Raw genomic sequence first — 57,671 nt, 5'->3', positions numbered from 1 at the left:
AACCAAATCAAACTTGTCTGCAAGAAAAGCGACCGATTCGCTTCCGATCAATCCGGCTGAACCGGTTACTAAAGCAATATTCATACGTCAAAGGCTTTTAAAAATGCATTAAAATGAGAAGGATGACAGCAATATCGGCGGAGAGAACTCAAGACTAAACGCGAATTGTTGGATAAACTAAAAAAGCGGTACAATCGTTTACGACTACCGCTTTTAAAGTATACTTTGCCACCTACTCGAAAAATTAGTTATGGGTAGAACCCTTCAGTGACAGTAATTTCAAACGGATGTTTTCAGCCCGCTCGGCCGTACCTTCTTTGTCAGGCCAAGTGTTTTTGAGCTGAGCAGCAGCACTATCAGGCGAAACGCCGTAAACCGTTTTGTTGTTCTTACGGACATCTGGCTGGTCAATAGTGTTCGCTCGTTGATAAGCACAGGAAGCCAGCAGGCTACCTAACATCAGAACGGATAGAATGGCTTGTACTCGCTTCATAAGGAGAATATTGTCAGGGACTGGGTACAAAAATAGACAGCAATTAATTTCGGACAAACACATTACTGTAAATTCCTGTAGTTAGAAAAAAGTATTCCGGTGATTAAAATGAAAAAAGAAGGATAATTCCGGCCGAAAACTGCTCAATAACTTCGCTGGAAAGCTATATTTGACTGATGTAATCGTCCGCCAGCGTTATATGAAGATTTTCTTCGAAATTCTATTTTGGTTCCTGATTTTTCTGGTCTTTTATACGTACCTCGGCTATGGAATCTTCCTTTGGCTTCTGCTGAAATTCCGTAAGAGGCGTACGCCCCAATTTTCTGCTTCGTACCAACCCGATGTTACCCTGGTCATTCCGGCGTATAACGAAATGGGTTGTCTGGCCGAAAAAGTCCGTAATTCACTGGCACTGACCTACCCAGCCGAGCACTTACAGATTCTTTTTGTGACGGAAGGTTCGACCGACGGCAGTACTGAATGGTTGCAGCAGCAGTATGGGAGCCATCCACGGATTTCCGTGATGGGAGGTAACGAACGCCGGGGCAAAATTGAAGCCATCAATCAGGCCATGCACCGGGTGCATACGCCGCTGGTGATCTACACTGATGCCAATACCAACCTGAACCCGGATGCCGTTGCCAACATTGTGCGGCACTTCGCCGATCCACAGGTAGGGGCCGTTTCGGGCGAAAAACGAATCCAGACGTTCGAAAATGAAGCCGCCGCCGGAGCAGGCGAGGGCCTGTACTGGAAATACGAATCGTTTCTGAAAAAACTTGATACGGAGCTTTACAGCGTCGTCGGAGCAGCAGGTGAATTATTTGCCATCCGGACGGAACTCTACGAGCACGTCGAAAAAGATACGTTGCTCGATGATTTCATGATTTCGCTGCGAATTGCTACCCGGGGCTACCGCGTCGTGTACGATCCCGAGGCGTATGCCCTGGAGCGACCTTCCTTTTCCATTGGTGACGAACAGAAACGTAAAGTACGCATTGCCGCGGGAGGCTTTCAGTCCATTGCCCGTTTGCCGCATTTGCTGAATATTTTCAGGTACGGCTGGTTGTCGTTTCAGTACATTTCACACCGGATGATGCGGTGGGCCGTAGCTCCGTTTGCCCTGCCGCTGATCTTTCTCTTGAATGTAATCCTGGTTATGCTGAGTGAAGGCTGGTTATATCCGGTACTGCTGATCGCTCAGAGTGTCTTTTACGCAGCTGCCCTGCTGGGATACTGGCTGGAAAACAAGAAGCTTCGCGTAAAAGCCCTGTTTGTACCCTATTACTTTTCGTTCATGAACTGGTGTGCCATTCTGGGGTATCTTCGGTACCGTAACGGACTGGCTTCCGGTATCTGGGAGAAGGTACGCCGGGCGGAGTAACGCATTCCATGTATTTTAAAGGCTTTGCTGACGATGAAGAAATTGCTGTTGAAGTCGCTGTACGCACTGGCGGCCCTCCGGTATCCCACCATCAAGAAAAAATATTTACTCTACTTTATTCGGGATAATTATTACTGCAAACTCGTGCAGACGAAGTTTGTGTTGAAAGATTACGTTGAAAAAAAGCCGTATAAAGTCATCCAGTACCGGGGCGAGTTCGATCAGGAATTACGCTACGTACTGCCTTTTGCGTACTGGCACCACCTGAATGGAACGCTCGAAAAAACCATTTCTGCCAGTAACACCAAAGAGTTTTACTTCTTCAGTCCCAACCACGAAGAACGCTACAAAGAACGCATCTGGACCGAATCGTATGACCATTACGACGTGCCGAACATGACGCATAGTAACTCGTACAGCTTTCAGAAATGGGCTCAGGTACCCTTCCGCGAGCATTACAAAAATGATCTCTTCGTTTATGATAAACCCATTCTGCTGATTGCCAATAAGTACAATCGCGAATGGGATCAGCCGCCCATCAATTTTCTGGGGATTGCCGAACTGGAGCGGATCATTCATTTGTGCCGGGACAAATTTCAGATCGTCTACAACCGCCCCCTGCCCACGCAAATTGTGCAGGATAACAGCGAAACGCTTGATCTGGGTGAACACGCCTGGTTACGGGAAAACCATCCGGAGGTAATCCAGATGAATGATTTGTACCGACAACAGTATCCCGAGAAAGTAACGAGCTATAACCACCTGCAATTGATGGTGTACGCCAACACGCAGCATTTCATCTCCATGCACGGCGGAACGGCGGCTCTGGCGAGTTGCTTTGGCGGCTCGAATATCATCCTTTCCAATCCCAACTGGGGCATGGAACATGCCTTCAATGAATACGAAAATCTTTTCCCTAAACTCTCGGGAGCCCAGATTCTGCACGCTCGGGAGAAGCCGGAAATTTTCCAGTTTATTGAACGGGAGTGGCTGAAGTAGGGAGCTGCTTTGTTGCCGGGGTAGTTCGATTTTTCGTCTGTTGTGTTACCCCGCATTGCATACGGGGTTATTTAGGTTGAACCCCCTGCGGGGTTGGGGGTGTTGGGTTGGGTACAGGGGTGCAGGTTTTACTAGTCATCGGAACATTTTTAGCTCTTTTTCCCTTTTCTACATTCACTTCAGAAGCCCGCAATACTAGAGGGACGCGTTGTCCGTAGCATTCGCTACGGACCTTTTAAGTTGGTAGGCTGTGCCTACCGAACGGGTCGCACCTCGCATTGCATACGGGGTTGTTTAGAGGGCGTACACGGGTGCAAATTTCTAAACTTGTACCTCTCCCTGCGAAGTACTTCAATGAAGTAGCCGCTTCTTATACGATCGAAATAAAAAGCAAAAACGAGACTCAGCCAGCATGGCCAAGTCTCGTTTCTGCTTTTGTAGTCGAGGGTTATTCTACATTTTAATAACTTTCTTCACGGAACGCTGTGTACCCTGTTTTACTTCAATCAGGTACAGACCTTTGGGTAAGCCCGTCAGGTCAATTTTCCGAATGAACGAAGCCTTTTCCTTTTTATAAGCAATGCGGTTTTGTACCCGGCTTAACGCCATATCGTAAATGAGTACGTCCACCGGCTGCAAATTGTCATTGTTCAATTCGATACTGACAAAATCTGTTGCTGGATTAGGATATACGTTCAACGTAGCCAGTGAAACATCCGTAGGTTTGAGAGCCTCCGCAGCCACCCGGCCTCCGCTCACGGTACCCTGCGGTACGACAAAGCTGGGGGTTTCGGTGACCGTCAGTGTTACCTTGCCATTCGTTGCCGTAACCGTGGTTACCTGCATAGAGTCTGATCCCGCACGAGGCTTGTATACCAGAGCCGAAGCCGCTCCTTTCAAATCGAGCGTATAGGAAGCCGTACGGCCCGTTTCGCCGGGTACGACCAGAGCGTAGATCGATTTGCCGTTGTTTTCGTAACGATCTACGAAAGGATTCGTGCTTAGGGTTTGCTGATAGCTGTAGTCGCCGATCAGCTTATTCACCTGTACCAGATAGTCCGTTGCCAGCTTGCGGGTCATATCTCCGTTGATCAGGCCCATCGAACCAAACTGAATGGGCGACTGTGGATTATCATCGTATAACTGATACAGGAACAATTTATCAATACCCGAACGGGCGTACAGCAGAGCCGTCCGCAGAATCCAGTCGGCCTGCGTTTGTTCTACCGTTCGATTGCCAATGGCGACGGCTTTAAGCGGGCTTCCTTGATTCAGATCATAACCCGCCTCCGTAATCCAAACGGGCATATCCTGAGCCTGCTGGTGGGCCAGCTGATTGAAGCTATCCGCCACTAAAGCGGCTTTGGTTACTTCGGGAGCAGCTCCCCGCGAGGACATGCCACTTTGCGAAGAAGAGGCATCATCCGTATAGAAGTGGTAATTGATCACATCCCAGCAGAGGTTTACGCTACCATCGGGCTTGTAACCCCGGTACTGCTTGCACCAGTCAATCATACCTTTGACGTAATCAACCGTAGCGGAAGCGATGCCTCCCATTACGACTTTCATATTCGGATCGGCATTTTTTACGCCCACACCCGGACCCATGGTATTCTTGTGGCCGTCGTAGAAAGCAGAAAGGTTCGCCGCGTATTCCCGACCCGTCTGGTACGCTTTCCGGCCTTTCCAGGATTTATCCCGTTCGTTATCACATTCAATGTACTTGATAACGTTCATGCCGATTTTAACGACGTTGATACCGTCGCCGGTCCAGCGTTGAGCACTGTTTACCGTAACCAGACTCGGATTAACGTTCGGATTGCTACCGTAGCGGGCTGCGTACTGGAAACCAACCTTCGCCTGTTCAAGGTACGACAGGGGATCCGTGAAATCCTTGCCATAGCGAAGCGGTACGTTTTCGCCGTCGCGTTCGCTTTCCGGATACGTTTGCTGGAGCCAGTTCGGCAGGTTTTTCAGACAGGCCAGTACTTCGATACCCGCGGCTTTGCAGCGTTCGTAAATGATGTCGTAATTCCAGCCGCCGCTGTGCGTGGGGTTGTACGTAAATTTGCCTTCATTGGCTTCCAGACGTTCCCAATCCATGTAATGCCGGATTCCCGTGAAGTTTTTCACCACATTCATGCGGGACTCGTTGATTTCAATCGGATTATGGGCATCTTCAAAGTTCCACTCAAAGCCATTGACACCCAGCATGTCTTTAAACTTTACAAACTTCTGTGGAGCGGGAGAAGGCTGTACTGTAGCCGGTTTGTGCGTACCGTACAATTCGATTTCGGTCGGATACTGGTACCAGGCATTGATGATCAGGTAACGGGCACCAGAAATGGGCGTATCAAGCTTGAAAACGGATTCCCGATCTGGATACGGACCTACCCACGTTCCGTAGGATTTCCCGGTAAACGTAGCGACCGGAATGCGTTCCCACTGATCATTGATGATGAAAATCTTCAGCGGAAATTCTTCCAGGTTACCGGGACCGTCGAAAAACTTAATACTTTGCAGGGTGATTTCTTCGCCCTCGAGTAGCGGATAATACGAATCGTAATTCGCCAGAGGTTTACCGTAACCCGTCTGTACATCCACATTGGTAATGCCGTCGAACAGACCCTCCAGACCATTGCTGACGTTGTTCATCTGATACCAACGTTTGGGGTCGAGGGGAATCTTGGTGCCGACTACGCCTGTAAACGGAGGCGTTGCGGCTACCGTGATCGTCTGACTTACAGCCGTAGCAGCCGTATACTGGGCCGAACCCGCCTGCGTAGCCGTTAGCGTGGCTGAACCGGCGGCAACGACCGAGGCTTTCCAGGAACCCCCAGTATTGGATACCGAAACAATTCCGGGATTGGAGGAGCTGATCACAATGGGCGTACCCGATTGCGTACTAGTGGCAACCAGATTAAAGGCAGCATCCCCGACAGTTTTAGTAGCTGGGGCCGTAAAGCTTAGGACAGCCTGCGGTAATGTGGATACACCACCCGTAGTCACTTCAAAATAATTGAGATTAAACGCTCCCGGATTCGCGTGAATGCGGAGAAGCTGAGAGCCTGCCGGTAGCGTAGCCGTTGTTGTGATGGTTGACCAGCTTTGCCAGCCACCCGTCTGGGGTACACTCAGGGTGGCGTTAAGTACCGACCCCGCCGCATTGCGGATTTCAATTTTACCGTTTCCGTAGGCATTGGCAATCCGGAACTTAAACGTATAGGTACCTGCCGTAGGGACTTTTATCAGGTAATCGAGCCAGTCATTGTCGTCAATCCAGCTAACGTTCAAACCGCCCCCAACGTCCGACGTGGTTTCCGTATTCACGCCGTTCATGGCAACGTAATTTTCGGCTTCAACCTTTCCGGGTAGCGACACAGGGGCCGCGACTTCAAAATAGTTAAAATTGAAGGCTCCCTGTCTAGCAAAAATCCGTATCCGTTGATTACCAGCGGGCAGCGTAAGGGTGGTGCTGATGGTTCTCCAACTTTGCCAGCCACCCGTCTGTGGTACGCTCAACGCAGCATTCAGTACGGTACCTGCTGCATTACGAATTTCAATCTGGCCGTTTCCGTAGGCATTGGCAATGCGAAACTGAAAGACATACATACCTGCCGAAGGTACGCTGACGTCATAATCCATCCAGTCGTTGTCATCAATGTGGGAGACGTTCAGCCCGGCACCACCGTCCGAGGTGGTTTCGGTTTGAATGCCACTCATCGCGACATAACTTTCCGCTTCAATCTTCCCGGGTAAGGGCTGGTAAGCCAGAGGAGTGGCACAAAGTAAGCCAGGAGCCAAGAGGACTCCAATCACTAACGAGAGTAGAGATGTTTTCATTGAAACTTTGTTGGCGGACAATTGTTTCTTTTAAAACTTTGTCGAAAAAAAGCTTTTTAAAGAAGCTGCTTGCCAAGGGTTGTATTGGTGTATGTGGAATGGAGAATAAACATATTGGAAGAAAGAAGCGGAATAAAGTCGTGGGGTCAAAGACGTATATAACGTACAGTTTTCAAAAATAATCTAATACTTTGATACTTAGTTCCTTGATGAATAATTATTTTTGTCTAATCTCAATAAATCCCCGCCAGGATGCAACAACATCGTTTTAGCTATTCTCCCGATTCCCTGAGTCCGGAGTTTTTACAGGAACTCCGGGAGCGTTTAGCCAAATTTCGGGTAGAAGATCCGGAGGTAACGATTGCTATTCCTGCGTATAATGAGGAGAAAAATCTGCTCAATACGCTCTCTTCCCTGGCTAGTCAGGAAACCCGTTTTCGCACCGAGCTTATTGTAGCGAATAATAATTCCAAAGATCGAACGCAGGCGTTACTCGATGCCTGCGGCGTCAAATCGGTCCTCGTTACCCAGCAGGGAATTGGCTATGCCCGGCAGGCCGCGTTGGAAGCGGGGCGGGGAACGTATTTTCTGAATGCCGACTGCGACTGTATTTATCCGCCTACCTGGGTGGACGCTCTGGTACAACCACTAACCAGGCCAGACGTTTCCTGTACCTATGGAACGTATTCGTTCATCCCGAGTGCTCAGAATTCCCGCATGGCTCTATTACTGCACGAATCGGTTTCGCACGTAGGCTTTAAACTTCGGGAATGGAAAGGGCTGGAGTACATCAATGTACTGGGCTTCAATTTTGGCTTTCGACGAGCGGATGGACTGGCCGTGGGTGGTTTTCGGGTCGATGCAGGGCACCAGGGAAATGTAGCGGCTACGGGCGTATGCGAAGATGGCTGGATGGCCATGACACTGCTGGACAAAGGACGCCTGAAACACGTAACCCGCGGGGCTCACGTCTGGACGAGTGACCGGGTACTGAACCGCGATGGAGGCGTAGCGAAAGCTTTCCAGAAGCGTATTTCGGTGGAGTTGTCCCGCCTTTTTCACAAACCTGAGTAAGCCGTCCATCCCTTTCATCCATTCCTGTTATGCGTACTACGTCACCGGAAGCCTATCCGCTCATTTCCCTTGTGAGTATCAATTACAATCAGGCTGAAGTTACCCGGGATTTTCTGGAATCCTGTCGCGGCCTGACCTATCCGAATTATGAAGTTATTCTGGTGGATAATGCTTCCCGGCAAGTGTTGTCTTCCGTCATTAATGCGGCGGATTATCCCGGCGTAACCATTGTCCGAAGCGAGGAAAATCTGGGCTTTACGGGGGGAAATAATCTGGGTATGGAAGCGGCCCGGGGCGATTACTTCTTCATCGTCAATAATGATACGGAGCTAACGCCAACGTTGTTGGATGATCTACTGAAACCCTTTCAGCAGGATTCCCGGATTGGCGTCACCTGCCCGAAAATCAAATTTTACGATCATCCCGACATTGTGCAGTATGCGGGTTACAACCCCATGAATCTGTACACGGGAACGGCTACGCCCGTAGGCTTAAACGAACGCGATGGCGAACGCTTTAACCATTCTGGATATACGAACTTTGCTCACGGCTGTGCCATGCTGGTTAAGCGGGAAGTGATTGATAAGGTAGGGCGGTTTGCGGAACGTTTCTTCCTGTATTATGAAGAACTGGACTGGTCACAACGCATCAAGGACGGTGGCTTTCTGATTTATTACCAGGCTTCGGCTCTGATTCTGCACAAGGAATCGGTATCGGTAGGACCGGCCAATCCCCTCAAAACCTATTACCTCACCCGAAATCGCATTTTGTACATGCGGCGGCACGGGTCAGCCTTTCAACGGGTGATTTTTTATCTGTTCTTCGCCACTTGCGTCTTACCCAAACACGTACTTACCTACCTCATCAAAGGAAAATTTACGCACGCCAAGGCCTTTCTAAAGGGATTACGCTGGAATCTTACCTCGCCTTCTACTTCAGCTGTATAAATTAGCTTACGGGAAGTAGCTTAGCCGCAGCGGCCTGCTGCTGCTGGTCGAGCCTATATGTTACATCGATAAGAGCAGCCATCAGGTAAATGTAGATGTTGAGCGGAAACTGAACCAGTGCTTCCTGCGGGTAATTACCAATATTCAAAACAAAGACGCTTAAGGTCATCGCCAGACAGTACGTCTTTAATTCAGGATTTTTGATGCGGTAGAAATTGATAATTCCCGCCCGAATAATCAGGAAAACCAGCGTACAAAGCAGCAGCAAACCTACCCATCCAGTTTCCATGGCAACGCGTACGTAACCGCCATCCGGAGGAATATTGGCCAGAAACGAATCGGGCGAAAACCGCTTGCCCCAGCTACCCGCCGCTCCCAGGCCGCCCCCAATGGGGTGCGACTGAATAAAAGGTTGTATCTTTTTCTGGTTCTGGGCTCGCAGGTTGAACGAAGCGTCGTTGGTCGGGCGGAAGGCCGTCTGGAAGCGGTACAGCGTTGGGTTTGACGTAGGAATCATGATCAGCACCGCCATAATGAAGCCCGCTATCAACGAAAAAAACAGAATGACCCGGTTGAACTTCAGAATGGCAAACAGGGCCAGTCCCGCCGGTAGCAACACGTACGCTCCCCGCGTGCCCGAAAAGAGCATCGCACTGATAAAGAGGAAAATCATTACCACCAGGCTTATTTTCTTCCAGAGAGTCAGTGGTCCGGTCAATAGAGCGACGCAAATCAGACTGGCGATCACCATGTTGTAGGAAAAAATCACCGGATCGGCAAAAAGACCGTATTTCCGCCAGTGCCCATCGATAAACAGCAAACTACCAATGCTGGGGTCGGAGTCGAGGTAGGCCTGCTCCGAAGCCGAAAAGCCAATGTACTCCTGTTTGTAGGCCAGTAAAGCGGCCCAAACCGATATGAACAGCCAGAGTTTGAGAATGATACGAATAAACTGAATCGTACGAATCTGGTACTTGAAGACAAAATACATCAGTACCACAATCGCCGCCGAACGCACGGTATACACCCAGGCCAGCCGCGAATCCGCCACGGGATTAAGAACCTGCAGGATATTGAAACTGACCCATACCAGCACCATGGTACTGACGGGCCCTTTAAAAACGGACCAGTCGGGCCGGGAACGTTGCCCAAGAATAAAGCCCAGAATCAGCAAATACTGTAAGCCGTCGAGTAGGGTACCCAACGGAAACTCGACGCCGAACCGCAGAATAAAGAACAGCAGGTTGGCCATGATCAGAAGCGTCAGCACACCAAACTCCGGTTTGGCGACAATGGCGTACAGAACGGGTAGAGCGATAAGGCCACCAAGAATGATAAAACTCAGCTTGAGATCGACTTCAATGGCAATCCAGCCCAAACCCAGCGACGCGAGCAGCAGCAGTGCCGCCCCCGGCAGATTATAAAACTTTTCTATCCACAATTTCTGCCGAATCCATGTGAAGATGGATCGCCGCGTAGAATCATTCGATAGGGGCAGTTTGAACGAGCTCACTTATAAAAATATGAGTTTGATGAAGAAGAAATAAACGGTACCGAGGGCCAGTAAGATAGCAATCTTCTGCATCAGGGCTTCCGTAGCCGTCAGCCCGTCGGGGGAATCCGCTTTTCCCGGGGTTCGTTTGGGTCGATCGGGGTAAATCTTCATACGTCTATTCGGAAGAGCCGTGTTTGGTTGCTACGGAAATCTGGTTGGCTTTCCGAACTTTCAGTAAAGCCATGATTTGGTAAAGCATAAACCGGGGAATATTCCAGAGCGACTTATAGATTTTCGGATGCGTGTCGGATAGCAGCAGGGCAATAAAAAAACCGGCTACGAACGTAAGCAACCCGAGTAACCACACCAGAGCCAGTGTTGGAGCCACCCATACGTTGATGAGCATAAATGCAACCGACAGCAGCAGGAAAATGAACAGTGGCGGTCGTAGCAGGATGAAGCCAAATACAAACTGGTTCCAGTTCAGGGTAGTAATGCCTTTGAAAATCAGGCCAAACCCGTACGAAAAGTACTTGAACCAGGTATTGATCCACCGAGCCCGTTGCTTTACCAACTGATCCGATTTAGCTGTTTTTTCATCATACACAACGGCCGATTCCGTAAAGGCAATGCGATGACCGGCCCCTACAATGGCATTTTGTAATACTTTGTCGAAACCCGCTCCCGTCACGTCCAGGTGTTCCAGGCTGGCCCGGTACAATTCCGTAGTGAAGGCCATGCCCGAACCCGCCAGTGTAGCGGAAGAACCCACTTCAAACAGTACGTTGCCGTCGTAAAAATGGTAGTAGATATCGCGGGCGGCATCCAGGCAGGAAAAGGTAGTATCGAGATTTTTCGCCTCCCGAATCCCCTGTACGGCAATAAATCCCTTCGCAAAAAGACGGTTTAGCTCATTGAGGTATTCCGGATCAACCAGATTATCACTGTCAATAATCGTAAGTCGTTCGTGCGGCCGGATAAACCGCTGGATGGCGTAGAAATGCGAACGCGTGTTGCTGGCAAGTACCTGCTCAGGTCGGAGCAGCCGAACCCGGGGATCGTCAAAGTGTAAGGTACTGATGTCACACTTATCCGCGACAATGTAAATGATGTAATTCGTGTAGTTAAGCTTCAGCAGTGAAGCTACTACACTGGGTAAAAGCACCGTTTGTTCATAAGCCGTGACAATAATGGCGTAATCGGGTTCAGCCGTTACGGGGACTGGCCGATGGGTTGAACCAAACGCTTTTCGGAGCAGATACAGTACCAGTAAAACTACGGGTAACACCAGATTGTATCCGATGCTTAGTTGCAGCAGCAGCCACAGATTATAAGCCAGGGTACGTACATCCATTTGTTTCCTTCGTTAAGATACTGTCGTTGCCTTATTTAATACCCAGCCCGCCAGTGTATTACCCAGACTCTTCAGGTACTGAATGGCAGGCTTGTGCGAATCGCGAATCGTTGTATTCGCTTCGTAAACAGCCACTACTTTATCAGCAAAACGAATCCATTCCTTTGCCTTGTTCCGGGTTTCCAGGGCAGGTGTTTCAATCAGTATCACGTCAAAATAGCTCTTCAATTCTTCCAGTTTGGCAGCAATGTGGGTTTCACTGGCCAACTCAAAAAGGGAATAATCACCCCCCTTGTTACTCAGAGAATAAATACCATTTTCAACGTACAACGATTCGAAAGGAGCCGATGTATGCAGAAAATCTTCCAGATAACTGGGTTTGGTACTGAGTGCCGTACTAGCGGTACTGCTAAAGTTTCCATCTACAACCAGTACTTTTTTATTGATCAAAGCAAAGGCCTGAGCCAGGCTTAACAGCAGCGTAGTTTTACCTTCCCCGGGTCTTAAACTGGTTAACGCAATGATTTTACCCGTGCTTAGTTCATGATCCAGTTCAAACCGTATGGAACGTAAGGCATTGCGATACGCCATAACAGATTTACCTGGAGAAGTATCGTGCCATAGCTGGTTCAAATCCGGGCTGGTGTCAATCTTGTTAAGTGATCCAATAACCGGAATTTCGGTTGCGTTAGCCAGTTGTTTGCCTTCCTGAATAGAACTGTCCAGATAGAATACCAGGAAAAGAATGAGTAAGCACAGAACAAAACTGATAATACCCGCAAAGACAATTAGAATGACCTTTTTAGAGGGAGTTAAGGTGCCTGGTAAAGCTTTTTCCAGCAGTTTAAGTTGTGTAGTTTGCTGCGATTGCATTTTGGCATTGTTGTATCGCTGTAATGCCTCAATGTATTCCTTACTGGCAATGTCAATGCTGGTTTCAAACTCCTGAATTTTGGCTTCGTTGGGTACTAATCCGTCAAACTTTCGATTCAGACGACCTAATTCTTTTTCAACCGTGGCAATACTATTCTGAGCGAGTTCTAACGCAATCTCCATGTTTAATTTCTGACTCACCAGCTCAGTTTTAGCCACCAAAGGATTGTAAATGTAATTATCCGTTGACTGGTTAATTTGAGTCGTCAGTTTATTCTGAAGCGAATCCAGCTGAGCTTTGTATTTAGGATCAAAATTGGAGCGGAAGTATGCGTCATTAACCGCTTTTAATTGCTGCTTGGTGGCAACAATATTCTGGTTCAGGGAAGCCATGGTACTTTCCAGATACTTCCGATCGCTGGGGTTGAATTTATTGTCGATGTTCTTTAACGCCGCTGTATAGGCGACTACATCTTTAATAGCTACTTCTCTACGCGTCTCAAAATCAATGATTTGTCCGTACATACTCCGGGCCTGTTCATTGAGATTTAAAACCCGGTTCTTGATTTTATACTGCTTGAGCTGATCCATTAATGCGGTTAGATTCCGCATCTTTTCGTTCATGAAGTTTTCCAGAAATTCAATGGATCGATCATTACTGGTCTGTAATCGAATGGAGTATCGATTGATGAAATCGGTACTCAGCGTATTCACTACAAAAGCCGTGAATTCAGGATGATCCCCGTCAAATTCAACCCGGATATAATCACTATCTTTTACCCTCGATACGGTCAGATTATTGGCAATGGCATCCGTATCATAATGCATGGATTTTAGAATATCCAGTAACCGCTTTTCTTCCGGACTTTCAATGAAAAGATCCTGCTGGGTAGCAAGCTTCTGATTGAAAATAGCAATGGCCCGCTGTCTTTCCGTGGAGCTAAGCTCCTGAAGCAATTGACTTGGTTTATGAAAGGCTTTGGTGGGTTGCGTAAGGTCGTGCAGAATGAGGCGATAAGAAACCATATTCAGGGTATTCTTTAGCTGCATACTCTGCATGATGTTGTCGAACTTTTGCGTTACTTCCGCCTGTTGTTCGTTAGCACCACTCGTAAATCCCTGATCCGTTTTATCAACCAGACCCGTCGAAATGCGTGCCGTTGAAGTATACTCATCTGGTAATTTCTGAACCAGAAAATAGGCAGCAATAACCGTCAGTAAGGGCACTGCCAGCAGTAGCCACTTCTTTTTATATAGAAAATTAAGGAATCTAATGAAATCTGCCATTCGATTGCGTGAAGCTTAACCTAATAGAGTAGGCCAAGGGTAAGATGGTTATTGATCCAGCTTGATGTTTTCAAGCTTTTCCCCCACTAATTCCTCCAGTTTGCTTTTAGAGATGAGCACCTCGCTTTCAGCAATAATCTTTTGCTGATTATTGTCTGAATACATTACCAATACGTTGTTGTAATTTTCAAGGGTTTGTTCACCTTTTTCAAATTTATATTTTATGTCCTTGAGCATGCTTTCAATATCCAATTGCAATTCATGCTTCACCCGTAAAATAGCCAGCCGCTGGATGTAGGCAAAATAGCGTTGCTTAACGTCTGCTTCCAGATTAAGTTCAAAGGCTTGCTGCTCATATTCCGCTACCCTTTTCTCGCCCCGGGCCTGTTTTAAAAGTGGCGTTTTTTGCAGGATAGATCCCACATTAAGTAGTAGTCCAATCTGATAGTTATTCAGCCAATTCGGATTCACTACCGTAGGCACAGGAGAGACTGGATTGGTAATGTAAGTGGTGGTATTGGCCGGGCTATACAGATAGGATACAGACAAGGCGTCGAAGTAGGCTACTTTTGCTCTTCTGATCCCTATGTCCGCAATTCCGATGCGTTCTTTGTAGGCCTTACTACGCGGGTAGTTCGTTCTGGCTACTTCGATTAATTTCTCCAGATAAGGGTAAGAAACATCCTGCAGCATCGACTGAGTTCCCTCCTGAGCCTGTACCGAAAGAGTACCGGCTCCGAGAATGCATGCCAGCAATACGAGCTTCGGCAAGAGGCTACCTGCATACGGGCAAATGAGAAAAAAAAACGCTTTCATTCGAACTGTTTATGAGCTTTGGGAAGGACGATTCCTACGCTGGGGAAGTACCCTTAGACGTTTTCGGACTGAACTAGAGCTGGGAAAGTTTTCAGAATGATTTTGACATCCATCCAGAACGAATAGTTTTTAGCATACTCAATGTCGAGCTGCATCCGCTCTTCCTCCGACATGTCTTGCTTGCCTTTTCCGCGTTTGGTTACCTGCCAGAGGCCAGTCAGTCCGGCGGGCCCGGCAAAACGTTGAATGTATTGATCGGAGGTCAGCTTTTCTGCTTCGTAAAGGGGCAGGGGACGATTGCCTACCAGCGACATGTCACCCCGGAAGATGTTAATCAGTTGGGGGAGTTCATCGATACTGGTATTTCGCAAAAACCGGCCAATTCGCGTAATCCGGGGATCGTTGCCAAACTTCATGAAAGCAGCTTTATTATGCTTACGCTGAAGATACACCTTCTCGCAAACCTGCTCATTATCCAGGTACAACATACGCTGGCAGGAGTTCTTTCCACTATATACGCACTCTGCACACAAGGCAAGCTGCTCTTTTTCAGGAGCTTCTTCTGCTTTGTTGTACATGTTAAAGGCGGCCATATCCTTGACGAGCTTGTCAGCATCGGTACGCATGGTTCGGAACTTGAGCAGGTCGAATACCTTATAGCCACCACCCACGCGTTTGGAACGATAAATGATGGGACCTTTCGAATCGAAGCGAATCAGAAGGGCTACCACTAAAAGCAGGGGCGAAAGAATGAGCAAAGCCAGGCCCGTTGTAGTGACGTCGATGAGGCGTTTCCACCAGGTTACGCGTACACGAAAACGGGGCATACGCGTGGGCTGGAGGGCGAGAAGCTGATTTTTTCGAACGAAGTAATGCAGGCGGGCCAGTAAGTCACCGCGACTAAAGTCTTTCGGGTACAGGTCGTTACCACCCGCCTGAAGCACTTCCTGTTTATAGGTGTCGTTCAGGGTAGGGACGGTTACGATAACCGGTAGGGAATTCAACCAGGGAATGGAGCGAAGCTGCTGCAGGAACCAGATGGCCTGAGCTTCGTAACTTATAATCACGGCATCAGCCGGATAGTGATCTTTGAGCGTTAGTAATGCCTCTTCCGCAGAAGTAAGCTGCCATATATTCAATGGTTCAGCAAACTCTTGCTTGAAGGTTTCACTGGCATTACTATCATTTTCTACGTACAGGATACGTAAAGGTGGGTGGGTAACAACAGACATGGCGGTGCCTCATTACGACATGAAAACTTACTTCGCACACTAAAAACAAATTATTTGTAAACCCGGCGGAGTACTGCTTTTACCTTAGCAATAATTTCCAGCGGATTAAAGGGCTTCGTCATGAAATCATCAGCACCTAATTCCAGGCACTGAATCCGATCATTACTTTCTTCACTTCCCGACAAAATAATAACCGGAATGTGACCAAATAGATTACTGCCTCGTAGTACTTTCAAAAATTCTTTGCCATTGAGGTGAGGCATATTCAAGTCGGCAATGACCAGATCTACCGGGCTACCCGTCTCAATGTAAGACATACCCGACATACCGTCGTCTTTAATAATGGTATCAAATTCCTTGTTGAGACATAACTGAAGTACTTTTCGAGTCATGGGTTCATCGTCAAGGATTAAAATAGTTGACTTTTCGATTGTTAAATTTGGCGGATTCATAAGGGACGATTATATATATTATCAAAAATCAAAACTTGTTGTCGGAACATCGAACGATTCAATAACTAGATACTAGTGTTATCCGTGAACGCTGAAAAAAAATTAAATTAATCCAGTAGTTACCAGCTTTCAGTTGCTTTTCATTCGATCGATCCGGTACGTTCTTAAACGACGGAAAAATGAAAAGAACCCGTTACTTAAAAAACCATTCTAGAATGGTCAATTTCTTCCTAAAGACGTAGCAACCAACGTCTATGATTAATTTTATAGAGGTTTTGATCGTAATTAACTATACACGAACAGATCGAAGAATAGAATAAATCAACGATGATGAAAAGTTTAAGTATAGCATACTTCTCTTGGCGGAATTAGTAAATACTCAAACATGCCCAAGGCATAGGTTATCATTTTTTAAAGATAAGTTAAGCTATCAGAATGGGCAAAAATTGCTTAATTTATTTTTTTGTAAGTCATTTATAGTGACCTTCATAAGACTGAAGTTATAAAATAATAAGTATTTGTACTTATGTCTGTTAAGTGTTATTTAAGTGCCAAACGTTCTCAATTAGTCAACAAGTAAGAAGTAAAAAAGTGCGGCTTATGGAAAGAAAAATAGTATCTTGTAAAGAATTATAGATGCTCCGTACCGCCGCTATACCGCAACATCTGTTCCACTATTACGCTTCATGAACGCAATCGACCGTACTTCCGCCAAACAGTTCGATAGTATCATTTGTGTCAGCCAGACGCCCTGGCAAGGGAAGTTTCAAAATTCAGCCGTTCAGCTACTGACGGTACTCTCGGAACGCTACCGTATCCTATACGTAGACTATCCCTATACCGTGAAAGATCTCGTGGCTGGCCTGCGGGGCAAACGTCAGGTACCGGTAAAAGCCCTGACTCGGGTAGAAAATCCATTAACGAAACTTTCGCTGGGACCGAATCGGAGCGTCCACGTATGGACGCCGCCGGTATTATTCCCCATCAACTGGATGTCGGCGGCTCAGCATGATACCTTTCTGCCCCTCAATACGGGTCGGCTGATCAAAGGCCTGCGGCGGGTGATGCAGCAATTGAATATGCAAAAGCCACTGGTAATCAATGCTTTTAATCCAGTATTAGGCTTGCCTCTGGTAGGCCAGCTTCAGGAATTTGCGACCATTTACTACTGCTTCGACGAAATATCCGCCGAGGCCTGGATGGGTAAACACGGAACGCGTTACGAACAGGAATTTATGAAACGGGTAGATGCGGTCATTACCACTTCGGAAGCCCTATACCGAATGAAGTCCCAGACACAGCCGCATACGTTCTGCGTGAAAAACGGGGCTAATTTCGATTTATTTAACCAGGCTTACGCACTACGCCAGCAACAATCCGGCAATCGGGCCATTGTAGGTTACCTGGGCACGGCCGACAATCGGATTGACACGCAGGTAGTAGGATATTGTGCCCGTACAATGCCGGAAGTGGAATTCCAGTTTGTGGGACTAGTGGTTGATCCACGGATACAGGAAGAATTGTCCGTTTATCCAAACGTCCGGTTCATCCCTTCCCTTCCGCCCGCTGAACTACCGCCGATTCTGGCTCAGTGGAAAGCAGCCATGATTCCTTTCGTGTGTAACGAACATACCTACACGATCTATCCGCTAAAAATCAATGAGTATCTGGCGGCGGGATTACCGGTGGTGTCCACACCCTTTTCGATTCTGGATGATTTCGAAAATGCCATCGCTATTGCCGCAACCCCTGAAGCCTTCCAGGAAAGCCTCGTGAAACGCATGGCCGAGGACACACCCGAAAAACAGCGGCAGCAGGTCACACTGGCTCAGGCTAATTCCTGGGAACGGCGAGCGGAAGAATTTGAAGCCGTATTCGATCAGGTGCAGGCCGTTAAAAATCCGGTTTAGGCCTTCGGTGCCCGGACCCACTGCTGGGTAGCGGCGTCGTATTGCTTGAGAAGTCGGGCCGGATTGCCGCCTACTACCGAATACGGGGGTACATTTTTGGTTACGACGCTACCACCAGCCACGACCGAATGGCGACCAATGGTTACGCCAGCCGTAATGACGGCATTAGCCCCAATCCAGCATTCGTCTTCAATTACAATCGGAGCCGTCGTGACGGGCTGTCGGTGGATGGGCGTATGCACGTCTTCATACACGTGATTCAGTCCGGATACCGTAACGTGCTGAGCCATAATGACATCCGAGCCAATGTGTACGGGGCCAATGACCACGGAAGAAATTCCGATTGTACAATGATCCCCAATGAATACGTCGCCCACGCCATTATTGATCACGCAATACGACTCAATCACGCTTTTAGACCCCAGGGTAAACTGTTTAAAGGGAAGTACGTCCATCCGGGCTGATGAACGAATCACTGCCGAACGATGCTTTCGGTGTACAAAAGGATTCACAAACCAGCTTACCCAACGTCGGGGCCGGGCTTCATCTTTGGGAATGAGCAGCCAGTGGACCAACTTCTTCAGGCCTGGATTGGAATCAATGTATTGCTTGAATGCCATAGGTGGGGTACGCAGAAAGTCTACGTTCGCATGAAATGAATATCGTAATTGTATTTAATCTGTCGGTACAGGTCCCGTACCAGCCCAATCAGCTTGTTGCTGCTTTCCGTTAATGAACTTCGGGTCATGGTACTGGGTTCGGCGGCTGAATTGCGTTGCGTAAACAGCGACTGATAATCGTTGTAAAACAGTCCTTTACCTCCCTTTTGTAAAAACGAGATGCACATCCGGTATTCCATCCGATCGCCCTTGATGCCTTCGGCGTAGCGACCAAATTTCTGTAGAAACGTACTCCGACGCAGGTGAGGATGGTCACTGTAGGCGTAAATTTTCGTGTAATCCATACCAAAGGGGGGCAGGTATATCTCTGAAAAATTGTACGCATAGGGCCGCAGGTACGGATAGGGGATGTACGCGTAAAAACGGATATAATCCAGGTTTTTATTCGCATCCATTAGCTCCAGAGCGTGCGTAAAGTGCAGGGGAAAATCCGGACTGGGTTCAAAGTCTTCCTGCACATACAGCGTCAAGGGCGTTTTTACGGCGTCCTGTCCTTTGTTGATATTGTTCCCAAGGCCCCGGTTCTGGGGCGTCGTAATGAGCTGAAAATGAAAAGTTTGCTGAAGTTCCCGAAGCCTTTGCAGGTGTTCGGGCTTACTGCCGTCGTCTGAAACGACAATATCGCCAAACTGGCAACCGATTTGCTGATAGCTGGTCAGCAAGTGCTCCAGCGAACTGCTTCGGTTGTAATGCGTAACCAGCAATGTAACGTCGGGGAAGGAATAATTCATTCGCGTAGAGGGTCAAGAGTCCTGGCGTTGGTAGGTGAGTAGCTGAACGGTGTTCTTGAAAAACCGGTATTTTAAATAGCCCCATCGCAGCAGTCGCACCCAGGGCGTAGGGCTCTGCTTCCAGTCGGCCCGGAACGTTGCCGTACTGGGTTCACTCGCCGAATTCGCCTGGTCAAATAGCGTGGTGAAAGCATTAAAGAACAGGCCTTTTCCCCCGTGTTTAATGAACGACAGGCACATCTGAAACTCGGCCTGATCACTGTTGGTGCCTTCCGTATAACGGCCAAATTTCTGAAAAAAGGTACTCCGACGCAGGTGCGGATGATCACTGTAGTAGTAAAATTTCAGGTGATCCATATTCCAGAACTCTCCTTTGAACACCATTTCCGAAAAGCCCTTATCGTAGGGTTTGAGGTAGGGGTACGGGAAGTAGGCATACAGCCGGGCAATGTCCAGGCTGCCGTTCTGTTGCATCAGATGCAGGGCATCCTGAAAATGTTCGGCAAACGCCGGTTTCGGAACAAAATCTTCCTGCACGTACAGCGTGTACGGTTGGTGGACCGCATCCTGTCCCTTGTTGATATTATTCGCTAATCCTTTATTTACGGGCGTCGTAATCAGATCGAAGGCATACGAGCGTTGCAGGGCTTCCAGTACCTGCCGATGCTCGGGTTTGCTGCCATCATCGGAAACGACAATCTGACCAAACGAACAGTTCAAATCCTCAAACGCCTGCAATAATCGTTGCAGCGACTGGCTACGGTTGTAGTGTGTAATCAATAGCGTAACCTCGGCAAAATGAGTACCCATAAATCGGAAGGTAAAAACGGCGGTAAAACAGAAAACTTCCTTGTTAGTGCTGATTCGGAAGGGCTCCTTTGCGGGAACCTCGCAGGGAATCCAACCACTTGTAATCCTTGAATTTCATTTCTACGTGATGGTACGTCCAGCGGGCAAAAATGAAAATGAGGGCGTAATTGAGAATGAATAAATAGCTATAATCTTCTTTCTGAAAGTGTAAAATCCGGATAAAGAAGATGTTGAAAATACTCAGGGTAAAGGGATGAGTCAGGTAAATGGAATAACTGTACAATCCTACCTTGTGTAAAAAGGGGATGCGTTTCAGAAATTTGGAAATGAAACCCTTTTCAAACGAGAAAATCAGAATCGGAATGAAGAAAATGAGATCATAAACAACGCCTATTTCCTTTAAATACGCCCCGAAATAAATGGCTAGAAAGATCAGGACGACCGAAACGAATTCAGCCAGACTAAACCAGCTGTCTTTGAGGGTATGCCAGAGCGGATACACTTCCAGGAAAATACAGAAACAGACAGCCCCCGTAAAAAAGCCGATAAGTCCCCGCAGAAACCCGTAATCGTATCCGTAATTCATCCGGAAAGAGCCGGTCACTGCGTACAGAATCGCAACGACGAGTACAATAATCAGAGCGTATACTTCCTTCTTCCAGCGGATCAGCTTAACCTGAGCAATGAAGAGCATACAAACGCCAAAGAAAAAGTAGGAAATCATCTCGGCACTAATCGACCAGCTGGGAATATTCCAGCTCAAATCCTTAACCCCGAACAGCTTGACCGAGTTGAGCAGAAAGAGGGAAGTAAAGAAGGTAACGACGTTGTTGTTCTCATTATCCAACTGGTTGATCTGTACGTAGGAAGTCATGTATTTCTTCGTTACTTCCATAATAAGGAAGATGGCCAGCATGAATAAATGCAGCGGATAAATGCGAAGAATACGCTTGCTGAAGTACAGCGAAAAATCCTGCGTAGTGGCAATGGCCTGGTATCGGTAGGTGATGACGAACCCGCTCAACACAAAGAAAAAATCAACGAAAACATCAGCGTTATCGATAAATTGATTGTTCAGTATGGGCGTGTCAGCCGACAGGGCCATGTGAAACAAAACCACGAGAGAGGCAAAAATACCCCTGAAAATATCCAGTACATCGAATCGGTGTTTCATCGTTTAGGTCAGCTTAGAATTCGACTTGGGCTAGGAAACGCTTCGTCTAAACGCTATAATTTCTTTGAGCGTAATCTTGTATTTGAAAGTGAGTAACAGATAAATACTGCCACCGATGAGGATTTGAGCAAGCGTGTGAAATAGGCCACTGTTGCCTACGTACTGTTTATACGCCAGAATAACCAGAATCATCAGCGTACAGAAAAGTACGGGTTTGATGAAGTTGGCGAAGAAATCACGGATAAAATCACCGACTAAATGCTGAACGATAAAGAAGTTCAGAATCAGGTTGATAAACGTACTGAGCAGGAAAGCCGTAGCAATGCCGTATACCTGCCAACGGGTACCCAATACGTAAAGCAACGGGACTTTCACCAGCAGCGTAACCAAATTCAGATAGAAAAGCAGATTGGGTTTTCCTTTCGTGAACGCCAGCGTAAACAAGGGATTGGAAAGGCAGTAGAATATACTGACGAATACGAAAATCTTGATGAGGGGAATGGTCTCTTCCCAACCCGGACCGTACATCAGCGGTACGACACTGTCAGCCGTAATATAGAGTCCCGCCAGCAAAGGAATATTGAGGTAGCTAACCAGGTCTAAAATGCTCAGATAGGCTTTCTTTAGCTCCGAATCACTTTCCTTCATTTTAGCCAGAATCGGGTAGGCCACCTGTAAAATAATAGGACTGAGTTTGGTAATGGGGAAGATCGCCAGTTGTGAGGCAATCGTGTAATAACCCAGGGCTTTAACGCCCAGTAAACCACCCACAATAATGTTATCGGAATTACCCTGTACAAAGCCCAGTAAGCCATCACCCACGTTATATACGCCAAACTTCAGGTGCTCTTTGATGGCGTTAAAATTCAGGTAAAGCCTGGGCGTAAACAGATGGCGACCCAGGATGATTTGCAGGGAAGTACGAATAACGTGGGTAGCCAGTTGTCCGTAAATCAGGGAGAGTTCTTCGTAATGATTATACGCTAAAGCAATCGTGATGGCCGTACCCGCAACGGTGGCAATGATCTCCATGAGGGCGATCGTCTTGAACTTCAGTTCTTTTTGTAGCAGAAACAGATAAATCTGACCAAAATAAATAATGAGGAAGTAGATCGACGCCAGCTTGATTACGTAGTCGAGTTTGGGCTCCTTATAGTAGGCCACGACCAGCGGAGCACTCAGGTACGCAATGCAGAAGATGGTGAGTCCCAGTAATAAGCTGGTGAAATAAATGCTGGATAGTATGTTACGGTCGTTCTCCTGTTTATAGATAATGGAATTGGAAAAGCCGAGGTTACTGAAGATGTAAAATAAGTTGATAAGCAATGCACTGACACTCACTACCCCAAATACCGAGGGATCTAGAATTCTGGCCAGGATGGTTACCTGTAAGAATTGAAAGACCGTTGAAATAACCGTGGATAAGGTTATCCATTTGCCCCCATCTACTGCACTTTTTTTCGTACTCATGTAGCTGTAATAAATGAATTGGGACGATTCCCAAAAGCTGTTAAGGGTGGACTAGAATAGATAGCGAATAAAAGACACCGCCGCACATAGCGTGGCCTGCTTTCATTACGCGTTGATATAGGGATTTGGGGTAGAGCAGGAAACAGGAACCATCAAGGAAGATGGACCAGGGAAAGGCAGGGGCTGAAGCCAGCCCATCGCATAGGAAAATATTCCGGAGCTTACAAAGGCGGAAAAATTCGCTGAACCAGCAGTGCACTTCCAAGTCATAATCTTGATGGCGGTCAGATTAATAGGCTTTAAATACAGTAAAAATAACGGAAATTAAAAAGCCAGCAAACGCTGTGGCGAATTAATTCGGATGGAAAGCGATGAAAAAACTGTGCTACGGTCAAATTGGGAAAGAGCGGATTTCTGATCACGGAATACCTGACGGAAGTCGATAAAGACATTGTGCCGGAACTGGTACGAAGCTACGAGTTCGCCGTAAAAAAGATTGGTTCCTACGCCCTGGCCAATAAAGTTACCGTATTCACGTCCGGCGGGGCGGTCGGCTTCGTTGTAGTTGAGCAGGGGGTTACTTCCATAATTGCGACCGGGCAGATCGAGTCCGTAGTTGGCACCCAGAACAACCGCCGTTACGTTCAGGCGAGGCAGCGGCTGGTACCGGATGGTGCCGACTACTTCCTGAAAGTTGGCTCCCATGGGATGGGCCATGGCCTGATTGTAATGAACGTAATTGGTTTTGTTGGACACGTGCTGGAAGGTATACGGGCGGGCCCCGTTCCATTCGACCTGTAAATCAAGGTTATCGACGTTAAAGGCGTTGATGTATTTTGCTCCTAGCTGGTAGCCGAATTTATTTCCCCACCAGCCCCGGGCTTTGCGTACTTCCTGGAAATTGAATTCGTCGAGATTGAGCTGTCCGTAGGTCTGAAATTGCCTTAGGAAAGTCCAGCGGACATCCATACCCACCATGGTGTTGTCGGCACTAAACTTCTGGGCTTCAATGGCCCGATAAAAAATGACGGGATTGAGATAGCTCAAATCGAAGTAGCCCTGCGATTTATCGCGGCTGTGAATGATCGACTCGAAAAGACCGATGTTTACGTTATCACCAATATTCAGACCCAGGCGATGATAAGCCATGTATTTTTTGGTAGGCAGAGCACCATACGCCGGGATACTATCCTGCTGGTTACTGATTTCGCTGAATAAGTTGACGTATTGAAACGGTCCGATTTTGGTGGTAAGCTTCAAAAAGAGGTAGGGACCGCTGTTATCCGACAGGATCATCGAACGAAAGCCATTGCCAATAAAAACCTTATCGTGACCAAACTGAAGATTAATCTGCTTGATAGGATCAAAGGTGATGTAGCCGCGGGCCGTGAAAAAATCGGTAGCCGTTTCCGGCGTAACGGTCACGCCGTCGGAGTTAGTCGTACTGCGGAAAATTTTATAGGCGGCTTCGTTAGGAACGGCTTTAAAGAAATTGATCCGATCCTGATAGTAACCCGGCAGACGCATCTGCGTGTCGGTCACGTACGTGTAGAAACCCAGCTTTTTACCAATCGAACCCCGAATTTCAAGCCCCCGCGTGTTGATGTAAGAGTAGGGCGAGGCATCTTTCCCAACACCCAGCAAACCATACAAAACGGGATTAATGTGTAGTTCAACGTCGTCGTTGGAGACGCTGTACATATCATTCTTCTTGTGGTAGAAGTACTGCCAGAAGGGTTCTTTGCTATTGGCCGTTTGCTCGGGCTTCTTACTCCATTCCCAGCTATCTTCCCGGAGATACTTGATATTGAAGCGGTCGACATCCGATAAATCAGCACATTCATCGCAGGAAAGGCTGTCGATCAACTGGATGATATTTTTACGCAGGTACGGCTTTACTGTACTTTGGTAACCCGGAGCGTGTTTACCGCTTTTGATTTCATACCGATCGATGAGGTGGTAATAATCCGAATTAAGTGGGGCGTATACGCTTTGACTCCACGCAACCGCAGCCTGTAACCACAAAAGAGAAAAGAATAGGGTAAATCTTGGCATAGGAGAAAGACGCGTACCCTCGGGTTTAACGTTTTATTACTTACTTTGTAAACAGCCAAAAGGCCCTGCAAATTACAAAAGGATTCTGAAATTCATTTTTACATGTTTGTCCTGACCGAGCAATCTTCCATAGCCAACCATTTCATAGCCGAACTTCGAGACGTTCGTATTCAGAAAGATCCCCTGCGATTTCGGCGGAATCTGGAACGGCTCGGGGAGATTCTGGCCTACGAGATTTCCAAAACGCTTACCTATACTAAAACGGAGGTAGAGACCCCGCTCGGAACGAGTAAGACCTTTCTCATGGCTCAGCAGCCCGTGCTAGCGGCGGTTTTGCGGGCCAGTCTGCCTTTCCATCAGGGCTTTCTCAATGCCTTCGATGGAGCCCAGAATGCCTTTATTGGAGCATACCGGGGGCTTCACGCCGAAGGGGAAGAGTTTACCGTCGAACTGGAATATATCTCCTGTCCTGATTTAACCGGCAAAACGCTCATCATTGTAGACCCCATGCTGGCTACTGGAAAGTCGCTGGAAATTTCGTACCGATCCCTGTTACGGTACGGCATTCCGGCCCGTACGCACATTGCGGCAGCCATTGCAGCTCCCGAGGGAATCAAATATCTCCAGGAGCGTATGCCCGAGTGTCGTTTGTGGGTCGGGGACATCGACGAACGATTGAATCATAATTATTACATCATTCCCGGTCTTGGCGATGCCGGTGATTTGGCCTTTGGTGAAAAGCTGTAGTAGGTCATGACACTGATTAGTAAGTATCTCTCCGTTGTACTGGCTTCCATGCTGAAGTTCGTCGGCGGACCATTGGCGGGTTTAGCCCTCCAGTTATCATTGCTGGAAACCATCCTCTGTACCGTCTGTGGCATGATGTTCAGCGTCTTCCTCTTTACCTTTCTGGGCCAGTGGCTTCGGTTGGTTTGGGAAGACTTACGTAAAACCAAGCGGAAGCGTTTTAGCAAAAGCACGCGGCGGGCCGTACGAATTTATCGAAAATTCGGTATTGCCGGTATTGCCTGTCTGACACCCTTACTGTTTACGCCCATTGGCGGTACCCTGCTGGCGGTATCCTTTAAGGCATCGCCGTTGCGTATTCTGAGCTGGATGCTGGTATTCGCCGTACTCTGGGCCGTGGTGTTTAGCTGGGCGTTTTACAATCTGTCTTCCTTGCAGGACTGGTTTATCAAAAAGTAAGGTAGTAGTAAATCTTTAGCCCGGTAGTAAATAAAAAACAGGAAAGCCCTTCAAGTCTGGATCCTCCCAGGCGAAGGGCTTTCCTGTTATAAGCACGAATACGACTCAGGATTAACTGAAAACGGTAATACTTTATTGAAAACGGAAAACCGTCAACGGCAAACTCAGTAATTCGTGCGGGCCAGTTTTTCAATGATTCGCATTACCTGCTCAAGTCCCTGACGATCTTCTTCGTGGAAATCGTCGAGCTGATCACTATCCACGTCCAGTACCAGAAAAACCTCCTGGTTGACATCGAAAGCGGGCAGAACAATCTCCGAACGGGCCGCCGACGAACAGGCAATATGTCCCGGGAAGGCGTCCACATCGGGAACCAGAACCGTTTGCTGCGTGGTATAGGCATGTCCACAAACGCCCTTGTTGAAGTCAATCCGCGTACAGGCGATGGGCCCCTGAAAAGGTCCCAGAACGAGTTGATTATTTTTCCGCAGATAAAAGCCAACCCAGAAAAAATCAAAGGTTTGTTTCAGGGCGGCCGCAATGTTGGCCAGATTGGCTACAAAGTCGTCTTCGCCCTGCACAAGGGCTTCAATCTGGGGTACCAGACTTTCGTAGAGTTCCTGACGGGAAGTGGTTTCGGGAATGAATAAGTTTTCGGCCATACTAACGATACGTGTTTCTTTTGAATCAATGGCTGGCTTCCTAATGAATGACCAGCTTGGTTTCTACCCAAAGTTCCTGATACGGAATTTCCTCCGGACTTTGGATGAGTTGCAGGAGCAGTTCGGCGGCCTTTTCGCCCATGGTATACGCAAACTGATCGACCGATGCCAGAGGCGGGTGAGCAGCGTATTCCATCATGGGCAGGTTCGCAAAACTTACAAAATACACATCCTGATTCGGAATCAGACCCAGAGCCTGGGTCCGCTCCATGGCATACAGGGAAATGTAATCATTGAAGGCAACAATGGCTTGTGGTTTTGGTTCACGGCTCAGCAGATAGTCGACTTTTGCCTGCGTATCGGCTTTCGATAAATCCGAAGAACAGACGTACGAAGGATCGATGGGCAGCTGTCGCTCTTTCATGGCTTGTAAATAGCCCTGCTGACGTTCCTCGGAAACTTCCAGCTGAGCCGGACCATTGAGCAGGGCGATGCGTTCGAGGCCACGATCAGCCAGGAAATCAACCAGCTCGCGAGCGGCCGTACTGATGTTACTGCGGACTTTATGAGCAGGCAATCGCCGGGGTACGCGGTCAAAAAACACGACGGGAATGCCAAAGCTTTCCAGTTCCTTAAAATGCAGATAATGATGCGTTTCCGCCGAAATGGAAGCAATGACGCCATCCACCCGACTGGACAGAAAGGTAGCCAAAGCCCCTTTTTCGCGTTCCAGTTCATCCCGCGACTGACTGATGACGACGTTGTACCCCGTTAGTACATCTTCAATGGCCGTAATAGCCGTCGAAAAAAATTCTTCTTTCAGAAAAGGCAGCACCACGCCAATGGTACGGGTGTGTTTTTTCTTCAGGATCAACGCCGCCGGATTGGGCCGGTACTGCAATTGACGGGCCAGTTCCCAGACGCGTTCGCGGGTACGCAGGCCGATGCGTGGGTTGTTCTGCAAGGCCCGCGAAACCGTGGAGATCGAAACGCCTAACTCCTGGGCAATTTGCTTGATGGTGGCTTGGCTTTTTTGCATGATCCCCTGTTAAATCTACTTCAGTCGTGTACTTGTGCAATGCTTTGCAATCCCTGATCTATTGGTTTCTACGTCTTGCGTACGAATGTAATACGGACGATCGCCAATGAATCTCACAAAATACGTGTTCTTTTGAATACAAAATCTTAATACGACGCATTACCTCAATGATTATGGATCCTCTTGTTACTGCCATTATAGAAACCTTCCGTGCTTCGTTCGGAGCCGAGCCAGCCTTGTTGGTTCGCTCGCCGGGCCGAATCAACCTCATTGGGGAGCACACGGACTACAATATGGGCTTTGTACTACCTGCGGCGATTGATCGCGAAATGTTTTTCGCCATTAGTCCCCGCACGGATAAGGTATGCCGCACGATTGCGTATAACCTAAACCGCGAAGAAACGTTTGCAACGGATCAGCTGGAGAAGACGGAAGAAAAGTGGACCTATTACCTCAAGGGAGTCATCGATCAGATTCAGAAACTGGGTTACGAATTTCACGGCTTTGATCTGGTTTTTGGGGGAAATATTCCGGTAGGAGCGGGCGTCTCTTCTTCAGCGGCTCTGGAAGCGGGGCTGGCCTTTGCCATCAATGAACTGTATCAGCTGGGCATTCCCAAAATGGCCCTGGTGCAACTTTGCCAGCGGGCTGAGAACCAGTTTGTGGGCCTCAACTGCGGCATCATGGATATGTTTGCTTCACTGATGGGGGATACGGACGCCGTCATTCGTCTGGACTGCCGTTCGCTGGAATACGAATACTTTCCCTTTACGCAGGAGCAGCACGTACTGGTGCTGTGCGATACGGGCGTAAAACATTCCCTGGGAACCTCCGAATACAACACCCGGCGAGCCGAATGCGAACGAGGTGTGGCTATTCTACAGGCTCATAAACCCAGTATACAGAGCCTGCGGGATGTGAGTATCGAGTTCCTGCAGGAACACCAGGCTGAGTTTGATCCGGTTACTTATAAACGTTGTAAATACATTGTGGAGGAAATCAACCGCGTTGTGGAAGCCTGTAAGGATTTGCAGAAAGACGATCTGGAAGCCTTTGGAAAAAAGATGTATCAAACGCACGAAGGCCTGCAACACGACTACGAAGTGAGTTGTGAAGAACTCGACTTTCTGGTGGATCAGGCTCGCCTGAACCCAGCGGTACTGGGAGCCCGCATGATGGGGGGCGGCTTCGGCGGCTGTACCATCAATCTGATTGAAAAAGGAGCGGCGGATGCCTTCATTGAAACCATGACGAGAGCGTATAAGGAATCGCTGAATCTGGATTTAGTAACCCACAAAGTCGTTATCAAAAAAGGCACTTCTCGCCTGGAATCATCGAACGAACGGGTTTAAACGTACAACGCCAAACCGAACACCTGAAACGCAACACGACTTATGAGTGAATTTCAATTTGACGAACATCCGCACCGCCGCTACAATCCACTGACGGATAGTTGGGTGCTGGTGTCACCGCACCGTACCAAACGTCCCTGGCAGGGACAGGTGGAAAAGTCGACGGAAGACAAACGGCCCTCGTACGATCCGACCTGCTATTTGTGTCCGACCAATACGCGTTCCAACGGAGAAAAGAATCCGGACTACGAAAACGTATATGTCTTTACGAACGACTTTTCAGCGTTGATTCACGATACACCCGCCGGACAGGTTTCCGATGGCGAACTGTTTCAGGCGGAAAGCGAATCGGGTATTTGCAAAGTAATCTGTTTCTCGCCCCGGCACGATCTGACCATTCCCGAAATGGAAGCCAAAGACATTCGTCGCGTAGTGGATGCCTGGTGTCAGGAGTACGAAGGACTGGGTACGGATCCGAAAATCAATCACGTACAGATTTTTGAAAACAAGGGCTTCGTCATGGGTTGCTCCAATCCGCACCCGCACGGGCAGATCTGGGCTCAGTACAGCATTCCCGATGAGCCGTATAAAAAACAGATCGCCCAGAAAAAATATTACGATCGCCACGGGCGAACGCTGTTGAGCGATTACCTGACGAAGGAACTGGAAAAGAAAGAACGGATTCTGTTCGAACATGAGCATTTCGTAGCTCTGATTCCCTTCTGGGCCGTATGGCCGTACGAGGCGATGATCATTCCGAAACGGCCGATGGCTTCCATTCTGGAAATGACCAGTGCCGAACGCGACGGTTTGGCGGAAGCCTACCGTGAGCTGACGATCATCTACGATAATCTCTTTGAAGTATCATTTCCGTACTCGGCGGGTATCCATCAGGCCCCAACCGACGGCGACGTGCACGAAGAATGGCATTGGCACTTTGTATTCCTGCCCCCGCTGCTGCGTTCAGCCACGGTGAAGAAATTCATGGTAGGCTACGAAATGCTGGCCAATCCCCAACGCGACATCACACCCGAGCAAAGTGCTCAGCGGCTGCGAGAGCTGCCTCGGGTGCATTATAAGAAGTAGGGGTTGGTTGATTGCTTTTTGTTGTTAGGGGATGATTGTTTATGCTATAGTAGATCCGTTTTCGTCCCACTGAGACGGCTGATCTTTTAACCCTTATAGTCTTATACAACCTAATCAATCAACTCGGTTTTTACCCATCGAAAAAGGCCCGAACGTTACAGAACGTTCGGGCCTTTTTTATACTATCTACAAAAAACCATTAACTCACAACCAAATTAAAAAACCGTTTCATCCAGCTTTCTGCCGCGGGTACTTCCCATTGAGTACGGAACTCGCCGACCGTTTTTACCTGATTGTTAAATAAGATTGTATTCGGTTGAATGGTACCCGCTTTCACGGCTGATTTACCCTTGAGTCCGTCTATGGAATCAATACCCTGTTCGGTACGGAACACAATCGAGCGATCAAAAAAGTTGATACCCGCCTGTTGACCAATCTGGCTAATGATTCGGGTAGAAGCGTCGATGGAACAACCGCTGGCCGCGTAAGCTTTTTCATCAACGGCCAGTAATACAAAGCGTCCTTCCACGATTTGTACCGCATTTGTCAGCGGTTGGCCGTGGGCGGCCCATTCTTCAAACGAGGCCTCCAGCTGCTGCTGAATGGCTTCCTGTTCAGCCGTCGAAAGGCTGCGATCGGCCTGATACACCCAAAGGCGGGCATGATCCGGCATATGTTCCAACGCAATTCGCATGATCTTAGTGGTTGGTTGTTGGTGGATAGTTATTTGTTTCGAGTTCCGTCAAATAACGAATAACTATTTTGCAGTAAACTCCGAAACGAGTCGTTCCGTTTCCTTCGTTGACGTTTCCAGATCATCATTAACCAAAATGACATCAAACTGATCCTGGAAGGACATTTCGAAGCGAACTTTATAAAGACGTTTGGAAATACTGTCTTCGGTTTCGGTCCCCCGTGAACGTAAGCGTTGTTCGAGTACTTCCATGGAAGGCACTTTCACGAAAATGGCCAGAGCCCGGTCGCCAAAGTACTGCTTCAGCTTGAGACCCCCGCGTACGTCCACGTCAAATAAAATGTGCTTGCCCGAAGCCCAAACCCGCTCTACTTCGGACTTGAGCGTGCCGTAGTAGCCACCTGGATATACTTCTTCCCATTCAGCAAAGGCGTCTTCGTCAATTTTTTGTTTAAACTCGTCGATGCTCAGGAAGTAGTAATCTTTCCCGTGTTCTTCGGCCCGGCCGCGTTTGTCCCGCGTGCAGGCAGAGATAGAGAAACCGAACTGATCGGGCTGTGAGGCCAGCAAATGTTTAACGAGTGTCGTTTTTCCGGAACCGGAAGGTGCACAGAAAATAATGGCTTTACCGTTCAAACCAATGGAATAGTTAAGGTCTGTTAATGAATAACCCCGGAGCGTGCCCCGAGGTCATGATATAGCCTCAAAAATAAATCAGACGGATCAATATTGGATATAAAAAACGTAACTTCTTAGGAATGAGAAGGATAGTCTTAAGGCTATAGGGGTCGTTTTAAAGTTCGTGGATCTTACTTTTGATGCAATCAACCAGACTTTGCGGTACTGCTTTTTGCTCAACGCGTAATTGTAAGGCTTGCTTAATTGCTTTTTCTAAGTTGTAACCGCGGTTACAGGGTAGACAATTGCCCAAATTCTGGCGAACGTGTTCGAGTTCCTCGGGACTGGCTTCGCCGTCCAAAGCCATCTGAATGAGCTTCATGCAATTGGCATGGTTCTCGCAGTGCTCTTTCTTAACCACCTTCTCTGCTTCGGCAGATGAACTGGATTCGGGTGTCATGGGAGTCATGATAAAATAAGATAATTAGCGGGGCTCAATGCACCTCTCTAAACGTGGAAAACTGAGGCCAAAATCAATACCTGGTTCTTTTGGTTCCTGAGTTACAGATAATTCTTTCGAAAATAAATTTTAAGGTACGTTACGCTGGAAGAAAGTAAGACGAACGATTAATCTTTTGGCAGACAGAAAAATAGGACTGCTAGAGGCAGTCCATGCTATAGCAGATTTCTCCGCCAAAAAGTTTCCGTCTTACAAGGATTCTTCGTCTTCCGAACGCTCACTCGTATCATAACCCATGTGGGTCGCATATGTTTTGAGCTTTTCCTTCAACAACATACGGGCCCGGTGCAGCCGTGAACGGACCGTACCGATGGGGATATCAAGAATTTTGGCCATTTCTTCGTACGTAAATCCTTCCACGTCACAGAGGATCAGTACCGTACGAAAATCAATGGGCAAGGCATTCAGGGCATTCGTGACTTCATCACCCAGCAATTCCTGAACCGTTTCGGCCCGCAAATCGGTGGTCTGACTAGTACCCGCCATTTCTTCCGAATCGTAGTAGGTTTCTACCTCCTGGTAGTCTACTTTATTCGGTTCTTTCGACTTACGGCGGTAGTCGTTGATGAAACTATTCTTCAAGATCCGAAACAGCCAGGCTTTGGCGTTGGTCCCCTTCTCGAAAGAATTGATGAACCGGAACGCCTTCAGATAGGTGTCCTGAACCAGATCGTTGGCATCGTCCTCGTCTTGAGTCAGGCGAAAAGCAAAGTTATACATCGACTGGATATGCGGCATAAGCTCCCGGTCGAAGATGGCGTACTTTTCGGACTCTGTATATTGCCGGACGGCGATAAATTCGTCGGCTGTCATGGCTGTGATAAGTTTTTCGGGCTAAAGCTAAAATATTATTATGAATACAAAAGCCTGCCACTTCAATACTGCTGACAAAATGGCTGAACCATAGGGTGTAAGTCTATAGAAAACTGTGCCTGCATACCTAAAGACCATTTCCTGAGGGCTTAGTACCCTGACTATCAAGCGTGAAATTTTACGATTTCATAAAAATTCTTCTGAAAGGGATTTCTTGAAAAGCCGTACCTTCGCAAATCTATTTGAATTATTTGAATGGCCTTCGTGTTGCATACAACAGATTTAAAGTTCATTCATTACTATTTCTAAGCTTGCTAAAATCAAACTTCATCATAGTAGTATGTCCAACGGAATTTATAACGTCCCAATCCCGAAAAACGAACCCATTTACGGATATGCCCCCGGTACAGCTGAACGCGAAAAACTGAAAGCTACCCTGGCTGAGTTACGTTCGAAAGAGATTGAGGTCCCTTTATACATTGGAAATCAGCAAATTCGTACGGATAAAAAAGTAGCCATTACGCCGCCGCACGATCACCAGCACGTATTAGGCTATTTCTACGAAGGCGGTCCGGAACACGTGACCGAGGCCATTGAAGTAGCTTTGCAGGCTCGTCATGCCTGGGCGGTATTACCCTGGGAACAACGTCTGGCGATTTTCCTGAAAGCCGCCGAATTGTCTGCTACCAAGTACCGGTATCTGCTGAATGCCTCTACCATGCTGGGTCAGTCGAAGAATGCCTTCCAGGCCGAAATCGACGCTGCGTGTGAGTGGGTGGATTTTCTACGGTTTAATGTGGCTTTTGCGACAGAAATTTACCGAAATCAACCCATCTCTCCGGATCCTACCATCTGGAATCAGGTGGAGTACCGTCCGCTGGAAGGCTTCGTATTCGCATTAACGCCTTTCAATTTTACCGCAATCTCCGGAAACTTACCGGCTTCGGCGGCCATGATGGGTAACGTGGTAGTCTGGAAACCAGCCCCTACACAGATGTATTCGGCCTATGTGTTGATGCAAATTCTTAAAGAAGCTGGTTTGCCCGATGGTGTGATTAACCTTATTCAAGGTGATGGCCCGATGATTGGTGATCTGGTCTTCAGTCATCCTGAGTTTGCGGGTATTCACTTCACGGGTAGTACTGCCGTGTTCAAAACGATCTGGAAAAATATTGGTAGCCACATGGATAGCTATCGGTATTATCCGCGTATCGTGGGCGAAACGGGTGGTAAGGACTTCATGCTTGCCCACGAATCCGCCGATGTAAAAGCATACGCGGCGAACCTGTTGCGGGCCGCTTTCGAATTCCAGGGACAGAAATGTTCCGCCGCTTCCCGGGCCTATATTCCCATAACGCTATGGGAATCCGTATGGGCGGAAATGAAATCCATGCTGGAAACCATGAAAGTAGGCCCGACGGAAGATTTCTCGAATTTCGTGAATGCCGTCATCGATGAACGGGCTTTCCAGAAAATTACGGGCTTCATTGAGCGGGCCCGCCAAAACCCGGCTAACGAGATTATTTGGGGTGGTACGTACGATTCATCCAAAGGCTGGTTTATCGATCCGACGTTGATCCTGACGACGGATCCGCATTCAGAAACGATGGAACAGGAAATCTTCGGTCCCGTCTTGACGATCTATCTGTACGAACCTACGCAGTTTGAAGAAACGCTGAGCCTGATTGACCGTACGTCGCCGTACGCTTTGACGGGTGCCATCTTCTCGCAGGATCGCTACGCCATTGACCTGGCAAGCCGTAAGTTGGTGAACTCCGCTGGAAACTTCTACGTAAACGATAAATGTACGGGAGCCGTGGTGGGTCAACAGCCTTTCGGCGGTGCTCGTGGCTCCGGAACGAATGATAAGGCGGGTTCGATGCAAAACCTGTTGCGTTGGGTATCAGCTCGTACGATTAAAGAAGGATTTGTACCCGCAACGGATTATCGCTATCCGTTTTTAGCGGAATAAATGAATAAATGAGTAATTAGGTTTAGGGTTTTGAGTTTGGCGTTTTGACTGGGGTTCCTTCCAAAACACTACACTCAAAACCCTAACTGCTTTTAGATTTAACGGTATTCTTATGCAAAAAGAACTTCATCCTTCCCAGCAGCCCCGGGTATTTGAGGAGCTGCCCAGTCGGCGAAAACAACAATTGATGGCCTTTGATCGGGTATTGACGATCATGGATGAGCTTCGCGAAAATTGCCCCTGGGATCGGAAGCAAACCATGGATTCGCTCCGACATTTGACGATTGAAGAGACCTATGAGCTTTCGGATGCAATTCTGGAAAAGGATCTCAATGAAATCAAAAAAGAGCTGGGAGATGTACTCTTGCATCTGGTTTTTTACGCCCGCATTGCTTCCGAAACGGGCGATTTCGACATTACGGATGTGATGGACAGCCTGTGCAAGAAACTGGTGGATCGGCACCCGCATATCTACGGCGAAGCCCAGGCGGATACCGAAGAACAGGTAAAGCAGAACTGGGAACAGCTAAAAATCAAAGAAGGAAACAAGTCAGTATTGGGTGGCGTACCTGGTTCGTTACCAGCTCTGGTGAAATCCATGCGAATTCAGGAAAAAGCTCGTGGAGCGGGTTTTGACTGGGAAGATCGGGAACAGGTTTGGGACAAGGTACGCGAAGAAATTGACGAATTCCGGGCGGAGTTTAAAGCCGGAGCCGTGCATGATACGGAACGGGCCGAAAGTGAATTTGGCGACGTGTTGTTCTCACTGGTTAATTACGCCCGCTTTGTGGACATCAATCCCGAAACGGCTTTGGAGCGTACCAATAAAAAGTTCATTACTCGCTTCCAATACATTGAAACGAAAGCCAAAGAGTTAGGGAAAAGCCTGAAAGACATGACCCTGGCCGAAATGGACGTCTTTTGGAACGAAGCTAAAACATTAAAAAATTAGGTATTTGTGCCTTTAAATAAGTAAATAATTGAGTATTGTTAATTTTCTTGATTGAGTATGTAGTTTAGGGTGACAAACACCCCTCTCTTACTCATGAAGCGTTTCTATGGATTACTGATGGGTTTGTGCGTATCCTCAGGATATGCACAAACCACTACTTACTTCGAGCAAAATTTTAGTAGCTCATCCAATGTAGCGGATTACAAAGGCGGCGGTCCAAACAAGTTTACCGAAATACTGGGGAATACGCCTTCAACTGCGAGTATCAGCAATGAAGCCTTAACGCTTACGAAGGCGTCTGGTGGCCAGGTTCGGTTTGCTAAGACCGATGATCTCTTTTCGGCCAATCCAACCATTCTTTACGTGCAGTTTACGGTTTCGGTGGATATTGCGGAACCCTCTGCAGCGGTGAATCCCTACAATTACCTGTATTTCGGTAATTTGAACGATAACGGAAGTCTGCCAGCAAATGCCAGCGTTTTTGCCCGTTTAGGTTTTCATTTCCCTACCGCAGGTAACGCTTTTAATTTGCATTTACAGGACGGCGGTTCCGTAACGAAAGGGCCATACACCGGTACTAAAACCATCACTTGGGTACTCAACGTTTCGGGGAATGCCACCACCTATACGGATGAGGATGGGCGGACGGGTAGTCTGGCAGCCAATAAAATGGACATTTGGGTTGATAATTCGCTGGAATTCGATGAAGCCAGTGAACTCAGTACCGGTGTTTCGCCGACGGACTTCAAATTTCTCTGGAACAATAGCAATGGTACCCTTACCGTAGATAACCTGAAAATTCTGGGTAGCCAGGGGCCAATGCCTGTTGAACTGCTGTACTTCAAGGCTATAGCTTCCGCTAGTCAGGTACGCTTAAACTGGGCTACTGCTTCCGAAAAAAATGCCCGTTCTTTCGTGGTAGAGCGGAGTACAGATGCGGAACAATACGAGGTACTCAAAACATACGAAGCTTCGGGCACTACTGACGAACGGAAAGAGTATTGGGGTACAGATGAAAAACCCCTTCCGGGAAAAAGCTATTACCGCTTACGTCAGATGGACGAAGATGGCACCGAATACGTATGTCGTACCGTGTCGGTTGAGCGACCCGAGTCTGCCGAATTAGACGTTCAGATTCTGGGAAATCCTTTGCTAAACGCCCAGCAATTCACGGTACGGACAACCGCTCGTAATGTATCTTACGAATTATACACCCATCAGGGCGAGCCAATTCCAACGAAAGTTACGCGTGCGAATGGCAATCAGGACGATCTTCAACTACAGCAAGGCTTACCTAAAGGGCTGTATCTACTCCGAGCCACGCTGGCAAACGAGGTAGTAACCAGACGAATCGTGGTCGAATAAATGAAAAGGCAGTCAGAGCGTAGACCCTGACTGCCTTTTTTCGTTTACAGCTAGGCTTACTTACCCACGGTAACCATACGGCTAGATTTACCCGCCGAATCGAAGCATTTTAGTTTCACCGTTCCCTGTACCGGCACGGGTGATTGGTACAGCGTAGACTGCGGTCCAGGTTCGGAGCCGTCTGTTGTATACCGAATCTGGAGGCCGGGATACTCGGCATTGGCTTGGAGCGTACCGTTTTCCAGAACTGCTCCGGGCGTTGGGATGCGATAGTTATAGCCATTATTCCAGTAACTCAGGCGGGGGAGTTCGCGTTGGGCCAGCGTATTGGCAAACACATTCCAGCCCGTTTGCATGGACTTCTCGCGTTGATCCCGGTTTTCGATTGTTTCCCAGGGACGCTCGGCTGCCCAGGCACTTTCCGCAAAACCGATCAGTTTCGGTAGCACATAATACTCCATCATGTCGCGACCTTTTACGGTTTCACTCCACAACTGAGCTTCTAGGCCCAGAATGTTCTGACGATTTTTGAGTTTCTGCTTGCCCGTAAAATCCAGCGGTTTGCCCAGTGAATTGGTATAGGTAGTCTTGGCGAAATCGTAGGGAGCAAAGGTCCAGGCGTTTTTCGGACCGACAAAGCCGCCCCAGTACAAACCGGGTTCTTTCGGATCATTATTGTAAGCCAGATCCATGTACAGGTTCGTCACATTACACAGCACCACCGGATAACCTGCATTGGCCATGCGATATCCCAGATCCACATCGAATACGTTATTCCAGATGTACGGAACAACGCGTTTGCCCACAAAATCCGGATTGGCTACGTACTGACCCGAGGCATCTACATTCAGGGCTACTTCCTCCCAACCATGAATTTCCAGATTATATTTTTTCAGGCGATGGAGCATTTGTCCGAAGAAATAACTCTGTAAATAGCGGGGGCCTTTGATTTCGGGATGTTTCTTCAGCAACTCGTCCACCATTGGTGATTTCGTCCAGACGCCCTGCGGGACCTCGTCGCCACCGACGTGGAGTACGGTCAGTTTCAATCCCGCTTCGTCGTACATCTTCGCTACGTCAGCAATTACCGTTTCAAAGAAATGATACGCTGATTCGCGGGCGACGCAGATCACGTTGTCTTTGAAGGCTTGAGCCGAGCTATAAACCGATTTATCCTCGGGATCGATCAGTCGGAATTCTTCGGCTTCTTTCGTTTTGCCTTCTTTCATGAAGCGTTCGTACCGAGCCTCCATGGATTTGATAGCCGCCCGCGAGTGACCGGGAAATCCGATTTCCGGGATAATCTGAATGTGTCGTTCCTGAGCGTATTTCAGAATATCAATGAAGTCCTGACGGGTGTAGTAGCCACTGCCGTATTTACCCTTGGCATCGGCGTGGGGACCGGAGCCGTACGCCGGGTGCAGGGCTGCCGTTTGCATACCCGCCGTATGTTGGCGATGCGAACCTACTTCGGTCAATTCGGGAAGACTCTTAATTTCCAGCCGCCAGGCTTCGTCTTCCGTCAGGTAAAACAGCAGGTGATTGATTTTGTAGAAAGCCAGTAAATCCAGCACACGTTTGACCGTTTCTTTCGTCTGGAAATTTCGGCAAACGTCGAAGTGCATACTCCGGAATTTGAAGCGGGGTGCGTCCTCGATCTGTACCTGCGGCAGGGCCAGAGGAGCGGTCGCTTTCTGGTACGCGGCAACCGGAGCCAAAGCCAGTAAACTTTCTACGCCGTAGAAAACCCCGGCGGCATCACTACCCACGATCTGGATACCGTTAGCAGCTACGTTCAATTGATAGGCTTCGCTCGTAACACCATTTACGGCTACCGAGCCCGTACTCAGTTGAATGCGTTGTTCCGTACTCGTACCTTCTTTCGTAGTAAATGAGGTGCCCGTCAGTACCTGGAGTTGTTGGGCCAGAAACGTAGCTTCATTGGCCAGCCCTTTCGCGTAATAAATGGGCCATTCTTTCGTCAGGCTAACGGAACCCGCCGTTTTCGTAACCTTCACCGGAGACGGAATCAGGACCGGCAGTTGTTCCGGCGAAACCAGACTTAGTCCCGCATTTTGCTGATACTGATAGGCCGCCGTAGGCAAAGGAACCTGATCGTTGGAACCGCGTAGGATTTGTTCTTTTTCCGTGAATGGTTCGACTGTATAGTCGGCTACTTCCTCGATTTTCTCTTCTTTCCCATCCGTATGCACAAAGTACAGACCCATCGGAGCATCCGTTTCCTTGATGATGGCGACCGAAGCTTCGTAGGGAATTTCCAGACTGGCACCGGGTTTCAGCTCAAAACTTTCGTTGGGGGTGAGCTTGTACCAATCGCCGTTGATGTGTTCGACGGTAGCCGGAGACGGTGTTTTGGAAGCCAGAATCGGGCGGGGAGACATGTTGAAGTACAGCGTCCAGCCCTTGTTACCCAACGTTTCACTACCATTATTTTTGAAGACAAAACGGGCTTTAAAGCCGGAGGGAGTATCGGTGAAGTTGGAAATCAATTTCCAGGAAATCGCTACCGAAGAACCCTCCGATGCTTTTTCCGAAGATTTACAACCGACAAAGAATAAGGTACAGAGCCATAGAAAAGCCAGCGACAAGCGACCACGCATACAGTGAAGAAGTTAAAATGGTTGCGATAAAGATACTAAGAACAAACGGTCCGAACGGACACGAAAAAAGCCTGAGTCGTGGGACCCAGGCTTTTTATACTGAAACAGGGTTTTACGCAGGCTTGACCCAGATGATTTCCAGCAATTTCGCCAGCCGATCTTTCAAATCCTTGCGATCCACAATGAAGTCGAGGAAGCCGTGTTCCTGCACAAATTCGGCACTCTGGAAGCCTTTAGGCAGATCTTTACCGATGGTTTCGCGAATGACGCGGGGACCCGCAAAGCCGATGAGAGCTCCGGGTTCGGAGATGTTGAAATCACCCAGCATGGCAAACGAAGCCGTTACACCACCCGTGGTAGGATCGGTCAAAAGCGAGATGTAGGGAATTTTGGCCTGATCGAGCAAAGCGATTTTCGCCGACGTTTTCGCCATTTGCATGAGCGAGAATCCTGCTTCCATCATCCGGGCACCCCCTGATTTGGAGATCATCAGGAGGGGAATCCGGTTTTTCAGGGAGTAATCCATCGCCCGGGCGATTTTTTCACCCACGACCGAACCCATCGAACCGCCGATGAAGTTAAAGTCCATACACGCCACCACCATATCGATGCCGTGTACTTTGCCATAACCCGTACGAACGGCATCTTTCAGCCCCGTTTTACGTTCGGTAGCCTTGATCCGGTCGGGATAAGCTTTGGTATCTTTGAAGTGGAGCGGATCGTCCGACGTCATCGTCGGATCAAGTTCGGTATAAAGGGTATCGTCGAAGAGCAGTTCAAAGTATTCCTGCGAACCGACTTTTTCGTGGTAATTGCATTTCGAGCAGGTATAAGCCTGCAGCTTGTGCTCGCGGGTATGCATGATGTTCCCGCACTGAGGGCACTTGTACCAAAGCCCGTCGGGAGCTTCCCGCTTGGCTTCAGTGGGGGTTTGAATACCCTTGTCTTTCCGGGTGAACCAAGACATGTGTTAGAGTTTTTGAAGTTTAGTGCTTAGGCCGCCCTAACAGACGGGCACTAAACCTAAAGCTTGATTTGGGACATCAAAGATAGGCCATTCCTAGGTTTGCAAACTAGCTATTGGTTAGTTTTTGTACTTTTCGAGGCGGCTTTAATGCATTTTTTATGATTTTTTGGATTTTTCAGGCCCCGATTGGAAACGAAAAAGTGATTCTGTACCTTATTTAAATGGAAGTACGACGGATGAAGGAAAAATGCCTAAGTTTGTAGCCGCTGATTGCCAGCTGCCTTCCGGTCAGGCCGGAAAGATTCTGGTGAGATGCTTCTTCTTCATCAACTTGAAGTTCTCGTACAACGAACCTCGTAGGGTTGGTTTCAACGGGATACACCGTTTCAAAACGACGAACTTCTTTCGATACGAGTAAAAAATTTAGTTCATAATCATCACATTTCAACGCTTAGTATGGCCAATGCAACTCAAATTGCTCCGGGCGTTCTTTCAGGAGATGCCGTTCAGGAGTTATTCGAACTCGCTAAGAAACACCAATTTGCTCTTCCGGCTGTCAACGTTATTTCCAGCAGTACGGTAAACGCAGTACTGGAAACAGCACGCGACCTGAATTCTCCCGTCATCATTCAGTTTTCCCACGGCGGATCTCAGTTTTACGCAGGAAAAGGCCTGAAAAACGATAACGAACAAGCCGCTATCGCCGGAGCTATTTCAGGAGCTCAACATATTCACTTACTGGCCGAACGCTATGGTGTCCCCGTCGTACTGCACACGGACCACTGTGCCAAGAAAATCCTTCCTTGGATTGACGGCGTACTGGAAGCTGGTGAGAAGTTTTTCGCTCAGACGGGCAAGCCCCTGTACTCTTCCCACATGCTTGATTTGTCAGAAGAGTCGCTGGAAGAAAACATCGAAATTTCTTCGAAATACCTCGAGCGTATGGCCAAAATGGGCATGACGCTGGAAATTGAATTAGGCGTAACGGGGGGTGAAGAAGACGGTGTGGATAACTCCGACGTAGATTCTTCACGTCTGTATACCCAGCCCGAAGAAGTAGCGTATTCGTACGAAAAACTGAACGCGATCTCCAGCCGCTTTACGGTAGCTGCGGCGTTCGGTAACGTGCACGGCGTATACAAACCCGGTAACGTAAAACTGCAACCCGTCATCCTGAATAACTCACAGAAATACATCCGTGAAAAATTCAGTCTGGAAGCAGAGAAACCCGTAAACTTCGTATTCCACGGTGGTTCAGGTTCTTCCCGCGAAGAAATCCGCGAAGCCATCAGCTACGGTGCAATCAAAATGAACATCGATACGGATATGCAGTGGGCGTACTGGGATGGTGTTCTAGGCTTCTACAAATCGAAAGAAGGCTACCTGCAATCACAAATCGGTAACCCTACGGGCGAAGATTCTCCCAACAAGAAATACTACGATCCCCGCGTATGGTTGCGTGAAGGTGAAAAGGCTTTCGTTACGCGTCTGAAAGCCGCCTTCGAAGATCTGAACGCCGTAAACGTGAATCAGTACTTATAGTAACTTGGGGTCACTTCACGAGAGAGCTTCATTAAAAACGCTGGCAGAATTCGTTCTGCCAGCGTTTTTGCGTTAGTAGGTTATACCGCTTACTTCACCGCCGTCGCTTCCAGCTCCACCGATAACGTTTCAAAAAGCGTTTTTACTTCAAAAAACGTACTGGCCTGTTGGATCCCGTGTTTGGTAATCCATGCCTGAAAAATATCAAAATGAGCGAAAAGCTCTTCCGAAGAAGTGGTGTAGACGTTTAACCGAACGATGTCTTTACACGTATAACCCGCCTGACTAATCACCAGCTCCAGATTTTCGATGGCTTGTAATAACTGAGTTTTCATGTCCGCATGACTCGATGTACCGTCGGCTAATACGGATGCCTGTCCGGCACAATAGAGGGTGGAGGTTACATTTTTTACTTCTACGGCCTGTACGTAATTCCGTGCGTCCTGCCATTGCCAGGGGTTAATGATTCGCTTTTCCATTTGCTTTGCTGCTTTACATGAACGGGACAAAGGTCCGGCGAATCGAACGGTCCAACGGTGAGCTACCGCACAGCTTTCGAGTGATGTAGATCACACGCCGAAAGAAAGTCGACTCAGCGTTTCGCGGGAAACGCCCAGGTAAGAAGCCAGCAAGGTTTTAGGAACCCGCTGAACCAGCGTAGGGTATTGTTGGAGGAGCTGCTCGTACCGCTCTTTGGCCTGGCTAGTCATCAGTGATAACAAACGTCGCTGCAAAGCCATGTACCCCCGGTTCGCTTTCTGAAGGAAAAAATGCTCCATTTTGGGTAGACGCTCGCAAAGGGTCTGATAGCTTTCCAGCGAAAGACCAAGCACGACGCTATCTTCGACACAGTCCAGTGAAAAGGTAGCTTCGGTTTGCGTATAAAAAGCCTGATAATCGCTTTCCCACCAGTCTTCCATAGCAAAGGAAATAATCTGCTGTTTGCCCGTATCGTCGGTGTGTACCAGTTTTAAAAGTCCGGAAACGACAAAATAGACGTACTTGACGAGCATGCCTTCCTGAATGAGAAACTGATGCTTCTTATATTTTTTGAGAATAAAGTGCGATGCGATGAAGGTGAATTCTTCGTCCGTCAACGGTATGATTTGCTCCAGATGTGCTCTTAATACTTCCTGCATTACTTCAACTTTAAATAATACTGTCGCTCGGATTCCGGTAATTTTTCGATGGCGTAGCGAAGCATGGTACGGGGCATCTGTAGGGTGTGTTCGTTGAGAAATTCTTTTAAAACTTCCCGATCCTGTTCGCCTACTTCCCGGAGCATCCAGCCGCAGGCTTTGTGAATCAGGTCGTGCGGATGGGAAAGGAGTAGGATACACAGAGCCAGCGTATCGGTATACTCTTTCCTTTTAATGAAATACAGTGTGGCAATGACTGCAATACGGACGCTCCAGAGGTGATTAGACTGAGCATAGTCGTACAAAAGACTCCGATCCTGATCGTACAGAAAAGCTCCAACGATGTCACGGGCGGAAACGTCTACCAGATCCCAGTTATTCACGTACTGCCGATGGGCTACATAGCTTTCAAAAATTTCCATCCTTTGGAGCGGATCACCCTTCTTAAACTGATCAACCCAGATAAACAGAGCCGCCGCCCGATGCTCGTGATAGGGATTCTGTAATAAACTCAAAACGTCTTTCTGGGGCAGGGTACGAAACTGTTTGGCGATGGCCCGGGTTTGTCCCACAGAAAGCCCGAGGAACAGATCGTTTTCACCGTATTGCCCCGGACCCGTTTTAAAGTAACGGGCGACAAAGGCCGCTCGTTCTGGATTGGCCTGCGATTCAAACAGGCTGAGGATGGAAGGTTGGTCCATACGGGCAATGGAAATAAACGGCAATCGCTTCAAAAGTTGAGAAACCTTTTACCTTGCAGCAATCTAGCTACGCTGGCAAAAGGGTACCTAAGAAAAGACAAATTACTCATGATCACCATCGTTTCTTCAACGAATCAGAAAAATTCTCGTAGTCGTCAGATTGCGGAGTACTACCGGCAGCAGATTCAGCAAGTGGGAGCCGAAGCCCGTATTGTGGATCTGGCGGATTTGCCCATTGACTTTATCTACTCGGCTCTGTACGCCAACTTTGGCAAGCACGATGCCTTCAATGCCATTCGGGATTCGGTTGAAAACGCGAGTAAGCTGATTTTTATCGTCCCCGAATACAACGGGTCTTTTCCGGGCGTACTGAAAGCGTTTCTGGATGGATTCCATTATCCCAGCAAACTGAGCGGCAAGATGGTGGCTCTGGTGGGAATTTCGGACGGGGGAAGTGGCAATCCGCTGGGAATGAGTCACCTAACGGATATTATGAGCTTTATGAACGCAACGGTACTGGGGTTGCGGGTGAAGATTCCGTTCCTGAAAAAGAACTGGGTGGAAGGCGAAATTCAGGACGAGTTTATCAAGACCCTAATTCGTCAGCAGGTAGAAACACTGGTGAGCTTCTGAGTGATGCACTCAGAAGCTCGGTATCGATTACTTGCGTTTCCGCAAATAGATATTTCCCATGGAGGAATGGACGGTAATGGAAACGCCGGGAGCATTGATGACTCCTTGGGTACCCGAAGATCCCGGCGAAGGAAAAAATACAGCAGCGTTTCCAGACTCAACAAGGTCATTGATGGTGGTAGCTTCAGAAATGATCTCCCCGTCAGCGACTGTTATTTGTTTAGCCGCCAAATCGCGTGCCTTATCGGCGGTGGCTAGTTCTCGACGAATATTAATGGCCGATCCCTTAACCCCGATGCCGGCAACGGCTCGGGCGGTTTTAGAACGTTTCACTAGCGAATCTGGTAGCGGCTTGATGTCAAAATCGGTAAACGCATTACCCATCGACGTTAATAAAGCTACCTGAGCTTTCGTATCTGCGGGAAGACTGATATCAATGGACTCGTGGCCTGAATATAAGGAAATGGGTTTGCTCTGATTCACCTTACTGAACTGAGCGTTGATTTTGCCCATCGAGGAATACGCAATGACCGGCCCTGAAATGTCTTTCAGATTAATCGCGGTGGAAGCCGTACGAACTTCAATTTCGCCCTGCATTCCGTTGATGGATAGTTCTGAATCATCGAAGCCGTACCGGTTATTGGATTGCCAGTTTACATTCAGACGGCGTGGCAACCGAATGACATAACTGATGCCATCCTGCCGGATACTGGTGGTGAGATTGAGCACATCGCCTTCCGTACGAGCCGAAAGATTTATTCCCGTATTATCTGTACCGCCGCCTCCGACGGGTCGCAGGCCTTCGGCTTCTTTGGGCGGCGGCGTAATGCCCTGAGCTTCAACTAGGATTTCGTTACCATCCGTTCCCTGGATCGTTACGTTGGCATGTTCAATCCGGAGTACGACTTTCTTCCCCGCGAAGGTGGTACGGTAGGTTTGGGTGCTCGGTTTTTCCTGAGCGAAAAGGCTGCTACTCAGCAGGATCAAACCCGCGATAAATCCTTTTTTCATGACATTAAATGGTTAATAGTTGAATGCTTTGCTGAGCTTTTTGGCGAATGAGGGGATCGACCGTTTCGTCTTCGGTCAGGTGTTTGAGTTGGGGCAGAGCTTCCTGGATGCGTAAGCCCACCAGCGTTTCCATGACGCTGAGTTGCTCAGGAATTTCGGAGGCGGTTTCCAGCCGGGCCAGAAAGGCTTCCCGAACTTTAGGATTTTGTCCATACGCCCGTAAGGTTTCAATGGCGGCGAGTCGTACGTTGATATTCTCATCCTGCCGAAGGGTTCGTACCAGACTGCGTAATACTTCCGGTTTTAACTCGGGCAAATGACTGGCGTACTGTAAGCCCTTCAGCCGCTCGGCCGCCGACTCTTTCCGCAGCAAGCCCAGCACGACCAGTTCCTGGGTAACCTTCAGTTCCTTACGAAGCGTGGCTACTTCCTGCTGTACTTTCGTTAGCGACGTCTCTTTAGGTTGCCCGGTCTTCGGCTTTTCTATCTGGGCAACTTCTTCCGAAGGCGGCGTAGTTAACGGTTGCATGACCGTTTTTTCGACGGTAAGCGTCCGTACCGTAGGCGTAACCGTCAGGCGACCCAGCCAGAACATCAGTCCGAAAGCGGCCAGTACAGCGGCATAAGGCCAGTAAGAGCGTCGGCGGGGTAAGACCTTGAGAGGTTGTTGGCGAGCTTTTTCAAGGGCCTGATTTTCTTTTTCCCGATCCAGCAGAGCATAGAAAGACGTATCCATTCCGGCATCCGGCTCGACTTCCTGCTGCTGAACATCGTACCAGATTTTCTGTAATCCGTCGGCTTCCTGCTTGAGGGGCAGGTCGGCGTCGAGTTGTTGCTCAAAGGCCAGCCGTTCGGATTCCGGCAGGCGTCCCAGCAAATAATCAATAATCACCGTATCTTTTTCCACGAGCGTATGCGTTGGTTGACTTTATTCATTCAACTGGAAATACAATTCACGTAACTTCTGTAAGCCCCGAAAGGCCCGTACTTTCACATTCGCTACCGACAGTCCGAGTACCTGCCCAATTTCTTCGTAACTCATATTCTGAAACCGACTGAGTAAGAGTACATCCCGGTACGAATCGGGCAGCTGACCCAGGGCTTGGTGTAATTGCTGATGGCGGTCTTCCGGCTCCTCTTCCGTATCCAGTAGTTCCGGAATTTCATTCGTTTGCAGCCGTACCGTTTTCAAGTGATCGTGAAATACATTGCGGGCCACTTCGTACACCCAGGTCCGGAACACGGCCTCTTCCCGAAAGGTATGCCGATACCGCAACACCCGCAGGAATACCTGCTGGGTAAGGTCGCGGGCTACGTCCCGGGACGGTTGTCGATAGAGGAAGAAATTGAGCAGCGACTTTTTGTAGCGTTCGTACAAAATGGCCGCTTTGTCCAGATCTCCTCCTTTGACGGCTAGCATGGCCTGTTCGTCGGTCATGGAGTAGGCTAAGGTTCAGAATTCGGGAAAGGATACGCCAGGGTGCGGGAAAGGTTACAATCTAAGGAAAGAAAATTTTTTATCGGGCGGGGCGTTAGTTCTAAAGCCGTAAAAAGCGTGATTTTTGCACTATGAAATCCAAGTACCTGCGTCCCCTGCTTTTAATCATTGAAATGGTGGCCCTGAATGTCCTGGCCAGTTTTTTCTACGTTCGTCTGGATTTGACGGAAGATCAACGGTATAGCCTTTCGGATGCGACTAAAAACCTGCTCGATCAGCTGGACGAGGAAGTGTACGTGAAGGTGTATCTAGATGGTGACCTAAATCCGGGCTTTCGTCACCTGCGGGAATCCGTACGTGAAACGCTGGAAGAATTCAAAGCTCAGTCGGGCGGACACCTGGAGTATCGATTCATCGACCCCTCGGCGGAAACGAATGGCGAGAAACGCAATGCATTTTACGAAAGTCTGACTGAAAAGGGGCTGATTCCGACGAATGTGGTCGAAGGCGGCCAGGACAGCCGTACCCAGAAACTCGTCTGGCCGGGAGCGTTGCTGACGTACCAGAACAAGGAAACGGCGGTTCAACTACTGAAAGGCAACATTTCTAAATCCGCTCAGGAAAACCTGAATCTCTCGGCGGAAAATATCGAGTACACGTTGGCGACGGCTCTGCGGGAGCTTACCCAGAAGGAAAAGAAAAAGATCGGACTGCTTTCGACGTTTTCGAAGAAACTCAATCCCGTACGCATTTCGGATCTGATTGTGGCTTTGCAGAAGCATTACGAAATCTATCAGGTCAACCTGCAAACGTCTCCGAATCTGGGTGGACTCGACGCCGTACTGGTTGTGAAGCCCGATCAGGAATTTTCGGAAGATGATCAGCTCAAGCTCGATCAGTTTATTGTGCATGGAGGAAAAGCCATGTTCCTCATCGATCAGGTACAAACGGATTCCGTAGGCCGGGAAGGGGTCTACGCTCAACCGACGAATCTGAAGCTGGACGAACTGCTGTTCCGGTACGGATTACGGGCTAACCCGGTTGTAGTGAAAGATTTATTGTCCGCCGAAATTCCACTGAACATTGGAACGATGGGCGATAAAGCCAACATTCAGCTAATGCCCTGGCGGTTTTATCCGTTACTGAATTCCTTCGGGAAATCGCCCATCACCCGAAATCTGGATGCCATATACGGACGTTACGTGGGTTCACTCGATACGGTAGGAGCCGAAGGAATTCGCAAAACGCCCTTGTTATTCACTTCCGCGTATACGCAAAATCTGCACGCTCCGGCGGTGATTCCCTATAATGAGGCGGGGCGAAAACCCGATCCGACGCAGTACAACGGTGGACCGAAAGCGGTAGCGTATTTACTGGAAGGGAAGTTCTCGTCGCTGTTCCGGAATCGCTTATTACCCGACGACCCGCGAGCCAAGGGCTTTGCCGTACAGGATCAGCCTTCAAAAATTGTGGTGGTGGCCGATGGGGATATGGCTCTCAATGACTTTGATCCAAAGCGGGAAGTACCCTTACCGTTGGGCTTCGACCGCTTCAGTCCGGATCGGCACGTGTACGCCAACAAGGATTTTATCCTGAATGCGATGGATTACATGCTTGACGATAACGGCGTCATTACGGCCCGTACCAAGGAGTTTAAACTTCGCCCCCTCGACAAAATACAGGTAGACGAAAACCGGACGGCCTGGCAGGTGCTGAATCTGCTCGGTCCGCTGGTACTGATTGCTCTGTTGGGAGGAGGCTGGTACTTCTGGCGGCGGAAGGAGTATGCGGTGTAGAGGAGTTTTCAGTTTTGTAGGATAAATCCGGTAAAGACAGCGGAACGGGTTGTTGGTAGCATTTGCTACGGATGCAAAAGTGGATAGTCTATACCTACCGGGCTGGCCGTTCCCCGCATTGCATACGGGGCTAAGCACAGTGAACCCCTTCGGGGTTAGTGAGGCAGAGTGCAAGCCTAGATGAAATAGGGAAGTATGACCGTTTAACCCCGGAGGGGTTTCATTTGAATAGCCATGGGTGCAACCCATGGCTAGATTCGCATTGGATTCACGGGTTGTCCGTAGCATTTGCTACGGACGCAAAAGTTGGTAGGCTGTGCCTACCGGGCGGGACGCACCCATACTCCGCATTGCATACGAGGCCAAGTACAAGGAACCTCTTCGGCGTTAGCAAGCTGAAGGGAGCGGCTCTTTCGGATTTGTAATTCCGAGAGCGATCTGAACGAAATTTATAATCCCGTGCCTTGCCTGTGCAAACCAGCCGGATTTCTAATACCAAGCGTGAACAGCAAAGTTTTACTTCGCGATAGTTGACAGCATAGGCATAAAAAAACGTCTGAACCTTATGTCCAGACGTTTTTTAGTATTCAAGTAACGAAAACGAATTGCTACACCAACACGTCTCCCGTCATGATTTCGGGTTTTTCAATGCCCATCAGAGCCAGAATGGTTGGAGCGATGTCGCCGAGTTTTCCATCTTTGATCGCTTTGTGATCATCGTCGAGTAAGATGCACGGAACCAGGTTCAGGCTGTGCTGCGTATTGGGGCTACCGTCGTCGTTGATCATGTAATCCGCGTTGCCGTGGTCGGCTAGTACAATCACCGAATACCCACTGTTGCGGGCGGCGGTGACAACGGCGTTCAGTGACACATCTACAGATTCGCAGGCAGCAACTACGGCTTCAAAGCTACCCGTGTGGCCTACCATGTCCGGATTGGCAAAGTTCAGACATACGAAATCCGCTTCTCCTTTTTCCAGTTCAGGAACCAAGGCATTCCGAACGTCATAAACCGACATTTCGGGTTTCAAATCGTAGGTAGCCACTTTGGGCGACGGACACAAAAGTCGATTTTCTCCTTCAAAAGGTTCGTTACGACCTCCCGAGAAGAAGAAAGTTACGTGCGGATATTTCTCCGTTTCAGCAATCCGGATTTGTTTCTTACCCGCTTTCGAGATGATTTCACCCAGCGTAGCGGGTAGGTTGGAATCGTCAAAAATCACATGAACACCCGTAAACGACTTGTTATAGTTCGTCAGCGTCAGATACCGGATGTCGAGGGTATGCATACCGTATTCCGGGAAATTTTCCTGCGTTAAAGCTTTCGTGATTTCCTGCGGACGGTCGGTACGGTAATTGAAACACAGAACGACGTCACCTTCCTGAATGGTGGCAATCGGCTGGTCGTTTTCAGTCAATAAGATCGGCTTGATGAACTCATCTGTTACTCCTTCTGCGTAGGACTGGAGCATCGTTGGAATCAGCTGATCGGCGGGCGTTAGTTGACCTACGCCTTTCACCATCACGTCATAGGCCAGCTTGATACGTTCCCAGCGATTGTCCCGGTCCATGGCGTAATACCGGCCCGTAACACTGGCAATTTTCCCAACAGAAGTGGGCAGAAAATGCTGTAGATCGGTTAAGTAGCCTACACCAGATTTCGGATCGGTATCCCGGCCATCGGTAAAGGCGTGGATGAATACGTCCTGCAAACCGTTGTCTTTGGCAACGTTGCAAAGGGCTTTGAGGTGATTGATATGGGCGTGTACGCCGCCATCGGAAACCAGTCCAATGAGGTGTACCGGTTTCTGATTCGCCTTGGCGTATTCCAGAGCCTCTACCAATACGGGTTCGTGGCGAAGGGTATCCTGCTCGATGGCATCATTCAGCCGTACCAGACTCTGCTTGACGGTACGACCCGCTCCAAGGTTCATGTGACCTACTTCGGAGTTGCCAAACTGACCCACGGGCAGACCTACCGCCGGGCCGAAGGTGACGAGCGTAGAATGCGGATAATTCGCAAATAAGGAATCGTAGAAAGGCGTTTGAGCCGCAATGATCGCCGAACGGTCTTCTTCACCTTGTTTGGCAATGCCCCATCCGTCGAGGATGACTAAGAGAACTTTTTTGCTCACGATATTTAGGGGATGAGAATGGACCTATCAATGGAATTCGGAGCAAAGGTAATTTGAAGGAATCAGAATCGGGATAGAAGTTTATGAAAAGCGGTGGATAAAGGTCCGCTCTTAACCCTGGCGAGCCGTTAAGCCATGCTGCTCAACAATCCAGTCCAGTAGTTTCTTTGTACTACGCTCGGCAATCTGGTAAACTTCTTCGAAAGCTTCATCCGCCTCGTAATACGGATCGGGCAGGGAAGGAATGGTCATGCTGGACGTATCCACCAGCGGGTCAAATTTACGTAAGAGAAATACCTGCTCGTGACGGGGATATGCCCCGCTGAATTGGTGAGACATGGCCTGAATGTTATCGAAGTTCGAATCGTCCATGCCAATGATGTAATCAAAATCCACAAAATCAGACTTGCGAAGTTGCTTGGCCCGGTGATCAAGCTGCAGCCCATGCGACTCCGCATTCCGGCGGGTACGGTGATCAGGACGATTACCAATTTCGTAAGTACTCGTTGCCGCAGAATCGCAGTAAATCTGATCGGACAGACCGCGTTCTTGCACCGCTTTTTTGAACAAAGCTTCCGCCAGCGGCGAGCGGCAGATATTTCCCAGGCAAACAAAAAGAACGTTAATCATTGCATTGTTTTTAATGGGCAGTTTTCAGTTTTCAATGCTGAAAATAGATCAATTAGTATTTCCTGACTAGAGGGTGTTAATCTAAGGGGACTATCCATAATGCTACTTAATCGGTAGGGCTCAGATCGTCTGGTAGGCTCTTCGCTGTTCCAGGTTTGTAATCTGGAACTTAACGGTTGTGCATTGGCAAGGCATGGGAGCTTTACAAATCGCTTTCGGATTGCAAAACCGGGCAGTTGGAAACTGCTTAATGGTGGGTATAAGTTTGGAAACTTGCACCAGTTGTACCTCTTTAATCAAAACCCCAACCCCGGAGGGGTTCCATGTGTTTAGCCCCGTATGCAATGCGGGGTATGCCCGGTAGACACAGCTTACCAACGTTCAACATCCGCAGCAAATACTACGGCCAACGCACTAAAACCTAATCTTACAGGTTTCAACCCTTAAACCAATCTCAACCTTCAACCCTACCTAGAAACCTCAAATCCTCACTCCACCGGATTCCCCTGCTCATCCACCAGTACAAACACCTCTTCGTTTTCCTTTTTCATGTGGTACTTTTCCCGGGCAAACGTTTCCAGCGATGTGGGCGATTCGTTGATGGCTTTTCGTTCGTCGTGTACCCGGACGATTTCCTTTTCCATGAATTTCTTCTGCTCCTTCAATGCAACCAGTTCACGACTCATTTCCCACTGTTTGAGGGGGCTGTAGTCGCTAATACAGATCATGACGAACCAGACGATTGCCGCCAGGATACGAAATTGAGAGGGCTTGAAACGAGACATAGTCGAGAGGGGATTACACCTTTGTAACAAAAAAATGGGCTATGGGTTTAAGCTCTCCGAAAAGAACCCAAGCCCATAGCCCAAAAGACTGCCAGCGAATTAGAACGCTTTCAAGCCGGGGAAGTACGCTGAATCGCCCAGTTCTTCTTCGATCCGGATCAATTGGTTGTATTTCGCCATACGGTCGGAACGAGAAGCAGAACCCGTTTTGATTTGACCCGTATTCAGAGCAACGGCCAGATCAGAAATGGTAGCATCTTCGGTCTCGCCTGAACGGTGCGACATGATGTTGTTGTAGCTGTTACGCTTGCCGAGGTTTACGGTATCGATCGTTTCGGTAAGTGAACCAATTTGGTTTACTTTCACCAGTACGGCGTTGGCTACACCTTTTTCGATACCCATTTCCAGACGCTTCACGTTGGTTACGAACAAGTCGTCACCCACCAGCTGCGTTTTTGAACCGATGCTGTCGGTGAGGGCTTTCCAGCCATCCCAATCGTCTTCGGCCATACCGTCTTCGATGGAGATGATGGGGTATTTGTTCACCCATTCCGTCCAGTATGAAACCAGTTCAGAAGACGTCAGTTCGTCTTTCGTTGATTTCTTAAAGATATATTTACCCGTTTCTGCATTGTAGAGTTCAGATACGGCCGCATCCATCGCGATGAATACGTCTTCACCCGGACGGTAACCGGCTTTTTCAATCGCCTGTAATACCGTTTCCAGAGCTTCTACGTTCGACTGAATGTTCGGAGCAAAACCACCTTCGTCACCTACGTTGGTTGAGTATCCTTTTGATTTCAGTACACCTTTCAGAGCATGGAATACTTCCGTTCCCATACGGAGGGATTGCGAGAACGTTTCAGCTTTAGCCGGAACTACCATAAACTCCTGGAAGTCGATCGCGTTATCGGCGTGAGCACCACCGTTGATGATGTTCATCATCGGTACGGGCAGCGTATTGGCGTTAACACCACCGATGTAACGGAACAGGGGCAGACCCGCTTCCTGAGCCGCCGCCTTAGCGATTGCCAGCGACACGCCTAAAATGGCGTTAGCTCCGAGTTTGCTCTTGTTGGGCGTACCGTCCAGCTCGATCATGATCTTGTCAATCATGTTCTGCTCGAATACAGAAATACCAAGAATTTCAGGGTAGATCAGTTCATTGACGTTTTCAACGGCTTTCAACACGCCTTTACCTAAGTATACAGACTTGTCGTCGTCGCGAAGTTCAACCGCCTCGTGAACGCCCGTAGAAGCTCCGGAAGGTACAGCAGCCCGACCCAGGAAGCCATTTTCGGTGCGAACGTCTACTTCAACGGTTGGGTTGCCACGCGAATCCAGAATCTGGCGAGCGTGTACGTACTGAATCGTACTCATAGAAGAGAAAAGTTTATGGTTATTTCCTGTCGTGAAAAGAGATGAAAGAGGGAAGGCAAGTGACCTTCGCGAACCACGTCCGCTTTCTTTGATCCCGCAAAATGCCCTGCAAAGTAACGCATTTTGCCAGTGGTCTGAAAGTCCTGAAAAATCAATTTTCCGGAGAAGCCTTTTTACCGAGCCTGTTCAGGGTCAATTGTACCCGGATTTGAGCTTCCTGACGTAGTAATCAGCATTCTCAGGTAATGGACCAGCAAGTCCAGCCCTTTTTCAAAGTGTTCGTTGTTGGGAATGACAATATCCGCCTGAGCCCGGAAGGGTTTGATGTATTTCTGATAGGTTGGTTTGACGTGGTGCTCCCAGCGGTACAATACGTCGTTGATGTCGTAACCCCGTTCTTCGGCATCGCGACGAATCCGGCGGTTCAGCTTCACCTTGTTTTTAGCATCGATGAAGACTTTCAGATCCAGCATGTTCGCAATTTCTTCGAAGTAGAATACGAAAATGCCCTCCACCACAATGATGGGCGAAGGCTGGAACGTCAGCAAGGCCGGAACAATCTCCGGGTTGTTGAACGTGTATTCCAGTTTTTGCACCAGTTTCCCTTCCCGAAGGTCGTGAATGTGCTGAGCGTACTGCTGAAAATCAATGGACTCGGGAAGATCAAAATTATGGACACCGTGCCGGTCCAGCGGAATTTCGTGCCGGGGCCGATAGTAGTTATCCTGTGAAATTAATGTGATTTGTTCCTGGGGAAAAGCCGCTAAAAGGCTTTTCAAAAACAACGTTTTACCCGACGCACTACCACCCGTAATGCCAACAATGAAAGGTTTTTGGGACTGCATGTATTGTGGATTTCCGCGACAAAAGTACGTAAGAAATACGGATAATAAGTACGGAACGCTTGCTTCAATACTGCTCGTGAATGGCCGTGAGTACGCGTTCAACTTCCTTGCGTACCTCACTCGTGGGTCGGTTGAAGTTATTATTCATAAAACTGACCAGTAGTGTTTTACCCGTTTTGGTCAGCAAATAGCCACTCAGGTTGTAGCAGGCGGATAGCGAACCCGTCTTTCCAAACAGGTACGGTTTCCGATCGGCGGAACGGTAGCTATTCCGAAGCGTACCACTTTGCCCACCCACTGCCAGTAGCGGAAAAAGCCGCTCGCGGGGCATTTCGGCGAGTAGTTTTTCCAGTAACGCCACGATACTGCGGGGCGTGAAGAGATTGTAGCGGGAAAGACCCGAACCATCTACCCAGTGTGGAGCATCGGGCAGATCCCTTAGGTGGTTGTTGAGCATGTAATCAATTGCCGTACCGGGATCGAAGGGCTGTTCGAGTCTGGCACAAACCAGTAACAGAATCTGCTCCGCCAGGAAATTATCCGAGGGCTGAAGCATGCGTTTAAAAAGCGTATCACTCGCCACCGAACGCAGGGGCTGGTATACTTTCGACGTAAAAGCGGGTAACGACGTAATGGGTTTTTGCAGCGTATCACTGAGTAACTGCAGGGTTACTTCCGTCGAAGTCCGGAAAGGTACGTCCTGTTCATACCGCAGGGGAATCGGTGCCTTCGTACCGTAAAACAGGTTTTCGGTTTCCGCCCTGCGAACCTGAAAATCCCGACGCAATGTATCCAGTGTATACCGGAATTGGCTGGGATTGGCTTGTACCGATTGGGCCGATTTTCGGGTAAACCGAACGACATTGCCGTATACGGGAAGGCTGGTTCGTTCGGCCTGGTAATAGTCGTTGTAGTCATCCCAGGCCCAGCCGGGGCCGTAGGGTTTAAGGAGCGGATTGCCGGGCCAGAAGTACAGCTTTTCCGGACGGGATTGCAGAAAATCCACCACTTTGGTACTCGGCAGATTAGGATTGAGCAGTGAAGGATCGCCTGTACCCCAGAAAATCAGTGAATCCTGCTGAACGACGTATCGCAGGGCTTCGACCGAATCGCCCAGCATTTTCATTCCCGCATAAAAGGTAAAAAGCTTGGTGTTGGATGCGGGTACAAAATAGCGTTCGGCATTGTGCTGGTAGACCACCTTGCGGGTATCCGCATCCAGAATCATCAGTCCGGCGTGGTGATGCTGAAAGGCAGCCGACTGCCAGAGCGTATCCAGCAAAGTAAGCGACGGCCGCTGACGACTGACGCGGCAGGAAGACTGCCCAAGCAGGACCAGGCAAAGGAGGCAATACCAGAGAAATTTCATGGGAGAAAGGGTAATTCGTGCCTTAAAGGTACGCGTCACTAGTTTAAAGAAAGAGTGTAAGGAGCACAAAAAAGCCGGGTGAGGAAGGCACCCGGCTTTTCGTAAGCGTTCGTTTTTATTTGGCAATCACGACCCGTCGGGTAATGACTTCGGCATCCGTCTGGAAGCGAATCAGGTACGTACCCGCGGGCAGGTTCGTCAGCGGGAGGCGTTCCCGCAAGGAACCCGGATTGGCGATGGTTTTTTGATAAAGCGATTGGCCGAACAGGTTCGTTACGGAAAGACCTAACGATTGGGTGACTGAAGGAAAGTCCGCTTCCACCAAAAATTCACCCGTATTACTAGGATTCGGAGATACCGCTATCGTGGCCCGTTGCAGCGTAGGCTCCACTGAAGTAACGACCGGTTTTGCCCGCTGAATGTATAAATTATCGATGCTCCAGCCCCAGCCATGCGAAAGCTGATCGGCAAATAAGCGGAAACGAACCAGTACCTGCTGCCCCGGACTGAAATAACCCGAACCCAGCATGTTGACTTCCCGGCGTTTGTACAGGCCTGCCGTACCGGCGTAGGTAGAGTTTTCGGCTCCGTTCGCCCGGACGAGTTGCGAATTATAGGCCGTGAGCCATTCGTTGTTGGCCCGGGCATCCCAGCCCTCATCAAAGGGTACCCAGGTTTTGCCACCATCCCTTGACCCTTCCACTACTACATAATCATAGAAGTCGGAACTACCGAAAATAGAACCTGCGGCTCCCGGTTCGACCAGACAGATTTCATCGAACCGAATAAAGGGGTCCTGATCCGAAAGCCGGATGGGCTTCAGTAAGATATAGGTATAGTTCGCTTCGTAACCCTGACTGGCGGGGCCATCGACGTAGGGGTGATCGGAATGAATAGCTGCATCAAGAAAACCCGTCGGCGTAGTAATCTGGAATCCATTCCCCGAAAAATCATTCGCTGCGGTCGTCGCATTGAAATCATTGACGTACTCCGAAACCGCAGTACCCACGCCCGCTACGTTGACGGTGAAGTACCCCGTGGCCGGTAGTGTAGCCTGGTTACGGGCTTTAGACCGGTCACGAGCTACGATTCGGTATTCAATTTTATCGCCGCCTTTAATTCGTCCCGATGCAAACGTTAGTACGCCGACCGCGTAGATGTTGTTGCTGCGAACGCCATTGGTGACGTAGTAGCCTAAGCGAGGCATGGGTACCGAAGGCTGAGCTACGCCATTGATCCGATAATCAATATAAGTGGTATCAATACCAAAATCAAAGTCATCAAAAACATCGGCAGTCAGAATCAGCGAATCTGCTGTGGA

52 protein-coding genes (2 of these 52 cut by a window edge) are annotated in these 57,671 nt (G+C 48.6%); 15 read left to right on the top strand and 37 right to left on the bottom strand.

Annotation, left to right across the window (positions count from 1 at the left end; translation table 11 throughout):
• Positions 1-84, bottom strand: the beginning of a protein-coding gene (locus tag BWI97_RS12935) for an NAD-dependent epimerase/dehydratase family protein (protein WP_094812062.1). The gene continues 987 nt to the left of window position 1, outside the view; 84 of the gene's 1,071 nt are visible here — the first part of the coding sequence; its start codon is at positions 82-84; the stop codon falls past the left edge of the window.
• Positions 85-244: 160 nt separating this feature from the next.
• Positions 245-493 (bottom strand): hypothetical protein, encoded by a 249-nt coding sequence (locus tag BWI97_RS12930; protein ID WP_094812064.1) that lies wholly within the window; start codon positions 491-493, stop codon positions 245-247.
• A 199-nt stretch (positions 494-692) separates the two neighbouring features.
• Here BWI97_RS12930 and BWI97_RS12925 point away from each other — a divergent pair, with 199 nt between their 5' ends.
• Together BWI97_RS12925 and BWI97_RS12920 are read left to right on the top strand one after the other, a co-directional pair.
• Positions 693-1,877 (top strand): glycosyltransferase family 2 protein, encoded by a 1,185-nt coding sequence (locus tag BWI97_RS12925; protein WP_094812066.1) that lies wholly within the window; start codon positions 693-695, stop codon positions 1,875-1,877.
• A gap of 33 nt (positions 1,878-1,910) precedes the next feature.
• On the top strand, positions 1,911-2,876 hold the full coding sequence (locus BWI97_RS12920; RefSeq protein ID WP_102201270.1) for a hypothetical protein: 966 nt from the start codon (positions 1,911-1,913) through the stop codon (positions 2,874-2,876).
• Positions 2,877-3,329: 453 nt separating this feature from the next.
• Here the strand turns inward: BWI97_RS12920 and BWI97_RS12915 are convergent, their stop codons facing one another.
• Positions 3,330-6,719, bottom strand: coding sequence for a carbohydrate-binding protein (locus BWI97_RS12915; RefSeq protein ID WP_102201269.1), 3,390 nt, complete (start codon positions 6,717-6,719; stop codon positions 3,330-3,332).
• A 252-nt stretch (positions 6,720-6,971) separates the two neighbouring features.
• On the opposite strand from BWI97_RS12915, the gene BWI97_RS12910 reads away from it, so the two are divergent.
• Together BWI97_RS12910 and BWI97_RS12905 are read left to right on the top strand one after the other, a co-directional pair.
• Positions 6,972-7,793 (top strand): glycosyltransferase family 2 protein, encoded by an 822-nt coding sequence (locus BWI97_RS12910; RefSeq protein WP_094812070.1) that lies wholly within the window; start codon positions 6,972-6,974, stop codon positions 7,791-7,793.
• A 29-nt stretch (positions 7,794-7,822) separates the two neighbouring features.
• Positions 7,823-8,740 (top strand): glycosyltransferase family 2 protein, encoded by a 918-nt coding sequence (locus BWI97_RS12905; RefSeq protein WP_102201268.1) that lies wholly within the window; start codon positions 7,823-7,825, stop codon positions 8,738-8,740.
• 1 nt (position 8,741) lies between these two features.
• Here BWI97_RS12905 and BWI97_RS12900 read toward each other — a convergent pair whose 3' ends face one another.
• The 7 genes from BWI97_RS12900 to BWI97_RS12875 are packed head-to-tail and all read right to left on the bottom strand — an operon-like array spanning position 8,742 to position 16,249.
• Positions 8,742-10,253: an O-antigen ligase gene (locus BWI97_RS12900; RefSeq protein WP_233207832.1), complete on the bottom strand. Its 1,512-nt coding sequence runs from the start codon at positions 10,251-10,253 to the stop codon at positions 8,742-8,744.
• Complete coding sequence (locus BWI97_RS27670) at positions 10,254-10,406, bottom strand: hypothetical protein (protein WP_158242748.1); 153 nt, start codon at positions 10,404-10,406, stop codon at positions 10,254-10,256.
• Between the two features lie 4 nt (positions 10,407-10,410).
• Positions 10,411-11,589, bottom strand: coding sequence for a glycosyltransferase (locus tag BWI97_RS12895; RefSeq protein WP_094812074.1), 1,179 nt, complete (start codon positions 11,587-11,589; stop codon positions 10,411-10,413).
• A 12-nt stretch (positions 11,590-11,601) separates the two neighbouring features.
• Positions 11,602-13,749, bottom strand: a complete 2,148-nt coding sequence (locus tag BWI97_RS12890) for an AAA family ATPase (RefSeq protein ID WP_102201267.1) — start codon at positions 13,747-13,749, stop codon at positions 11,602-11,604.
• Positions 13,750-13,797: 48 nt separating this feature from the next.
• The gene (locus BWI97_RS12885; RefSeq protein ID WP_102201266.1) at positions 13,798-14,565 is read right to left on the bottom strand and encodes a TolC family protein; all 768 of its coding nucleotides are present in this window, start codon (positions 14,563-14,565) and stop codon (positions 13,798-13,800) included.
• A 53-nt stretch (positions 14,566-14,618) separates the two neighbouring features.
• Complete coding sequence (locus BWI97_RS12880; protein WP_094812080.1) at positions 14,619-15,797, bottom strand: sugar transferase; 1,179 nt, start codon at positions 15,795-15,797, stop codon at positions 14,619-14,621.
• A gap of 50 nt (positions 15,798-15,847) precedes the next feature.
• Positions 15,848-16,249, bottom strand: a complete 402-nt coding sequence (locus BWI97_RS12875; protein ID WP_094812082.1) for a response regulator transcription factor — start codon at positions 16,247-16,249, stop codon at positions 15,848-15,850.
• 686 nt (positions 16,250-16,935) lie between these two features.
• Between BWI97_RS12875 and BWI97_RS12870 the strand changes: the two genes are divergently transcribed.
• The gene (locus BWI97_RS12870) at positions 16,936-18,159 is read left to right on the top strand and encodes a glycosyltransferase (RefSeq protein WP_102201265.1); all 1,224 of its coding nucleotides are present in this window, start codon (positions 16,936-16,938) and stop codon (positions 18,157-18,159) included.
• Here BWI97_RS12870 and BWI97_RS12865 read toward each other — a convergent pair.
• The 6 genes from BWI97_RS12865 to BWI97_RS12840 all read right to left on the bottom strand — a co-directional run bounded on the left by BWI97_RS12865 (position 18,156) and on the right by BWI97_RS12840 (position 25,079).
• Positions 18,156-18,779: a DapH/DapD/GlmU-related protein gene (locus BWI97_RS12865; RefSeq protein ID WP_102201264.1), complete on the bottom strand. Its 624-nt coding sequence runs from the start codon at positions 18,777-18,779 to the stop codon at positions 18,156-18,158. The two genes, BWI97_RS12870 and BWI97_RS12865, sit on opposite strands and share 4 nt — an antisense overlap.
• Positions 18,780-18,799: 20 nt before the next feature.
• Positions 18,800-19,570, bottom strand: coding sequence for a glycosyltransferase (locus tag BWI97_RS12860; protein WP_102201263.1), 771 nt, complete (start codon positions 19,568-19,570; stop codon positions 18,800-18,802).
• A 12-nt stretch (positions 19,571-19,582) separates the two neighbouring features.
• Positions 19,583-20,380 carry a glycosyltransferase gene (locus tag BWI97_RS12855; RefSeq protein WP_094812088.1) on the bottom strand — a complete coding sequence of 266 codons (798 nt, stop codon included), beginning with the start codon at positions 20,378-20,380 and terminating at the stop codon, positions 19,583-19,585.
• A gap of 43 nt (positions 20,381-20,423) precedes the next feature.
• Entirely contained in the window at positions 20,424-21,554 is a 1,131-nt protein-coding gene (locus BWI97_RS12850) for an acyltransferase (RefSeq protein ID WP_094812090.1), read from the bottom strand.
• 30 nt (positions 21,555-21,584) lie between these two features.
• Positions 21,585-23,024 carry an MOP flippase family protein gene (locus BWI97_RS12845; RefSeq protein ID WP_102201262.1) on the bottom strand — a complete coding sequence of 480 codons (1,440 nt, stop codon included), beginning with the start codon at positions 23,022-23,024 and terminating at the stop codon, positions 21,585-21,587.
• A 324-nt stretch (positions 23,025-23,348) separates the two neighbouring features.
• Positions 23,349-25,079, bottom strand: a complete 1,731-nt coding sequence (locus BWI97_RS12840) for a hypothetical protein (RefSeq protein ID WP_102201261.1) — start codon at positions 25,077-25,079, stop codon at positions 23,349-23,351.
• A gap of 102 nt (positions 25,080-25,181) precedes the next feature.
• On the opposite strand from BWI97_RS12840, the gene upp reads away from it, so the two are divergent.
• Positions 25,182-25,826 carry a uracil phosphoribosyltransferase gene (gene upp, locus BWI97_RS12835; protein ID WP_094812096.1) on the top strand — a complete coding sequence of 215 codons (645 nt, stop codon included), beginning with the start codon at positions 25,182-25,184 and terminating at the stop codon, positions 25,824-25,826.
• Positions 25,827-25,832: 6 nt separating this feature from the next.
• Complete coding sequence (locus tag BWI97_RS12830) at positions 25,833-26,285, top strand: hypothetical protein (protein WP_102201260.1); 453 nt, start codon at positions 25,833-25,835, stop codon at positions 26,283-26,285.
• A 164-nt stretch (positions 26,286-26,449) separates the two neighbouring features.
• On the opposite strand, the gene BWI97_RS12825 is transcribed toward BWI97_RS12830, so the two are convergent.
• Together BWI97_RS12825 and BWI97_RS12820 are read right to left on the bottom strand one after the other, a co-directional pair.
• Positions 26,450-26,947, bottom strand: a complete 498-nt coding sequence (locus tag BWI97_RS12825; protein WP_094812100.1) for a GAF domain-containing protein — start codon at positions 26,945-26,947, stop codon at positions 26,450-26,452.
• A gap of 40 nt (positions 26,948-26,987) precedes the next feature.
• Positions 26,988-27,986, bottom strand: coding sequence for a LacI family DNA-binding transcriptional regulator (locus BWI97_RS12820; RefSeq protein ID WP_102201259.1), 999 nt, complete (start codon positions 27,984-27,986; stop codon positions 26,988-26,990).
• A gap of 173 nt (positions 27,987-28,159) precedes the next feature.
• On the opposite strand from BWI97_RS12820, the gene BWI97_RS12815 reads away from it, so the two are divergent.
• Together BWI97_RS12815 and BWI97_RS12810 are read left to right on the top strand one after the other, a co-directional pair.
• Entirely contained in the window at positions 28,160-29,338 is a 1,179-nt protein-coding gene (locus BWI97_RS12815; RefSeq protein WP_102201326.1) for a galactokinase, read from the top strand.
• A 42-nt stretch (positions 29,339-29,380) separates the two neighbouring features.
• Positions 29,381-30,424 (top strand): UDP-glucose--hexose-1-phosphate uridylyltransferase, encoded by a 1,044-nt coding sequence (locus BWI97_RS12810; RefSeq protein WP_102201258.1) that lies wholly within the window; start codon positions 29,381-29,383, stop codon positions 30,422-30,424.
• A 199-nt stretch (positions 30,425-30,623) separates the two neighbouring features.
• Here BWI97_RS12810 and BWI97_RS12805 read toward each other — a convergent pair whose 3' ends face one another.
• From BWI97_RS12805 to BWI97_RS12790, 4 genes are all read right to left on the bottom strand, one after another.
• The gene (locus tag BWI97_RS12805; RefSeq protein ID WP_102201257.1) at positions 30,624-31,118 is read right to left on the bottom strand and encodes a hypothetical protein; all 495 of its coding nucleotides are present in this window, start codon (positions 31,116-31,118) and stop codon (positions 30,624-30,626) included.
• Positions 31,119-31,181: 63 nt separating this feature from the next.
• Positions 31,182-31,754, bottom strand: a complete 573-nt coding sequence (gene gmk / locus BWI97_RS12800) for a guanylate kinase (protein WP_094811739.1) — start codon at positions 31,752-31,754, stop codon at positions 31,182-31,184.
• Positions 31,755-31,911: 157 nt separating this feature from the next.
• The gene (locus BWI97_RS12795) at positions 31,912-32,205 is read right to left on the bottom strand and encodes a hypothetical protein (RefSeq protein WP_133163384.1); all 294 of its coding nucleotides are present in this window, start codon (positions 32,203-32,205) and stop codon (positions 31,912-31,914) included.
• A gap of 240 nt (positions 32,206-32,445) precedes the next feature.
• On the bottom strand, positions 32,446-33,069 hold the full coding sequence (locus BWI97_RS12790; RefSeq protein ID WP_094811735.1) for a sigma-70 family RNA polymerase sigma factor: 624 nt from the start codon (positions 33,067-33,069) through the stop codon (positions 32,446-32,448).
• A gap of 340 nt (positions 33,070-33,409) precedes the next feature.
• On the opposite strand from BWI97_RS12790, the gene pruA reads away from it, so the two are divergent.
• The 3 genes from pruA to BWI97_RS12775 all read left to right on the top strand — a co-directional run bounded on the left by pruA (position 33,410) and on the right by BWI97_RS12775 (position 37,358).
• Complete coding sequence (gene pruA / locus BWI97_RS12785) at positions 33,410-35,041, top strand: L-glutamate gamma-semialdehyde dehydrogenase (protein ID WP_102201256.1); 1,632 nt, start codon at positions 33,410-33,412, stop codon at positions 35,039-35,041.
• Positions 35,042-35,153: 112 nt separating this feature from the next.
• Positions 35,154-35,993: a nucleoside triphosphate pyrophosphohydrolase gene (gene mazG, locus BWI97_RS12780; protein WP_233207830.1), complete on the top strand. Its 840-nt coding sequence runs from the start codon at positions 35,154-35,156 to the stop codon at positions 35,991-35,993.
• Between the two features lie 93 nt (positions 35,994-36,086).
• On the top strand, positions 36,087-37,358 hold the full coding sequence (locus tag BWI97_RS12775; RefSeq protein WP_102201255.1) for a T9SS type A sorting domain-containing protein: 1,272 nt from the start codon (positions 36,087-36,089) through the stop codon (positions 37,356-37,358).
• Between the two features lie 56 nt (positions 37,359-37,414).
• On the opposite strand, the gene BWI97_RS12770 is transcribed toward BWI97_RS12775, so the two are convergent.
• Both BWI97_RS12770 and accD read right to left on the bottom strand, forming a co-directional pair.
• Entirely contained in the window at positions 37,415-39,979 is a 2,565-nt protein-coding gene (locus BWI97_RS12770; protein WP_102201254.1) for a family 20 glycosylhydrolase, read from the bottom strand.
• Positions 39,980-40,091: 112 nt separating this feature from the next.
• Positions 40,092-40,946: an acetyl-CoA carboxylase, carboxyltransferase subunit beta gene (gene accD, locus BWI97_RS12765; protein ID WP_094811729.1), complete on the bottom strand. Its 855-nt coding sequence runs from the start codon at positions 40,944-40,946 to the stop codon at positions 40,092-40,094.
• A gap of 456 nt (positions 40,947-41,402) precedes the next feature.
• Between accD and fbaA the strand changes: the two genes are divergently transcribed.
• On the top strand, positions 41,403-42,488 hold the full coding sequence (gene fbaA, locus BWI97_RS12755) for a class II fructose-bisphosphate aldolase (RefSeq protein ID WP_094811724.1): 1,086 nt from the start codon (positions 41,403-41,405) through the stop codon (positions 42,486-42,488).
• 89 nt (positions 42,489-42,577) lie between these two features.
• On the opposite strand, the gene BWI97_RS12750 is transcribed toward fbaA, so the two are convergent.
• The 3 genes from BWI97_RS12750 to BWI97_RS12740 form a co-directional block, all read right to left on the bottom strand.
• Positions 42,578-42,967, bottom strand: a complete 390-nt coding sequence (locus BWI97_RS12750) for a RidA family protein (RefSeq protein ID WP_102201252.1) — start codon at positions 42,965-42,967, stop codon at positions 42,578-42,580.
• A 90-nt stretch (positions 42,968-43,057) separates the two neighbouring features.
• Positions 43,058-43,627 carry a Crp/Fnr family transcriptional regulator gene (locus tag BWI97_RS12745; RefSeq protein WP_102201251.1) on the bottom strand — a complete coding sequence of 190 codons (570 nt, stop codon included), beginning with the start codon at positions 43,625-43,627 and terminating at the stop codon, positions 43,058-43,060.
• Positions 43,627-44,361 (bottom strand): DNA alkylation repair protein, encoded by a 735-nt coding sequence (locus BWI97_RS12740; protein WP_233207829.1) that lies wholly within the window; start codon positions 44,359-44,361, stop codon positions 43,627-43,629. Before BWI97_RS12740 ends, BWI97_RS12745 begins: the two co-directional genes overlap by 1 nt.
• Before the next feature lie 75 nt (positions 44,362-44,436).
• On the opposite strand from BWI97_RS12740, the gene BWI97_RS12735 reads away from it, so the two are divergent.
• Complete coding sequence (locus BWI97_RS12735; protein ID WP_102201250.1) at positions 44,437-44,961, top strand: NADPH-dependent FMN reductase; 525 nt, start codon at positions 44,437-44,439, stop codon at positions 44,959-44,961.
• 27 nt (positions 44,962-44,988) lie between these two features.
• Here the strand turns inward: BWI97_RS12735 and BWI97_RS12730 are convergent, their stop codons facing one another.
• The 3 genes from BWI97_RS12730 to BWI97_RS12720 are packed head-to-tail and all read right to left on the bottom strand — an operon-like array spanning position 44,989 to position 47,410.
• Positions 44,989-45,972, bottom strand: coding sequence for a hypothetical protein (locus BWI97_RS12730; protein ID WP_102201249.1), 984 nt, complete (start codon positions 45,970-45,972; stop codon positions 44,989-44,991).
• Between the two features lie 4 nt (positions 45,973-45,976).
• On the bottom strand, positions 45,977-46,879 hold the full coding sequence (locus BWI97_RS12725) for a HEAT repeat domain-containing protein (protein WP_094811713.1): 903 nt from the start codon (positions 46,877-46,879) through the stop codon (positions 45,977-45,979).
• Between the two features lie 21 nt (positions 46,880-46,900).
• Complete coding sequence (locus tag BWI97_RS12720) at positions 46,901-47,410, bottom strand: RNA polymerase sigma factor (protein ID WP_094811711.1); 510 nt, start codon at positions 47,408-47,410, stop codon at positions 46,901-46,903.
• 131 nt (positions 47,411-47,541) lie between these two features.
• Here BWI97_RS12720 and gldG point away from each other — a divergent pair, with 131 nt between their 5' ends.
• Positions 47,542-49,206, top strand: a complete 1,665-nt coding sequence (gene gldG / locus BWI97_RS12715; RefSeq protein WP_102201248.1) for a gliding motility-associated ABC transporter substrate-binding protein GldG — start codon at positions 47,542-47,544, stop codon at positions 49,204-49,206.
• Between the two features lie 608 nt (positions 49,207-49,814).
• On the opposite strand, the gene gpmI is transcribed toward gldG, so the two are convergent.
• The 7 genes from gpmI to BWI97_RS12680 all read right to left on the bottom strand — a co-directional run.
• On the bottom strand, positions 49,815-51,341 hold the full coding sequence (gene gpmI / locus BWI97_RS12710) for a 2,3-bisphosphoglycerate-independent phosphoglycerate mutase (protein WP_094810653.1): 1,527 nt from the start codon (positions 51,339-51,341) through the stop codon (positions 49,815-49,817).
• A 111-nt stretch (positions 51,342-51,452) separates the two neighbouring features.
• Complete coding sequence (locus tag BWI97_RS12705; RefSeq protein ID WP_102201247.1) at positions 51,453-51,971, bottom strand: low molecular weight protein-tyrosine-phosphatase; 519 nt, start codon at positions 51,969-51,971, stop codon at positions 51,453-51,455.
• A gap of 488 nt (positions 51,972-52,459) precedes the next feature.
• Positions 52,460-52,756, bottom strand: coding sequence for a septum formation initiator family protein (locus BWI97_RS12700; protein WP_094810649.1), 297 nt, complete (start codon positions 52,754-52,756; stop codon positions 52,460-52,462).
• Positions 52,757-52,855: 99 nt separating this feature from the next.
• Positions 52,856-54,136 carry a phosphopyruvate hydratase gene (gene eno / locus BWI97_RS12695; protein WP_094810647.1) on the bottom strand — a complete coding sequence of 427 codons (1,281 nt, stop codon included), beginning with the start codon at positions 54,134-54,136 and terminating at the stop codon, positions 52,856-52,858.
• A 173-nt stretch (positions 54,137-54,309) separates the two neighbouring features.
• Entirely contained in the window at positions 54,310-54,981 is a 672-nt protein-coding gene (udk, locus tag BWI97_RS12690) for a uridine kinase (RefSeq protein ID WP_094810645.1), read from the bottom strand.
• Positions 54,982-55,045: 64 nt separating this feature from the next.
• Positions 55,046-56,350: a D-alanyl-D-alanine carboxypeptidase/D-alanyl-D-alanine-endopeptidase gene (locus BWI97_RS12685; protein ID WP_146010929.1), complete on the bottom strand. Its 1,305-nt coding sequence runs from the start codon at positions 56,348-56,350 to the stop codon at positions 55,046-55,048.
• Positions 56,351-56,465: 115 nt separating this feature from the next.
• On the bottom strand, positions 56,466-57,671 hold the final stretch of the coding sequence (locus BWI97_RS12680; RefSeq protein ID WP_102201245.1) for a T9SS type A sorting domain-containing protein. Its footprint extends 1,407 nt past the window's final position; only the last 1,206 of its 2,613 coding nucleotides appear in the window; the start codon falls outside the window, past its right edge; it ends in the stop codon at positions 56,466-56,468.

The organism is Siphonobacter sp. BAB-5405 (assembly GCF_002872335.1).
Lineage (GTDB): Bacteria > Bacteroidota > Bacteroidia > Cytophagales > Spirosomataceae > Siphonobacter.
The sequence above is the reverse complement of the archived record's forward strand: the minus strand, read 5'-3'. Positions and strand labels throughout refer to the sequence as shown.

What these genes read in the sequence shown, in the direction of transcription:
- BWI97_RS12920 (WP_102201270.1), top strand. Translation starts at nt 1,911, where the DNA reads ATGAAGAAATTGCTGTTGAAGTCGCTGTACGCACTGGCGGCCCTCCGG.
- fbaA (WP_094811724.1), top strand. Translation starts at nt 41,403, where the DNA reads ATGGCCAATGCAACTCAAATTGCTCCGGGCGTTCTTTCAGGAGATGCC.
- BWI97_RS12770 (WP_102201254.1), bottom strand. Translation starts at nt 39,979, where the DNA reads ATGCGTGGTCGCTTGTCGCTGGCTTTTCTATGGCTCTGTACCTTATTC.
- BWI97_RS12815 (WP_102201326.1), top strand. Translation starts at nt 28,160, where the DNA reads ATGGATCCTCTTGTTACTGCCATTATAGAAACCTTCCGTGCTTCGTTC.
- accD (WP_094811729.1), bottom strand. Translation starts at nt 40,946, where the DNA reads ATGTCTTGGTTCACCCGGAAAGACAAGGGTATTCAAACCCCCACTGAA.
- BWI97_RS12825 (WP_094812100.1), bottom strand. Translation starts at nt 26,947, where the DNA reads ATGGCCGAAAACTTATTCATTCCCGAAACCACTTCCCGTCAGGAACTC.
- BWI97_RS12685 (WP_146010929.1), bottom strand. Translation starts at nt 56,350, where the DNA reads ATGAAATTTCTCTGGTATTGCCTCCTTTGCCTGGTCCTGCTTGGGCAG.
- BWI97_RS12820 (WP_102201259.1), bottom strand. Translation starts at nt 27,986, where the DNA reads ATGCAAAAAAGCCAAGCCACCATCAAGCAAATTGCCCAGGAGTTAGGC.
- udk (WP_094810645.1), bottom strand. Translation starts at nt 54,981, where the DNA reads ATGCAGTCCCAAAAACCTTTCATTGTTGGCATTACGGGTGGTAGTGCG.
- BWI97_RS12930 (WP_094812064.1), bottom strand. Translation starts at nt 493, where the DNA reads ATGAAGCGAGTACAAGCCATTCTATCCGTTCTGATGTTAGGTAGCCTG.
- BWI97_RS12775 (WP_102201255.1), top strand. Translation starts at nt 36,087, where the DNA reads ATGAAGCGTTTCTATGGATTACTGATGGGTTTGTGCGTATCCTCAGGA.
- BWI97_RS12805 (WP_102201257.1), bottom strand. Translation starts at nt 31,118, where the DNA reads ATGCGAATTGCGTTGGAACATATGCCGGATCATGCCCGCCTTTGGGTG.
- BWI97_RS12745 (WP_102201251.1), bottom strand. Translation starts at nt 43,627, where the DNA reads ATGCAGGAAGTATTAAGAGCACATCTGGAGCAAATCATACCGTTGACG.
- BWI97_RS12905 (WP_102201268.1), top strand. Translation starts at nt 7,823, where the DNA reads ATGCGTACTACGTCACCGGAAGCCTATCCGCTCATTTCCCTTGTGAGT.
- BWI97_RS12910 (WP_094812070.1), top strand. Translation starts at nt 6,972, where the DNA reads ATGCAACAACATCGTTTTAGCTATTCTCCCGATTCCCTGAGTCCGGAG.
- BWI97_RS12870 (WP_102201265.1), top strand. Translation starts at nt 16,936, where the DNA reads ATGAACGCAATCGACCGTACTTCCGCCAAACAGTTCGATAGTATCATT.
- BWI97_RS12895 (WP_094812074.1), bottom strand. Translation starts at nt 11,589, where the DNA reads ATGGATGTACGTACCCTGGCTTATAATCTGTGGCTGCTGCTGCAACTA.
- BWI97_RS12915 (WP_102201269.1), bottom strand. Translation starts at nt 6,719, where the DNA reads ATGAAAACATCTCTACTCTCGTTAGTGATTGGAGTCCTCTTGGCTCCT.
- BWI97_RS12830 (WP_102201260.1), top strand. Translation starts at nt 25,833, where the DNA reads ATGACACTGATTAGTAAGTATCTCTCCGTTGTACTGGCTTCCATGCTG.
- BWI97_RS12840 (WP_102201261.1), bottom strand. Translation starts at nt 25,079, where the DNA reads ATGCCAAGATTTACCCTATTCTTTTCTCTTTTGTGGTTACAGGCTGCG.
- BWI97_RS12850 (WP_094812090.1), bottom strand. Translation starts at nt 21,554, where the DNA reads ATGAAACACCGATTCGATGTACTGGATATTTTCAGGGGTATTTTTGCC.
- BWI97_RS12855 (WP_094812088.1), bottom strand. Translation starts at nt 20,380, where the DNA reads ATGGGTACTCATTTTGCCGAGGTTACGCTATTGATTACACACTACAAC.
- BWI97_RS12865 (WP_102201264.1), bottom strand. Translation starts at nt 18,779, where the DNA reads ATGGCATTCAAGCAATACATTGATTCCAATCCAGGCCTGAAGAAGTTG.
- BWI97_RS12790 (WP_094811735.1), bottom strand. Translation starts at nt 33,069, where the DNA reads ATGACAGCCGACGAATTTATCGCCGTCCGGCAATATACAGAGTCCGAA.
- BWI97_RS12845 (WP_102201262.1), bottom strand. Translation starts at nt 23,024, where the DNA reads ATGAGTACGAAAAAAAGTGCAGTAGATGGGGGCAAATGGATAACCTTA.
- mazG (WP_233207830.1), top strand. Translation starts at nt 35,154, where the DNA reads ATGCAAAAAGAACTTCATCCTTCCCAGCAGCCCCGGGTATTTGAGGAG.
- BWI97_RS12885 (WP_102201266.1), bottom strand. Translation starts at nt 14,565, where the DNA reads ATGAAAGCGTTTTTTTTTCTCATTTGCCCGTATGCAGGTAGCCTCTTG.
- upp (WP_094812096.1), top strand. Translation starts at nt 25,182, where the DNA reads ATGTTTGTCCTGACCGAGCAATCTTCCATAGCCAACCATTTCATAGCC.
- BWI97_RS12720 (WP_094811711.1), bottom strand. Translation starts at nt 47,410, where the DNA reads ATGACCGACGAACAGGCCATGCTAGCCGTCAAAGGAGGAGATCTGGAC.
- gldG (WP_102201248.1), top strand. Translation starts at nt 47,542, where the DNA reads ATGAAATCCAAGTACCTGCGTCCCCTGCTTTTAATCATTGAAATGGTG.
- BWI97_RS12875 (WP_094812082.1), bottom strand. Translation starts at nt 16,249, where the DNA reads ATGAATCCGCCAAATTTAACAATCGAAAAGTCAACTATTTTAATCCTT.
- BWI97_RS12880 (WP_094812080.1), bottom strand. Translation starts at nt 15,797, where the DNA reads ATGTCTGTTGTTACCCACCCACCTTTACGTATCCTGTACGTAGAAAAT.
- BWI97_RS12890 (WP_102201267.1), bottom strand. Translation starts at nt 13,749, where the DNA reads ATGGCAGATTTCATTAGATTCCTTAATTTTCTATATAAAAAGAAGTGG.
- BWI97_RS12860 (WP_102201263.1), bottom strand. Translation starts at nt 19,570, where the DNA reads ATGAATTATTCCTTCCCCGACGTTACATTGCTGGTTACGCATTACAAC.
- BWI97_RS12925 (WP_094812066.1), top strand. Translation starts at nt 693, where the DNA reads ATGAAGATTTTCTTCGAAATTCTATTTTGGTTCCTGATTTTTCTGGTC.
- eno (WP_094810647.1), bottom strand. Translation starts at nt 54,136, where the DNA reads ATGAGTACGATTCAGTACGTACACGCTCGCCAGATTCTGGATTCGCGT.
- BWI97_RS12795 (WP_133163384.1), bottom strand. Translation starts at nt 32,205, where the DNA reads ATGACTCCCATGACACCCGAATCCAGTTCATCTGCCGAAGCAGAGAAG.
- BWI97_RS12705 (WP_102201247.1), bottom strand. Translation starts at nt 51,971, where the DNA reads ATGATTAACGTTCTTTTTGTTTGCCTGGGAAATATCTGCCGCTCGCCG.
- BWI97_RS12730 (WP_102201249.1), bottom strand. Translation starts at nt 45,972, where the DNA reads ATGAAAAAAGGATTTATCGCGGGTTTGATCCTGCTGAGTAGCAGCCTT.
- BWI97_RS12810 (WP_102201258.1), top strand. Translation starts at nt 29,381, where the DNA reads ATGAGTGAATTTCAATTTGACGAACATCCGCACCGCCGCTACAATCCA.
- pruA (WP_102201256.1), top strand. Translation starts at nt 33,410, where the DNA reads ATGTCCAACGGAATTTATAACGTCCCAATCCCGAAAAACGAACCCATT.
- BWI97_RS12700 (WP_094810649.1), bottom strand. Translation starts at nt 52,756, where the DNA reads ATGTCTCGTTTCAAGCCCTCTCAATTTCGTATCCTGGCGGCAATCGTC.
- BWI97_RS12735 (WP_102201250.1), top strand. Translation starts at nt 44,437, where the DNA reads ATGATCACCATCGTTTCTTCAACGAATCAGAAAAATTCTCGTAGTCGT.
- BWI97_RS27670 (WP_158242748.1), bottom strand. Translation starts at nt 10,406, where the DNA reads ATGAAGATTTACCCCGATCGACCCAAACGAACCCCGGGAAAAGCGGAT.
- BWI97_RS12750 (WP_102201252.1), bottom strand. Translation starts at nt 42,967, where the DNA reads ATGGAAAAGCGAATCATTAACCCCTGGCAATGGCAGGACGCACGGAAT.